The following is a 54,291-nucleotide window of genomic DNA, read 5'->3' as shown; positions in this document are numbered from 1 at the left end:
GTTGAGCCGCCACTCGGCCTCGGCGAGCGCCATGCCGATCCGGGCCCGCACGGCCGCGTCGGCGCTGGCCTCGCAGGCGAGTTCGAGGCAGCGGATGCAGAGCTCGAGGTCGCTGTCGAGCCGGGCGGCCTCGGCGGCCTCGCGCAGGGTGGGGACCGCCCAGTCGGGATCGGCGCGGTGGGGTTCGGCGCGGTCGGGATCGGTCCGGTCGGGATCGGCGCGGTGGGGTTCGGCGCTGCCGACGCCGAGCAGCTGGCGGGCCACCTCGGTGGCCGTCGCCCCTTCGTGGTAGAGGAGTTCGGCGGCGCGCCGGTGCAGTTCGGCCCGCTCCTGCGGGCAGAGGTCCTCCAGCACGGCGCGGGCGGCGCCGGGGTGGCGGAACCAGCCCTCGTGGAAGAGGCCGGTGTTCTCCAGTTCGCGGACGGCCCGGGCGGTGGCCTGGGGTTCGGCGCCGAGCAGCCGGGCGAGCAGCACCTCGGAGGCGGGGCGGTCGAGCACGGCGGCGCCGCGGGCCACCGCCCACATCAGCGGCTCGCCGCGGTGCAGGCAGGAGAGCACGGCCTGGCCGAACGCGCCGCGCACCACCGGGCGTTCGCCGCCGGGGGCGGGTTCGTGCTCGCGCGGGTGGTCCTGGTGGCAGCTGGGGCGGTCCGCCACGGCCCTGGGGTCAGCGGGCAGTTCACAGCGGTCGGCGAGCAGCGCGCGGACCAGCAGCGGGTTGCCGCCGGTCCAGCCGTGCAGTTCGGCGGCGACCCGGCTGCCCGGTTCGGTGCCGAGCAGGTGGGCGACGCCGGCCACCGAGAGCGGGGCGGTGTGCACCCAGACGCAGCGGGACTCGCGCAGCAGTTCGGTGCGGAAGAGCGGGTTGGCGCGCAGCGCGTGCTCGGACTCGGCGAAGACCATCAGCACCCGGGCCGTGCGGAGCCGGCGGACCAGGTAGAGCAGGCACTGCTGGGAGGCGTCGTCGGACCAGTGCACGTCGTCCACCAGGATCAGCAGCGGCTGCCGGGAGGCGAGTTCGCCGAGGATGCCGCAGATGCCGTGCATCACCCGGGTGGGCAGGGCGGCGGTCTCGGGTCTGCCGTCGGCGAGTTCGAGGTGGGTGGCGGCCTCGTCGAGCAGGTGGGCGGTGCGCTCGGCGGCGGGCTCGGGGAGGTCGAGTTCCAGCAGGAGCTGGGCGAGCACGCCGAGCGGCTCGGCCGTCTCCGAGCGCATGCCGGCGGCGCGCAGCACCCGGATGTCCTGCTCGCCCGCCCGGTCGGCGAGGGCATGCAGCAGTTCGGTCTTGCCGCTGCCGACCGTACCGCCGATCACCGCGATCGAGCCGCGGCCGTCGACGGCGGCGGCCAGCAAGTCGACAAGGAACGCCATGCTCCTGTCACGTTCGACCAGTGCCATGGATTTCTCCAGGTAGTCAAGGTGATGATGCCGCCGCCCGCGCGGAACCCGCCGCACCTCTGCCGCACCTCTGCCGCCCCGTGGCCATGCCGCCGGGGACCGCCCCGGACTCCCGGTCCGGTCCGCCGCCGCTCCGCTCCCGCTCCGTTCCCGGGCAGCCGCTAGCCGCCGGGAGGTGCCAGTCCGGCCCGGCTCGGCGTGCTGCGGTTCCGCCCGGTCCCCATGGCCCCCTCGGCATCCCATTCAGGCCCGCGCCGACAAGTGTGACGCTTTCGCAACCCACCGCGTGCGCCCGTCACTTCGGCTGCCATGTTATAGGACTATGAAAACTTCACCTAGAGATCATCTGACAGGATTTCCGTTAACGTTTCAGCACCTGCGGACTTTGAACCGTTATCCCTACCCGCCACGGCGCCGTCCATGCGGCAGGCCGGTCGCTCGCCTTGGTGACAGATTGTCAAAAAAGCTGGACCGCTGGTCGATACCACTTCGGAACGGCTGGAAATGGCGGCCATTAGCGCCGGGCCAATACCGGCCACTCAGGCCAATAACCACCGCCGGGACCCACCGCCTGGACCCACCGCCCGGACCGCCCGCGCCGCCCGTCCCCGGGTACCGTGCGTTCCATGACCGACTCCTCCGTGGCCCGGTTCTACGACGAACTGGCCGCCGACTACCACCGTGTCTACGGCGACTGGGACGCCGCGCTGGTCCGCCAGGGCCGCGCCCTGGACGCCGTGCTCCGCTCGGCCCTCGGCCCCGGCCCGGCCGAGGTGCTGGACTGCGCCTGCGGGATCGGCACCCAGGCGCTCGGGCTCGCGCTGTGCGGCCACCGGGTGACCGGGACCGACCTCAGCCCGGCCGCCGTCGAGCGGGCCGGGCGGGAGGCGCTGCGGCGCGGCCTGGAACTGCCCGCACGCGTCACCGACATGCGCGAACTGCCCTTCGAGGACGGCACCTTCGACGCCGTGGTGTGCGCCGACAACTCGCTGCCGCACCTGCTGACGGCGGCGGACGTGCGCGCGGCGCTCGGCGAGATGCGCCGGGTGCTGCGCCCCGGCGGGCTGCTGCTGCTCAGCACCCGGCCCTACGACGAGCTGCGGCGCACCCGCCCGCCCTCCACCGCCCCGCAGGTGCACGGCTCGGGCCCCGGCCGCACGGTGACCTTCCAGCTCTGGGACTGGCACCCGGACGGCGAGCGCTACGACCTGGAGCACTACCAGCTGACCGGCGAGGCCGAGCAGTGGCGGGTCGCCGTACGGCGCGCCACCTACTGGGCGCTGACCCGGGGCGAGTTGACCGCCTTCGCCGCCGAGGCCGGCTTCACCGGGGCCGACTGGCTCGCGCCCGGGCAAAGTGGCTTCTTCCAGCCGCTGCTCACCGCGCGCGTGCCCGGCTGACCCCGGCGGCCGGGCACGCCCGTGCCCGGGCACGCCGACGGCCCGGCCGCCGTCCGGGTTGCGGACGGCGGCCGGGCGGCCGGACTCAGCGGGGCGGTCAGTCCAGGGTGTAGCCGAGGACGCCCTCGCCGTACTGGCCCTCGCAGTTGATGTCGTTGGAGTCGAAGTGCTCCCCGTTGACCTGGCAGCGCCGCAGCACCCGGGTGGCCACGCCGGCCGGCGGGGTGCTGTAGGCGAAGCCCAGCTCACCGAGGTACTGCTGGCCCTCGCAGTTGCCCGCCTGCGAGGTGAAGGTGTCGGTGGAGTTCCACACCTTGCAGCTGAACAGCGGGACGGTGCCGGCCACCTGGCTGGTGTAGAGCCAGCCGAGGCTGCCCTCCAGGTAGTAGCCGGACGGCTCGGGGCCGGTGGTGCTCAGGTGCTCCGGGCCGTTGAAGCGGTTGAGGTTCACGGTGTTGGCGGCGGGCTGGGTGGTGCACTGCACGCCCCAGGTGGCCTCCCACTGGTTGCCGGGCAGGATCTGCGGCGCGGCGGTCCGGGCGGTGGCGCGGGCGTTCAGCGGGCCGTTGTTCCAGACGTCCGGGGTGCCCAGCGGCAGGCACTGGGCGCTGCCGAAGCCGGCCCGGGCGGCCTGCGCATAGGCCGCGTTCAAGGCCGCCTGCTTGGCTCCCGCCGCACTCGAACTGGTGGCGTCCCCGGAGTAGTTCGCCTGCGCGGGGGTCGCCGCCGAGGCGGGCAGTGCGGCGGCGAACAGCACGGCGCCGGTCGCTGCGGCGGTGCCCAGGAGGCGGGTGAGGGTGCGCATGGATCGTCCTTCCGTAGCGGGCGAGAGCAGACTCGTCCATGTCAACGTGAACGGCCCGACCAGCGTGGGTCAGAGCCGCCCACACTGTCAACCAGTGTGAACGGAGCCATCCACTCAGCTTCATTTCAGCTCAAGCCACGCGACTGACGGATCATCAAGAACAGCACGCCACAGCCCTGTCCGCCCTCTTGCCGAGGCCCGTTCCTGCCGTCAGCATGGCGATACGGTCGTGTGACCCGGGCGGGGACCCTGTCGATGTTCGGTAAAGACAGTCGGTCGTGCCCGGGTTCCGAGGTGCAGGAGGGAACCATGACCTTTGACGCCCTTGCCGCCCTTCGGCAGGCGGGAAACCCGGTCGATCTGCTGACCGACGAGCAGCGCGGCGTCCTGGCCGGCCTGACCGAGGACGAGGTGGCCGTCCTCAACTCCGTCAAGCAGCGGCTGGACGCGGTCTCCGACGCCGAGGTAGAAGGGCATTCCACCGCCATCAAGTTGGCATGAGATGGGGGTGCGCTTCGGCATCCTCGGTCCGCTCCTGGTGCTGGCGGACGGCCGGGCGGTGGACCCGGGGTCGCGCAAGCAGCAGATCCTGCTGGCCGCGCTGCTCTGCCACCCCAACACCCGGGTCTCCGCCGACGCCCTGGTCGAGGCGCTCTGGGAGGACGCGCCGCCCCGGACGGCCCGCAAGAACCTCCAGGTCTACGTCTGCGCCCTGCGCCGGCTGCTCGGCGGCGGGCCCGGCGAACGGATCAGCCACCAGTGCGGCGGCTACGTCTTCCGGGCCGCGGCGGCCGAGTTGGACGCGCTCTGCTTCGAGCAGCGGGTCCGGGCCGGCGCGCCGGCCGAGGCGCTGGAACTGTGGCGCGGACCGGCCGCCCTGGAGGGCTTCCGGCACGTGCCGCTGATCGCCGGCGCCGTGCAGCGGTTGGAGCGGCGCCGGCTCGGGGTCCTCGAGGACTGGGTGGAGGCCGAGTTGGCGGCCGGCGGGGGCCCGGCGGTGATCGACCGGGTGACCGAGGCCGTCCAGCACCATCCGCTGCGCGAGCGGCTGCGGATGCTGCAGATGACGGCGCTCGGCCAGGCCGGCCGGCGCTCCGAGGCGCTGGCCGTCTACGACGAGCTGCGGCAGTCGCTGGCCCAGGAGTTGGGCCTGCCGCCGAGCCCGGCGCTGGCCCGCTGCTACCAGTCGCTGCTGGCCGGGGCGGCCCCGGCCCGGCCGCGCCCGCCCGCCGCGCCGCCAACCGCGCGCCGCGCGCTGCCGCCCAGCCTGCTGCCCTGGGACCCGCCGAACTTCACCGGCCGGACGGTACCCGCCCGGGAGCTGACCGAGGCGCTGATCGGCGCCGGGACCCGGCTGGCGGTGGTGACCGGCCCGCTGGGCACCGGCAAGACCGCCTTCGCCGTACACCTGGCGCACCAGCTCGGCGAGCAGTTCCCGGACGGCCGGTTCTTCGTCCGGCTGCGCGGCGAGGACGGGCGGCTCCGGCCGCTGGAGGACGTGGTGGCCCAACTCCTCCCCGGCACCGGGGCCTCGGCCGATCCCCGGCGGGCCTGGCAGCTCTGGCTGGCCGGCCACCGGGCGCTGGTGGTGGTCGACGACGCCCGCCGCGAGTCCGAGGTCCGCCCGCTGCTGCCGGAGGCCGGCGAGAGCGCCGTGCTGGTCACGGCCCGCCCCCGGCTGATCGGCCTGGAGGGCGCCTACCGGCTCTGGCTCGCCGCCTTCAGCACCGCCGAGGCGGTCGCCTACCTGGGCCGGGTGATCGGCCCCGACCGGGTCGCCGCCGACCCCGGATCGGCCGAACGCATCGTGCTGGCCGCCGGGTCGCTGCCGCTCGGGGTGCGGCTGGTGGCCGAGCGGCTGGCCTTCCTCAGCCATGTGCCGCTGCGCGAGTACGCCGCCCGGCTGGCCGACGCGGGCGCACTGCTGGACGAGCTGTGCGGCAGCGACCTGGCGATCCGGACCAGGCTGGCCGAGTCGATCGGCGAACTGCCGGCGCCCGCCTACTGGGCGGTGCTGCGGCTGGGCCTGCTCTCCCAGCCGGCCTTCACCCTGCACCAGGCCGCCGCCGTGCTGGGCACCGAACCGGGCGCCGCCGTGCGGGTGTTGGAGAGCCTGCTGGAGGCCAGCCTGCTCACCGTGCCGGGCGTCGAGGGGCAGGCGGACACCGTGCGCTACGAGATGCCCGCACTGCCGTACGCCTACGTGCGCGAGCTGGCCGCCCGGACCGACGAGCACGCGCCGGTGCCGCTGCTCGGCCCGGCCGCCTGACCGGCCGACCTGCCGTCATACCGGTTTCGAACCGGCGGCGAAGCGCCGCCATACCGGCGCTGCCTACCGTTTCTCCCGGGTCGGCGTAGCGGACGTCGGCACTCCCGAGGAGGACACATGCCCGAGGACATCAACCCGGAGCCGACCGAGGCCGAGGACGAGGACGTCGACGTGGTCGCCCACGGCATCGACGTCGAGGAAGAGGTCGAAGGCAGCTGCATCATCAACAACAGCTCGGCGCTCTGAACCGTCCGAACCGCCTGAACCGCCGGCTCGAACCATGAGCGAGGAGCGGGCCACCCGGCCGCCGGCAGCCCTGCCGCACCCCGGGTGGCCCGCTCGACCCGCGCCCGGGAGGCCCCGTGAACATCCTGCTCTGCCCGCTCAGCGACGGCGGCTACCTCTACCCGGCGATCGCGGCCGGGCGGGAGCTGCGGCGCCGGGGCCACCGGGTCAGCCTGCTCGGCCGGGCGGGCGCCGCGCCGGTCGCGGCCGAGGCGGGCCTGCCGTTCGCGGCGGCCGAGGAGTTCGGCGGGCAGCGGGCCTTCTCCGCCGCCCGCTGGGGCCGCACCGGGCTCGCCCAGTACCGGGCGGTCTCCCGGGCCGCCCGGCAGACCGGGGCCGACCTGCTGGTCACCTCGGTGCTCTGCAACGGCGCGCTGCTCGCCGCCGAGGCGCTGGACCTGCCGGTGGCGGTGATCGGCCTCTCGGTCCACCTGTGGGACTACCGGGCGGGCGGCGCGGGCGAGCCGCAGTACGGCCGGACCCGGGAGAACCGCACCGCCGAGTGCCTGGCGCTCTACGCGGCCGTCCGGGAGCAGGCCGGGCTGGCCGGGCGGCCCTCCCGCTGGCCGGGCAACCCGCTGCTCGGTGACGCACTGCTGCTCCGCGGGCTGCCCGAACTGGAGTACCCGGGGGCCGAGTTGCCCGAGCGGGTGCACCAGGTCGGGCCGCTGCCCTGGGAGCCGGCCGCCGACCCGGCCGAACTGGCCGCCGTCCGGGAGCAGGTGGCGCGCACCGGCAAGCCGGTGGTCTACGTGCACCTGGGGCGGTTCTTCGGCGGCGGCAGCCCGTGGCCCCGGCTGAACGCCGCGTTCACCGGCGGCCCGTTCCAGGCCGTGGTCGAGCAGGGCCGCTCCACCGATCCGCGTCCCGATCCCGGGGCCGATCTGCTGCTGGTCCGCAAGCCCTGGCTGGGGCCGCTGGTGGCGCTCTCCGGGCTGGTGCTGACCAGCGGCACCTCCGCCCCGGTGCTGGCCGCCCTGCTGCGCGGCCGGGCCCTCGGGGTCTCGCCCAACGGCTCCGAGCAGCCGCTGCTCTCCGGCGCCTGCCTGCGGGCCGGGGTGGCCGTGCACGTCCCGCGCACGGCCTCGCCGGACCCGGCGGAGCCGATCCGGCGCGCCTGGCTGGACGCCGGACTGCGCGGCCGGGCCCGCGCCCTGGGGCGCCGGCTGGCCGCGGTCAAGGGCGCCGCGCGCGCCGCCGATGTCATCGAGCGGGCGGCGCAGCCATCCGCACCGTCGAGGGAGGACCATGGGTACTCGATCAGCCGGCCTGGACCGGGCGGTGCTGACGCGGCTGTCGGCGGGCGCGCTGGACTGGATCAGCCGGCACTCGGCCTTTCTTGACACGCCGTCAGGCATCGCGGAACTGCCGGTGACGCCACGGGTGAAGGCGCTGCTGCAGCTGGCCATGCTGCGCCGCCACTGGAGCCTGGCCGCGCCCGCGGCCCCGGCGCTGGCCGCGGTCGACGCCATCGTGCGGCGGGTCTGGCAGCGGCCGGAGTACGCCGCCCGGCTCACCGACGACCCGCGCTACGCCCGGCAGTTCCAGCTGATGTTCGCCGCCCTGGCCCCCGCCGGGAGCGGCGACCGGCTCCCGGCCGCGGTGCTCGCCGAGCTGTCCGGCACCCCCTTCCTGACCTCCCGCCGCAAGCCGCCCTACCTCCATCTGGAGACCAGGTACTACGCCGACCTGGCCGGCGCCGCCCACCGTCTCGCCCCGTACCGGGAGTTGTACGAGGCCAGCGCCCTGGCCCGGCACGGCTCCGGCCTGCCGGTCGGCGAGCTGGAGGTCTGCAACGTCACCCACACCCTCTTCTACCTGAGCGACTTCGGCCTGCGCGATCCCGGCCTGACCGAGCGCGACCGCGACCGGGCCCGCCGCACGGTCTGCCGGCTCACCGAGAAGTGCGCGGCGCGCGGCGAGTGGGACCTGACCGGCAAGCTGGTGCTCGCCCAGCACTGCCTCGGCCTCGACCCCCTGGAGACGCCCTCCGGCGCGGCCGGCCTGCGGCTGCTGGCCGAGGCGCAGACCGCCGACGGGGCGATCCCCGGCCGGTCCGCCACCGACCGGGCGCCCGGCGATCCGGACGGCACCGCCTACTTCCGCCGCTCCTACCAGTCCACGGTGGTGGCCGCGTTGACCGTCGCCTGCACCGACCGGTCGGCCGCGCCGGCGGAGAGCCTGGTGGCCCGGTGAACCAGGCGACGGGCGCACGCATCCTCAAGGGCGAGCGGCACTGGTGGTTCCTCGGGCCCGACGGCTCGGTGGCCCGGCTGCGCGACGGCCAGCTGACCCCGGACGGCGCCCTGCGGCCCGGCGCCGAGCGGCGGCTGCGCGAGCGCGGCCTGCTCACCGCCCCGGCCCGGCGCAGTTACTCGCTCACCGTGCTGACCAGCACCCACTGCAACCTGGGCTGCGGCTACTGCTTCCAGAACACCGCCCAGGACCCGGCCGGCGGCAGCCGCCCGCCGCGGATCTCGCAGAGCCGGCTGACCTCGGAGACCATCACCTCGATCCTCGCCTTCACCGAGCGGCGGATGGCCGCGGCCGAGCTGTCCCGGCTGCGCATCCTGCTCTTCGGCGGCGAGCCGCTGCTCAACCCGCGCGGCTGCCTCGAACTGCTGGAGCGGGCCGCCGACTCGGGGCTCGCCTCGGCCTGGATGATCTCCAACGCCACGCTGCTCACCCCGCGGCTGGCCCGGCAGCTGGCCGAGCGCAAGCTCGCCTCGGTGCAGGTCACCTTCGACGGCGACCGCCCCGACCACGACCGGATCCGGGTGCGCCGGGCCCACGGCGGCGGCACCTTCGACACCATCGTCCGCAACCTGGCCCGGGCCACCGAGGCCGGCGACCTGCGCTGGCTCCTGCGGGTGAACGTCTCGCACGAGACCATCGACGGCATCGACGCGCTGATCGACCGGCTCGCCGGCGCGCTCGAACCCGCCCGCTGCACGCTCTACTTCGCCCAGGTCGGGGACGTCGGCGTCGGCTACGCCAACGACCTGCTGCACTCGGGCGGGCTGTCGGCCCGGTTCAGCGGCTGGCAGCGCCGGGCGCTGGACCTCGGCTTCACCGTCTCCCGGCCGCGGGCCCACCAGACCTGCCCGACCTGCGGCCACCGCGACGGCCGCTACGGCGCGGTGGTGAGCGCGGACGGCACGCTGGCGAGCTGCTGGGAGACCGCGGGCAAGCCCGACTGGGAGGTCGGCACGGTCGACGCCGGCTACCTGCCCGCCGAGCGGACCGAGGACCGCTGGGTGGCCTGCGAGGACCTGTACCGGCGCGACGAGGACCGGCGGACCCTGGCGGCGTTCCACGACTCGGTGGACGCGGCCCTGCTCGACTACCTGGATGAGACGGGGCGCCTGTAACCATGACGATTGCGGACCCGGCACCCACCGCGCTCGGCGACCTGCAACGGCTCGCCGCCGGCACGCTCGGCTGGCTGGACCGGCACCTGGAGCACTTCGACCCCTTCTCCCCCGCCGCCCGCGCCGCCGGGCACGGCCGGGCCAAGGCCGCGCTGGAACTCGCGCTGCTCTGCCGCTGCGGCGCCCCGGACCCCGGCCTGGCGCGCGCCACCGCCCTGGTCCGCGCGCTCTGGCAGCACCCGGACCTGCCGGCCCTGCTCGCCGAACAGCCGGACTGCGCCGCCCAGTACCGCCTCGCCTTCGCCGCCCTGGCCCCGGACAGGACGACCGCCACGATCGACGTACCGTCAGCTGACGGCCTGTCGCCCTACCAGCGGCTGGAGTTGCGCTTCTACGCGGACCAGGCCGGCGCCCCGCACACCCTCGAGTCCTACCAGGAGCTGGCCGCCCGCAACCAGTTGGCCACCCTGCCCGCCGACCCGTCCGCCGTGAGCATCCCCGCGGCCTACGCCGTGACGCACTCCGCCTTCTACCTCGCCGACTTCGGCCGCCTGCCGGTCCGCGGCCTGTCCGGCCCGGCCCTGGCGCACGCCCGCCAGCTGGTCCGCACCCTGCTGGCGCACAGCGTGCGCCGCGCCTGGTGGGACCTGACCGCCGAACTGCTGCTCGCCGCACACTGCCTGGGCGACCCGCCACTGCTCACCCCCGGCGGCGCCGACGCCGTCCGCTGCCTGGCCCGCGCCCAGCGGCCCGACGGGTCGATCCCCGGCCGCTCGGCGGCGACCGCGGCGGACGGCCCGCTGCCGGCCGGCCCGTACTTCGCCCGGGCCTACCACACCACCCTGGTCACGGCGTTGACGGCGCTGCGGCTCGGCGAGGACGGTGGTGCCCGGTGAACCGCCGGCTGACCCTGATCAACCCCGCCTACACCCGGCTCTGGCTCGGCCAGGCGATCTCCTCCGTCGGCGACGCCGTCTTCAGCACCACCCTGGTGCTCTGGGTCGCCACCGAGCTGGCGAAGGGCCGCTCCTGGGCGCCCGAGGCGGTCAGCGGCGTGGTCCTCTCCACCGGCCTGGCCGTGCTCTTCGTCGGCCCGCTCGCCGGGGTCTTCGTCGACCGCTGGGACAAGCGCGCCACCATGCTGCGCACCGAGGTGTTCCGCGGCTCGCTGGTCGCGGTGCTCACCGCCGTCGCCTTCCTGCCCGCCCGCGACCTGCCGATCGGCGCCTGGCTGGTGCTGATCTACCTGACCGTACTGACCCTCAACGCGGCCAGCCAGTTCTTCAACCCGGCGCGCTTCTCGGTGATCGCCGAGCTGGTCACCGGGGAGGCCGACCGGGCCCGGGCCGCCGGCATCGCCCAGGCCACCGGCCAGGTCGCCTGGATCATCGGCCCGCCGCTGGCCGCGCCGCTGCTCTTCACGGTCGGCCTGCAGTGGGCACTGCTCTTCAACGCGCTCTCCTACGCCGTCTCCTGGGTGGCCATCCGCTCGGTGCCCGCGCCGGCCGGGCTGGTGGCCGAGCAGGACCGCAAGCGGGCCGAACGCAAGAGCCTGGCCAAGGAGTTCACGGCCGGGATCCGGTTCTTCGGCGGCAACCGGTTCCTGGTGGCGCTGCTGGTGCTGGCCGTGATCGGCCAGTTGGGGATCGGCGCGCTCAACACCCTGAACGTCTTCTTCGCCACCCGCAACCTGCACGCCTCCGCCCAGCTCTACGGCTACCTGGGCATGGCGATGGGGATCGGCGGGATCGCCGGCGCGCTCTGCGCGGGCCGGGTGGTGGAGTGGATCGGCGCCCGGCGCACCACCTGGGTCGGGCTGCTGGTCAGCGGCAGCCTGCTGGTGCTCTACTCCCGGCAGTCCGTCTTCGCGAGCGGGGTGGTGCTGCTCTTCGTCTTCGCCGTGCCGCTGACCATGCTGAACACCGCGATGTCGCCGCTGCTGCTCGCCGCCACGCCGCGGGAGTTCCGCGGCCGGGTGGTGGCCGTGTTCTACCCGGTGACCCAGCTCTCCTCGATGCTGGCGGCGGTGCTGGCCGGCTGGCTCGCGGGCAGCGGGCTGCGGGGCTTCGCGGGCTCGCTGGCGGGCCTGCGGTTCGGCCCGATCGACACCATCTTCACGGCGGCCGGGGTGGCCGTGCTGGCGGCCGGCCTCTACGCCCGCTCCGCCCTGCCCGACCCGCAGGCCCCGCCCGCCCCGGCGCCCGACCCGGCACCCGCCGGGGCGGGTGCGGAGGGCACCTCGTGACCTGCGGCGGGTGCGGGCGCCAGGCCGGCGAGGCGGACCGGTTCTGCGCCGGCTGCGGCGCACCGCTGGCCGGGCCGCTCCCGCAGCGCGAGACCCGCAGGAAGGTGTCGATGCTCTTCCTGGACGTGGTCGGCTCCACGGCGCTCGCCGAGCGCCTGGACCCGGAGCCGCTGCGGCAGGTGATGGACCGCTACTTCGCCAGCTGCGGGGCCTGCATCGCCGAACACGGCGGGGTGGTGGAGAAGTTCATCGGCGACGCGATCCTCGCCGCGTTCGGCGCGACCGTGGCGCACGAGGACGACGCGGTGCGTGCGGTGCGCGCCGCCACCGGCGCGCTGGCCGCACTGGCCGGGCTGACCGCCGAGCTGGGCGCCCGCTACCAGGTCACCCTGCAGGCGCGGGCCGGCATCTGCACCGGCGACGTGGTGGTGATCACCCGGGCCGGTGACGACTTCCGGGTGGTCGGCGACTCGGTGAACACCGCCAGCCGGCTGCAGACCGCGGCCGCGCCGGGCGAGGTGCTGGTCTGTGCGGAGACGGCGGCGATGGTCCGCTCCCGGGCCGGGCTGCAGCCGGTGGCGCCGCTGGTCCTCAAGGGCAAGGCCAACGCGGTGCCGGCCTGGCGGGTCACCGCGGCCGAGCCTCCGCCGGAGGAGCCGGTCCCGGCCGCGCCGTTCATCGGCCGGGAGGACGAACTCGCCGAACTGGAGCACGGGTTCCGGCGGGCCCGGCAGCGGCGGCAGGTCCGCCTGGCCACCGTGCTCGGCGCGCCCGGCATCGGGAAGTCGCGGCTGGTGCGGGAGTTCCTGGCCGGGCTGCCGCAGGACGAGGTCACCGTGCTCACCGGGCGCTGCTCCGCCTACGGCCGGGGCATCACCTACCGGCCGCTCGCGGAGATGCTCGGCTCGCTGCCCGGCGGCTGGCCCGCGCTCACCCGGCTGCTCGCCGAGGACGCGCAGCGCACCGGCGCGGCGGCGCCGCACGGCCTGGCGGTGCGCGCCCTGGGCACGGTGGCCGGGCCGCAGGGCGACGGCCCCGAGGAGCGGGCGGGGGTGGCGGACATCGCCTGGGCGGTCCGCCACCTGCTCGAAGTCCTGGGCCGCTCCCGGTCGGTGGTGCTGGTCTGGGAGGACCTGCACTGGTCGGAGCAGACCCTGCTGGATCTGATCGACGAGGTGGCGACCTGGCTGCAGGACGTCCCGGTGCTGCTGCTCTGCGTGGCCCGGCCCGAGCTGCTGGACACCCGGCCGTCCTGGGGCGGCGGCAAGCCGAACGCCACCAGCCTCGAACTCGGTCCGCTGACGGAAGGTCAGTCACTCGAGCTGGTCGGCCAGCTGGCCTCCCGGGCCGAGGTCTGCCCGCAGCAACTGGACGTCTACCAGCGGGTCGCCGTGCAGTGCGACGGCAATCCGCTCTTCGCCGAGCAGCTGCTGGAGGTCCTCGGCGCGGCCGGCCCCGGCACCCGGGTGCCGCCCACCATCCAGGCGATGCTCGGCGCCCGGCTGGACCAACTGGCCGACACCGAGCGGGGCTTGCTGGAGATCGCCGCGGTGATCGGGCGCGAGGTCACCCGCGGCCTGCTGACCGACCTGGCCGGGACGGACGGGACCGGCCCGGCGGCCGCGGAGGAGGCGGTGGCCCGGCTGACCCGGCGGCGCATCCTGGAGCGCGGCCCGGCCGGCACGCTGCGCTTCGCGCAGGCCCTGCTGCGCGACACCGCATACGAGTTCACCCCGAAGGCGCGCCGCGAGCACTGGCACCTGCTGCTGGCCGCCCGGCTGGCCGAACAGCGGCCGGCCGACGAGATGGCCGTCGCCTACCACGTCGAGGCCGCCGCCCTGCTCGGCCGCCAACTGCGGCCCGGTGACCGGGCGCTGCCGCCGCTGGCCGGCCCGGCGGCGGACGCCCTGCTCCGGCAGGGCCGGCAGGCGCTGGCCCGCAAGGACCTCCCGGCCGCCATCCAACTCCTGGAACGCGGCCGCGACCTGCTGCCGCCCGGCGACGCCCGGCAGACCGCCGTGGCCCTGCACATCAGCGACGCCGGGATCTGGCTGCAGGACCGGGAGCGCTGCGCGGGCGCGCTGGCCGCCGCCGAGGCCGCGCTGGCCGGCACGCCCCGGGCGCTGCGCACGCTGGCGGTGCAGCGGGCCGTCGTGGCGCTCCGACTCGGCCTGGCCGCACCGGAGTCGGTGGCCGCGCGGGCCGACCTGCTGGCCGCCGAACTGGCCGCCGACCCCGAGGACCACCTCAGCTGGTGCCGGCTGCACCAGCTGCGCGCCCACCTGGAGCTCGCCGCCGAGCGCGCGGCCAGCGCCGAGGCCGCGCTGCGGCTCGCCCTGGACCGGGCCCGGGCCCTGGAGGACCGCTACGAGGAGGACCGGCTGCTCTGCGCGGGCTGCGAGTTGGCGCAGTGGTCGCCGACCGCCGTCGGCCCGGGCCTGGAGCTCTGCGCCCTGCTCGGGCAGCGCTTCGCCGCCGACCGGGCGCTGCTGGTGCCGGTGCTGGTGACCCGGGCGCACCTGGCCGCGCTCGGCGGCGACCTGGCCGACGCCCGGCGGGCGCTGGCCGATGCGCTCGACTACTCCCGCGAGGCGCACCTGGACCTGGCCGACGCGGTGGTACTGGACGCGGCCGGGTTCGTCGAGTCGCTGGCCGGCGAGCACGAGGCAGCCGAGGCGCGGTACCGGCAGAGCCTGGCCGTGCTGCGCGCCGCCGAGGGCGAGCCCGACACCCGGGGCACCGAAGTGGCCATCGCCCGCGAGCTGTTCGCCCAGGGGCGGGTGGCCGAGGCGGCCGCCGCGCTGGCCCGGATCGGCCCGGACGGCGAACCCGCCGGGCTGCGGACCAGGATCGGCGCGGCCGCGCTGCACGCCCGGCTCGCCGCCGCCCGGGGCGACCGCGCGGCGGTGGCGGCGGCCCGGGCAGCGGCCGGGCTGAGCACCGGCTCCGACGACCCGTGCCTGGTCGCCGAGACCCGCTTCGACCTGGCGGTGGTGCTCCGCGCGGCCGGACTGCCCGCCGAGGCGGCGGCCGAAGGGGCGGCCGCCCTGCGGAACTTCGAGGCCAAGGGCGCCGCACTCCCGGCCGCCCGGGTCCGCGCCTGGCTGGGAGAGTGCCGATGACCGAACTTCCGCCCTGGCGCCGCCCGCCGCGCGACCACTTCCCGGGCGTCCCCGCCTGGAGCATGCCGGCCGCCCTCGCGCCGCAGCAGCTCTTCGAGGTCAGCCCGCTCGGCCCGGTCACCCCGCAGTGGGCCTGGGGCGGCGCGGACGGCTCGGGTGTGCGGGTCTGCGTACTGGACAGCGGGGTCGACGCCGAGCACCCCCTGGTCGGCGGGGTCGACCGGGCGATGGACGTGGTGCGCGGCGAGGACGGCGAGCTGGCGGTGGTCCCGACCGAGCCCGCCGACACCGCCGGCCACGGCACGGCCTGCGCGAGCGTGATCCGCGCCATCGCCCCGGGCGCCGCACTCACCTCGGTGCGGGTGCTGAACAGCGGCGCCTTCGGCAGCGGCGCCGCCCTGCTGACGGGCCTGGGCTGGGCGATCGAGCAGGGCTACGACGTCATCAACATGAGCCTGTCGACGGCGAAGGCGGAGTTCTGCGACGCCCTGCGCGAGCTCTCGGACTCCGCCTACTTCCGGCGCTGCGTGATCGTCGCCTCGGCCCACAACATGCCGGTGCGCAGCTACCCGTGGCCGTTCGCCTCGGTCATCTCAGTGGCCAGCCACGACAGTCCGGACCCGATGGCCTACTACTACAACCCGGCGCCCCCGGTGGACTTCTACGCCCGCGGCGTCCGGGTCCCGGTGGCCGGCCTCGGCGGGCGCCGGATCGTCAGCACCGGCAACAGCTTCGCCACCCCGCACATCGCGGGCATCTGCGCCCTGATCCTCAGCAAGCACCGCTCGTTGACGCCGTTCCAGCTCAAGTCCGTGCTCTACCTCGCGGCCCAGAACGTCACCCGACCCGATGGAGGTTCCGATGCCGATCGATCCGCCGTCGACCACGACTGATCCGCCCGCCCACGGCGACCTCCCCCAGCGCAGGCTGCTGCAGTCCATCGTCGAGGTCGCCCGCAGCGTCTTCGGCGCCGCCGCCTCCTCGGTCCTGCTGGTGGACCCGGCCACCGGCGACCTGGTCTTCGAGGCGGTCGCCGGGGAGGGCGAACAGCACCTGATCGGCAGCCGGTTCCCGCCCGGCACCGGCATCGCCGGCTGGGCGATGCTCACCGGCCAGCCGCTGGTCGTCGACGACGTCTCCGACAGCGCCCAGTTCGCCCGCGACGCCGCCGAGTCCACGGGCTACGTGCCGCGCAGCATCATGGCCGCGCCGCTGATCTGCGACGGCGACTGCGTCGGCGTGCTGGAGGTGCTGGACCGCGACAGCCGCCCGCGCTGCGACCTCGACGACATGGGCTCGCTCGGGCTGCTCGCCACCGAGATGGCCACCGTGCTCGACCTGCTCGTCCAACTGCGCGCCCGCACACCGAAGTCCGAGCCTCCTCAGCTGGAGCTGCTGCAGCGCGTCGCCCGGCGCCTCCCGACCGCCTCCGACCACGTCGGCGCCACCGTCGGCAAGCTCCTCGCGATGGCCGACGACCTGCTGGCCGCGGACAGCGGCGATGCCTGACCCCTTCCTCAGCTTTGTCAGCCAACTCAACACCACCACACACCAGTTCGACGTCCGCCCGGGCCCGGTGCCCGCCGTCCTGCTGCTCAGCCGCAGCTGCGACCACGACCTCGACGCCGTGCAGGCCCGGCTCGCCGCCACCGGCGTCCCGTTCCTGCGTCTCAACGCCGACGAACTCGCCGGCGCCGACCTGCTGATCGCCCCCGACCACCGCACCGTCCGCCTCAACGGCCGCCAACTCACCCCCACCGTCAGCTGGCTCCGGCACTTCTCCCCCAGCGCCATCGACACCGCCGAGGACCCCGCGCAGCGCCTCTTCCTCCGCGACTCCTGGCAGGCCGCGACCGCCCAATTCGCCGCGGTCTCCCGGACTTCCCTCACCCCCGCCCGCCCCGACCTGCTCACCCAACTGCGCCTCGCCCGCCGCCACGGCGCGGCCGTCCCCCGCACCCTGCTGACCACCACCCCCACCCGGGCCGGCGAACACTTCCGCTCCCCCCGCCTCGTCATCAAGTCGGCTGACCGCCACTTCGTCGAGCCGGTCCCGGGCCGGCTGCACGGCATCTTCCCGACCGTCCTCGACCGGGCGGACCTCGCCCGCCAACCCCCCGGTCCGCCCGTCCTCGTACAGGAGTACGTCGAGCACTCCGCCGAACTCCGCGTCTACCACGTCGCCGGCGCGCTGCACGCCTTCGAGGTCGCCAAGGCCTCCCCGGCCGCTCCCTGGCTCACCCCCGACCGGCTCGACGTCCGGCCGGTGCCGACACCGCCCGCCGTGGCAGCCGCCACCACCGCACTCGCCGCCGCCCTCGGCCTCCGCTACGCCGCCTTCGACTTCCTGCTCACACCGGACGGCCCGCCGGTCTTCCTGGAGCTCAACCCCGACGGCGACTGGCACTGGGCCGAGCGGCACACCGGAACCACCGAGGTCACGGAGGCCGTGGCCGCGATGCTCACCGCCCTGCACCGAGCGGCGCAGCCGCCGGCCGGCCGGTTCGACTTGCTGGGATTCCTGGTTGACGGCCCGTAGCAATACGGATGTTCAGTCGACGGCCCGCAACCCGCGTGCCGCTTCCTCATCCCGCTGCGGCCCCGTCGACGTACCCCCGTTCAGGCTGGACACGTCGAAGCCACCGCCGCCCCCGCCGCCAGAGTTGTGCCCGTTGGAGCCGCTACCACCGCCTGGGTGGTTCCCGCCGGAACCACTGCTCGATCCCCCGCCAGAGCCTGACGAGTTGGACAGCGCGGCCAGCACCACCAGCACGACGAGCAACGCCGCGGCGCCCATCACCAGCCCCCCGACCAGCGCCGCGGCCGGCACTGCCAGCAGCAGCGTCACCTTCCGCCGGACGAACGGCCGGGCCAACAGCACGGAGCCCACCACGAACAGCACGCAGCCGGCCGCCAACAGCGCGATCCCCGCCTTGGCGTGCAAGGACTCGTGCCAGGCGAGACGCACGGTGGCGACCGTGACCAGCCCGCCCACGTCCTCGTGCTTCACCCTCGCCGCCACGTAAGCGAGCGGCCCTCCAAGGCCTATGAACTGCAAGGCCAAACCGCCGGCGATCCAGCGAGCCCGGTGGGCGACAGGCCCCAGGCTCCCGCTGCGAACCGCAGCGTCCTCCCCGTTTTCCATGCCGACGAGCATAGGGAACGCGGTCCGCCCCGGGAACCCTCGATGCCGGCGGCTCCCACGAGGTGACCGCCCCGGTCCCACGCCCCGCGGCGCCAGGGGCTCCGGGTCAGGCCGGCGAGCCGATCTCCTTCGCCCCGTACATCGCCGCCGCCTCACCCGTCATCAGCGCCCAGTACCGGTCGCCGAACGACCAGTGCCACCACTCGGTGGGGTAGTTCACCAGGCCGGCGGCCGCGAGCGCGGCACCCAGCACCTCCCGGTTCGCGCGGGCCTCCGCGCTGATGTTGGCGGCGTGGGTGTAGCAGGCGCCTTCGCTCTCCTCGGGGTCCGCGTTCATCCGGGTTCCCAGGTCCAGACGCCCTCCCGCATGTGGGCGAAGGCATCTGCCGGGTCCTGCTTGCGCGGGTCGACCAGCAGCGCACCACTGGCTCGGACGTCCACCAGACGTTCACCGCACTCCGCGACGGGTATGGCGGCGACCTTCGGGTCCGACATCAGAACGATCTCACTCATGACGCGATCATCTCGTAGGACGTACCCGACAGCACCGGTGGCAGCCGGGCGCGGGAACACGCCCCCCCACCACCACCAGACCCACCACCAGACCCACCGTCAGCCCCGCCCGTCGGCCGCCCGAACGACCACGCACGGCCCCCACCGCCCACCCCGCCGTGACATGCTCAGCGAAGATATGTGATCATCTCCGGCGGTCCGTCCGTCTGCTGACGGTCGGCCACACGCACGAGCATCGGGGGTCCGCGTGTCCGCAGGAGCGTTGTCGGGTAGTACGGCGCCGAGCCGCGGCCGGCACCGCCGGTCCGCCGGAGCCCGCCTCGCGCCGCTGCTCGGTACGGGGGCGCTGGCGGCCGTCGCCTGCTGCGTGGGCCTGACGGTGCTGCTCGGGCTCGCCGGGCCGTCCGCCGTGGAGCCGGACTTCGGGCCCGCCGGCGCCCTGCCGCCCTGGTTCACCTCCGCACACCCCGCGGACCCGCTCGTCTGGGCCGCGGTGGCCGCAGTCCTCTGGCTCGGCACGGCGGCCGTGCTCACCGGGCTCGCGGCCGTGCGCCGCGGCTGGGCGCCGCGCCCCGGCCGGCTCTTGCTGGCGGGTGCGGCGGCGGTCGGCGGGCTGCTCTGCGTGCCCGCGCTGGGCACCACCGACCCGCTCAACTACGCGGCCTACGGCCGGGCGGCGGCCTTGGGCCTGAACCCGTACCGGCTGACGCCCGCCGACCTGGCCCACCGCGGCGACCCGATCGGCGTGCTCTCGGTCGCCGAGCCCTGGCTGCACACGCCCTCGGTCTACGGGCCGGTGGCCACCGCGACCCAGTGGCTCGCCTCGGTCGGCGGCGGCACCTCGATGCTGCGCACGGTCTGGCTGCTCTCGCTGCTCGGCGGCGCGGCCTTCCTCGCCACCGGCGCGCTGCTGCTCCGGCTGGCGGGGGCGGACCGTGGGCGGCAGGTGCGCTCACAGCTGCTCTGGACGCTCAACCCGGTGCTGCTCTGGGACCTGGTCGCCGGTCCGCATGTCGACACCGTCGGCGCGTTCCTCCTGGTCGCCGCGTTCTGGGCGGTGCGGCGCTCCGGCGCCGGCGCCGGGCTCGCCGTCGCGGCGGCGACCGCGGTGAAGCTGACGATGGGCGTCTTCGCCCTCCCCTTCGCCTGGGGGCTGCGCCGCGACGGGCGCCGGCTCGCCGCCGCCGTGGCCGCCGGTGCGGTGGCGCTGGCGATCGGGTACGGCCTCACCCCGCAGGCCATCGGCAACGCGCGCGGCGTGAGCAGCGGCGCGGCGGCGGACGGCACGGCGTGGCAACTGCTCGACCGGATCCTGGTGGTCCCGCTGCTCGGGGCGGCGGGCGCGCAGTCGGCCATGACGGTGCTTCAGCTGGTGGCCGTGGCACTGCTCGCCGTGCTGCTGCTCGGGGCGATCCCGGCCCCGGCGCCCGGGGAGCGGGACCTGGTCCAGCTGACCGCGCGGCCGGCGCTGGCGGTGGTCCTGGCCTACCTGCTGGGCACGGCCTACGTGCGGCCCTGGTACGACGCGATCGCCTGGCTGCTGGTGGCGCTGCTGGCGCACTCCTGGCTCGACACGGTGCTGCTGGCGCACACCGCGCTGCTGACCATGGTCTACGACCCGGGCCTGGCCCACCTGCTGCACCCGGCCTGGCTGTACTCGCTGGTGCTGCAGATCGCCTACCGGCTGGTGCCGTGGGGTCAGGTGCTGCTGCTGGCCTACGTGGTGCTGATGAGCGCCTGGCGGATCCGGGCCGCGCGCCGGGCCGCACCGAGCGTCAGCGCCCCGGGCCGGCCGCCGGCTCGCCCAGCCGCAGGACGGTGACGGCGTCAGCGGGCCACCGCCCCACGGCAATGGCCCGCTGCCGGCAGCAGCACCGGTGCTGCTGCCGGGTACCCCTGGTACTACCGCCGTCCTCCGGTCACTTCACCGGCCTCACCCGGACCTTCGTCTCCAGGTAGTTGGAGCTCTCGTTCTGGATCTCGATGCTGGTGCCGGTGTCCGGCACGATCACGCTGTCGTACGGGTCGGTGGCGTCCCAGTAGCTGCGCTTGTGGTCGTTGAACTCGGTGACGCCCTTGCTGCGCGGGATCACCGTGAGCTGGTCGGCCTTGTGGAGTTCCAGGCCGGAGGTGCGGCGGGAGCCGAAGGTGGAGTCGTAGCCCTGCATCCGGGGGCGCATCAGGCTGCCGTCGGACCACTTGAGCGGGGCCGGGTGGGCGTCGATCGGCAGCACCAGGCCGTGGCCCGGGTGGACGCTGACGTTGTTGTCGGACTGCGAGCCGTCCCAGTACCAGAGCAGCAGGCCGGGCTGGTAGGCGTAGTGCTCGACCCAGTTCGGCCGGGCCGCGGAGCCGAAGTTGTACGGGCCGGTCTTCAGCGTCTCGTCGAAGGAGACCGGCTGGCGGTTCTCGGCCAGGTAGTACTGCGGGTAGTCCTGGGAGAACTTCCCGTTGATGATCGAGAAGCCCTTGGCCTGCCAGGCGCCGGCGCCGTTCTCGGCGCCGTCGGTGAAGACGGCGGCACCGTCCGCCGTGACGCTGATGTCATCGAGCGCCAGGCCGCTGTAGTGCAGGCCGCCGTCGGTGGTGTTGTGGAAGCGGAGCTTGACCGGCTTCCCCGCGTACGCGTCCAGCGGGTAGGCCAGGTCGCCCCACTTCTTGGCGTTGCCGGTCAGGCCGGCCTTGTTGCCGTTGTTGCGGGGGATCGCGGTGCCGTCGAAGGTGCCGTCCAGGACGGTCCAGGTGCTGCCGCCGTCCGCGGAGACCTCGGCGTAGCCGTAGTCGTAGTCCTGCTCCAGGTCGTACCAGCCCTTGGCCTTGAGCACGGCGCTCTGCCTGCCCGTCAGGTCGACGTCCCGGGTGAGGGTGACGTCGAGGTTGTCGGCCGCGCCGCTCCACCACTCGCCGGTGCCCGCGAAGGGCGTGTTGATGTCGGTGGTGACGGTCTTCTTCGGCAGGTCGACGACCAGGCCCTGCGGGAGCTTGGTGTGGTACTCCACCGGGCCGAGGCGGTGGGTGGAGTCCTTGCCGGCCTGCGCCTTGTCGTACGTGAGCCAGCCGAGCTGGAGCTTGCTCCAGACGTCCAGGTCGTCGGGCAGGTCGCCGATCGAGTCCTTGCCGGTGCCCAGCCAGGAGCCGGAGCTCATCAGCGACCAGAAGCCGACCGAGTTGTCGTTGGGGCCCTGGGTGTCGTAGAGGTCGGGCAGGCCGAGGTCGTGGCCGTACTCGTGGGCGAAGACGCCCAGGCCGCCGTTCTCCGGCTGCATGGTGTAGTCGCCGACCCAGTAGCCGCTGGTGCCGATCTGCACACCGCCGCGCTTGTTGCCCTCGGGGCCGGTGACGCCGGCGTCCGAGCCGTGCACGTAGGAGCGGTGGGCCCACAGGGCGTTGGCGCCCTGGACGCCGCCGCCGGCCGACTGGTCCTCGCCGGCGTGCACGATCTGGAAGTGGTCGATGTAGCCGTCGGGCTGGTTGAAGTTGCCGTCGCCGTGCGAGCCGTAGCGGTCCCAGGTGTCGTACTCGGCGAGGTTGGCCTTGATGTCGGCGTCCGAGCGGCCCTTGGCCTGCTGGTCGGCGACCCAGGCGTTCAGCGCGTCGGCGATCAGGTCCTGGGCGTTGGCGCAGATGTGCGCGCCGCAGTAGTCGGAGCCGTAGCGGGCCTCGTTCCACGGCACCCGGACCCAGTCGCTGACCTGGCCGTCCACCGAGTAGCGGCCGGAGGACTGCTTCTCGTAGTAGGTCTTCAGGGAGGGCTTGTCGCCGGCGAAGTACAGGTCCTGGTAGTGCTGCCGGGAGTAGTCGGCCTGCCAGGCGGTGGAGTTGTTTGTGGCGCGGTCGGGGGCGGCGATCTGGTTGTGCGCCGGGCCGGGGGTGCCGCCGTACTTCGGCGTGCCGTCGGGCATCTTGGTGGTGCTGTCCACCTGGTCGCCGAAGTCCACCAGGATGGTGAAGATCTTGTCGGTCCGCTCGCGGGAGAGCTCGACGTACTTGTCGCGGCCCAGCTTCACGCTGCGGCTGGAGCCGTGCTGCTCGACGTCGGCGGTGCCGGCCAGCAGCTGCTCGGTGGCGGCGCGCTGCTCGGCGGTGGCCTTGCCGGTGTAGGGGCCCGGCAGGTCGTGGTCGACCCGGGCGGCCTGCGCGGTGTCCGCGGGGTCCACCACGGCGGGGGCGCCGGCCGGGGCGCCGGCGGTGCCGGCGGCTATCGCGGTGCCGGGCAGCAGGACCAGCCCGACGGCAGTGGCCAGCGCGGTCCCCACGGCGGTGGCCGTGGTCTTGATGGGTGTCTTCAACGTGGGTGACGTCCTCCCTGGACCGGGGCATGCCCGTGGGATGCACGGTCAGACCCGGTAAAACAACATGCCAAGTTGAAGACATAGTTGACCCAAGGATTGGCAAAAATGAAAGACCTTGACCGCGCCATGCCCGCCCACTAGGCTCCACGCCCCGCGTGCCATGACGCCCCCTCAGCCGTACCCCCCATCGACAGCCAGGTCCTATATGCACCATTTCTGACGATCCGTCTGTCAGGATCGTCCTGATGACCGACAAGCTGACCGCCCTGTTGAGCCGGTGGACCGTCCTGGTCCCACCGCTGGCCGTGCTGCTGCTGGCCCTGGTCTGGGGCCGCTCGCTGCCCGCCGCCGTGGCCGCGGTGGCGGGGCTGGCCCTGGTGGGCGGGGTGCTGGCCGCCGTGCACCACGCCGAGGTGGTGGCGCACCGGGTCGGCGAGCCGCTGGGCTCGCTGGTGCTGGCGGTGGCGGTGACGGTGATCGAGGTCGCACTGATCGTCACCCTGATGGCCGACAACGGCACCAAGAACGCCACCCTGGCCCGGGACACCGTCTTCGCCGCCGTGATGATCACCTGCAACGGCATCGTCGGCCTCTGCCTGCTGGTCGGCGCGCTGCGCACCCGGGTCGCCGTCTTCAACCCGGAGGGCACCGGCGCGGCCCTGGCCACCGTCGCCACCCTGGCCACCCTCAGCCTGGCGCTGCCCACCTTCACCACCAGCACCCCGGGGCCGCGCTTCTCCCCCACCCAGCTGACCTTCGCCTCACTGGCGGCCGTGGTGCTCTACGCGCTCTTCGTGGCCACCCAGACGGTCCGCCACCGGGACTACTTCCTCCCGCCCGACCTCGGCGGCGGCCCGCTGGAGAGCGAGCCGCGCGGCGAGGGCGGCGGCGCGGACGGCGACCACGCCGAACGCCCGTCCGCCCGGGCCGCCGGCGCCGGCCTGGCGCTGCTGCTGGTGGCGCTGATCGCGGTGGTCGGACTGGCCAAGACCGTCTCGCCGAACATCGAGACGGCGCTCACCTCGGCCGGCCTGCCCTCCTCGGTGATGGGCGTGGTGATCGCGTTGCTGGTGCTGCTGCCGGAGACCATCGCGGCGGTCCGCGCGGCCCGCCGCGACAAGGTGCAGATCGGCCTCAACCTGGCGCTGGGCTCGGCGATGGCCAGCATCGGGATGACCGTCCCGGCCGTCGCGCTGGCCTCGGTCTGGCTGAGCGGGCCACTGGTGCTCGGCCTCGGTGCGACCCACCTGGTGCTGCTGGCGCTGACCGTCGCGATCGGCACCCTGACCGTGATCCCCGGCCGGGCCACCCCGCTGCAGGGCGGGGTGCACCTCTCGGTGCTGGCCGCCTACGTGGTCCTGGCCGTCAGCCCCTGACCACCCCTCAGCCGGCCCGCCCGGGGCCGCCCGACACCCCTGGAGCTCCCATGACCAAGATGACCGGCTACCGCGAGGGCGTCCCGTGCTGGGTCGACCTCGTCACCACCGAACCCGAGCGGGCGATCGCCTTCTACCGGGCGCTGTTCCACTGGGAGTACACCGACACCGGCGAGGCGGGCGGCCACTACCGGCTGGCCTCGCTGCGCGGCAGCCTGGTGGCCGGGCTCTCGCCGGAGCCGACCGCCAGCCGCTCGCAGTGGATCACCTACCTGGCGGCCGAGGACATCGACGCGGTGGCCGCCCGGATCCGGGACGGCGGCGGCGAGGTGCTGCTCGGCCCGCTGGACGTGCTGGACCAGGGCCGGATGGCGATGGCCAAGGACCCGGCCGGCGCGCTCTTCGGCCTCTGGCAGGCCGGGGCGCACGGCGGCTCCGAGCTGGTCAACGAGCCGGGCGCCTTCACCTGGAACGAGAACCTCTCCACCGACCCCCGGGCGGCCCGCAGCTTCTACTTCCAGGTCTTCGGCTACGAGTACGACCAGGTGCCGGGCCTGGACTACTCGGTGATCAAGCTGCACGGCGGCCCGATCGGCGGCATCGGCGACCAGCCGGCGATGATCCCGCAGGGCACCCCGTCGTTCTGGAACACCTACTTCCACGTCTCCGACACCGACATGACGGCGGCCCGGGTGGCCGAGCTGGGCGGGCAGATCGCGGTGCCGCCGACCGACTCCCCCAACGGCCGGATGGCGGTGCTCCGGGACGACACCGGGGCCGCCTTCTGCGTCATCGCCCCGCCGCGCGGCTGACCCTCCGGCGCCCTCCCGCACCCTCCCGCACCCCGGATCCGGCCTGCCCGGATCCGGGTTTCGGCGCGGCAGCCCGGCGCGGTAAACTCGGAAGGATTGGTCTAGACCTCTACATACACGCTTTCGGACGGTGGGTCAAGATGGAGATTGTGATCGTTCCCGACGCGGCAGCGGGCGGTGAGCTGATCGCCACGGCGATCGCGGACCTGTTCACCCGCAAGCCCGACGCGCTGCTCGGCGTGGCCACCGGCTCCACGCCGCTGCCGATCTACCGGGCCCTGGAGGCCAAGGTGCAGGCGGGGACCCTCGACGTCTCGCGGGCCCGGGTCTGCCAGCTGGACGAGTACGTCGGCCTGCCCGAGGGCCACCCCGAGTCCTACCGCGAGGTGCTGCTGCGCGAGGTGCTGCAGCCGCTCGGCATCGCCGGCGACCGCTTCATCGGCCCGGACGGCTCGGCCGAGGACATCGCCGCCGCCGCGATCGCCTACGACCAGCAGCTGGCCGCCGCCGGCGGCGTGGACCTGCAGCTGCTGGGCATCGGCACCGACGGCCACATCGGCTTCAACGAGCCCTGCTCCTCGCTCGCCTCGCGGACCCGGATCAAGACCCTGACCGAGCAGACCCGGGTGGACAACGCCCGGTTCTTCGACAGCCTGGACGAGGTCCCGCACCACGTGCTGACCCAGGGCATCGGCACCATCCTGGAGGCCCGCCACCTGGTGCTGCTGGCCACCGGCGCGGCCAAGGCCGAGGCGGTCGCGCAGACCGTCGAGGGCCCGCTCTCCGCCCTGGTGCCCGCCTCGGCGCTGCAGCTGCACCCGCACGCCACCGTGGTGGTGGACGAGGCGGCCGCCGCCCACCTCAAGCTCGCCGACTACTTCCGCGCCACCTACGCGGCCAAGCCGTCCTGGCAGTCGATCTGACGCACCGCCGGTCCGGCCGCCACGGGCACCGGCTCCGGCCGGTGCCCGTTTCGCGATCATCGACTTGAAGAATTCTTCAATTTCATTGGATGATGACCGCGACCAGATCCACCCCGGGAGGAGTCGCGGTGCCGGTTCCGCTCTACCAGGCCAAGGCGGAGTTCTTCCGCACCCTCGGCCACCCCGCCCGGATCCGGGTGCTCGAACTGCTCCAGGACGGGCCGCGCCCGGTCCGCGAGCTGCTGGAGCGGATGGAGATCGAGCCGTCCAGCCTCTCCCAGCAGCTGGCGGTGCTGCGCCGCAGCAACCTGGTGACCGCCACCCGCGAGGGCAACACCGTGGTCTACGCGCTCAGCACCCCGGACGTCGCCGAACTGCTGCGCGCCGCCCGCCGCATCCTCACCGAGGTGCTGACCGACCAGGGCACCCTGCTCGCCCAGCTGCGCGAGCCCGCCCCGCGGGCCGCCCGGTGACCGCCCCCACCCCGGAGGAGAACGTGGAGCAGTCCGCGAGCACGACCACCCCCGTGGACGGCACCGTCCGCGACGAGAAGAGCAAGCGGAAGGCGGCGCTGATCCGCGCCGCCATCTACATCGCCGGTACCCACTTCTTCGCGTTCTTCGTGATGCTCCTCTTCTACCTGGGCGGCCACCGCCACTGATCCGCTAGTGCGCCGGTCGGCGGTGCCTGCCCGCTCCCGTTCCCACGCCCGCGCCGCGCGCCGGGTGCTCCGGCCGCTCGGTGAGCAGCCGGGCGGTGATCACCAGGATCGCCAGCACCGTCAGCCCCCAGAAGACCGCGAAGAGGGCCACCACCCAGGTGGTCTCCACCTGGTAGCCCACCAGGCCGAGCCCCATCGACGCGCCGATCATGATCAGCACCGTCCGGGGCTGGACGTGCCACACCGCGTCCAGGATGTCGTGCCAGGGGTGCGGCTTCGCCGCCCGCCGGTCCGCATTCCGCTGCACCGTCGTCATCGAACGACCTCCTAGGCCGGGCGTTGGTCGGACTACTCCATCCTGCGCCCGGCGGCGTGTGAGTGCGCGCCCGCATGGGGAGTGACTGCTGGGAGTGCCCGTTCCGGGCACGCAGCGCATCCGGACGTCCCCGCTAGGAGCACGCATGACCAGCAGAAACGCCGCCCATGTGATCGTCGGGGCGAGCCTCGCCGGGGCCAAGGCCGCCGAGGCCCTGCGGAACCAGGGCTACCGGGGGCCGCTGGTCCTGATCGGCACCGAGGCCGACTTCCCCTACGAGCGGCCACCGCTCTCCAAGGGCTACCTGTCCGGCAAGGACGGCCGCGAGAAGATCTTCGTCCACCCCGAGGAGTGGTACGCCGAGCAGCAGATCGACCTGCGCCTGGGCACCACCGTCACCGCGATCGACCGCGACGCGCACGAGGTCGAGCTGGCCGACGGCAGCCGGATCGCCTACGCCAAGCTGCTGCTCACCACCGGCGCCTCGCCCCGTCGCCTGCCGGTCCCCGGCGCCGAGCTGGCCGGCGTCCACTACCTGCGCACCGTGCAGGACAGCGACGCGCTGCGCGAGCTGTTCGCCTCGCCCAAGCGGCTGGTGGTGGTCGGCGCCGGCTGGATCGGGCTGGAGGCCACCGCCGCCGCCCGCGAGGCCGGCCTGGAGGTGACCGTGCTGGAGGCCGCCGAGCTGCCGCTGCTGCGGGTGCTGGGCCGCGAGGTCGCGGAGGTCTTCGCCGACCTGCACCGCGCGCACGGCGTGGACCTGCGTTTCGGCGTCCGGATCGAGTCCTTCGAGGGCGGCGCGGACGGCCGGGTCTCCGGCGTCCGGCTGGCCGACGGCACGGTGGTCCCGGCCGACGCGGTGCTGGTCGGCATCGGCGCCGCCCCCAACACCCAGCTGGCCGAGGCCGCCGGCCTCCCGGTCCGGGACGGCGTCCTGACCGACTCGGCCCTGTGCACCGCCGACCCCGACGTCTTCGCGGCCGGCGACGCGGCCCGCGCCGAGCACCCGCAGTACGGCACGGCGATCCGCGTCGAGCACTGGGCCAACGCGCTCAACCAGCCGCAGACCGCCGCCAAGTCGATGCTCGGCGAGGACGCGGTCTACGACCGGATCCCGTACTTCTACACCGACCAGTTCGAGCTGGGCATGGAGTACGTCGGCTACGTCGAGCCGGACGGCTACGACCGCGTGGTGTTCCGCGGCGACGTGCCCGGCAAGGAGTTCATCGCCTTCTGGACCAAGGACGGCCGAGTGCTGGCGGGCATGAACGTCAACATCTGGGACGTCACCGACCCGATCCGCGAGCTGGTCCGCTCCGGCCGGCCGGTCGACCTGGACCGCCTGGCCGACCAGAGCGTGCCGCTCGGCGAGGTCTGACGGACCGACGGCTGACGGCTGACGGCTGACGCCCGGTCGGTTCCCCGACCGGGCGCCGCCGCACCGGCTCACTCCGAGTCGTCGGGATCGGCGGGCGCCGCCGTGTCCTTGAGACCGAGCTTCGCCTCGGCGGTGGTCCAGTCGGCGGCGATCGCCTGCTGGGCCGCCGCGAGGGTGATCTGGTTCTTGCAGAGCGCGGTGTGCAGGTGCGTCTCCACCGAGTCCTTGGGGTTGTTGGGCCCCTTGCCGGGCACGTGGCCCGGGGAGGCGGGCTCGACCCAGAGGTTGCGCGCGTCGTTCGGGTCGCCGCCGAGCTGCAGGCTGATCAGGTGGTCGTACTCGGCGTCGCCCATCGGCCCGGTGTAGCCGTAGGACTTGGCGTTCTCGGTCTTCTCCTTGTTGGTCACGTTGACCGGCGGCCGGATCGTGGAGGTGTAGCCCCCGGGGCGGCAGATGGTGTCCTTGAGGTTGTCCTGGGTGACCGCCGGGCTGGTCGCTCCCGGGGTGCAGGCCGGGTCCGGCAGCGGCTGGCCGGCCGTGGTGAACCGGTAGTGGCAGCTGCTCGCCGCGGGCTGCGCGGCCGCCTGGTAGCCGTTCTGCGGCCCGGCCCCGACCGGTATCACCGGGTGCCCGCCGGCCGGGGTGGCCGCGTCGGCGCCCTTGTTCTTCGCGCCGCCGCCGCTCGGGCCGCAGCCGGTGAGCAGGGTCAGTGCGGTGGCCGCGGCGAGCAGGGCCGCGGCGGTGGTACGCCTGGTTCGGCGGCTGGTGGTCGTCACCGGGTTTTCCCTTCCTTCGTGCTGACGCCCCGGCAGCCGAGCCGGGGCCGTCCGGGACGATCGTCCCAGGTGCGCCGCTGCGGCTCCCGGCGATCGTCCGAAAGCGGAATATGCCACCACGGATCGGCTACAGTCGATCCGCCGCGCGCAAGGCGGCCGATGTGATGATCACAACGGGGGGCAGTGCATGGCCGGGGGATCCGACGGCTACCGCGTCAACCTGGACGCCCTGGACCGGGTGACCGGCCACCTCGGCCAGGTCTCCTCGGACCTGGCGACCGCGAACACCGACTACACCGCGGCGCTCTGCCACCCGGCGAGCGCCTTCGGGGAGTTCGACATGGACCGGGCCGCGCTGATCGGACTGCGGCGGCGGAGCCCGGGACCGGCCGCCTAGTGGATCACACGGTGAACCTCTGGCGCGCGGGGCTGACGGCCGTTCCCGAGGCGGTCTGGGAGCAGCCCGAGGTGTCGGTGCTGATCCTCGCCGACAACGAGCTGACCGAGCTCCCCGCCCGGATCGCCGGCCTCCGGCAGCTGCGCACCCTGGACCTCGGGCACAACGCCCTGACCGACCTGCCCGCGCTCCCGGACGTCGGCGACTTCCTCTACCTGCACGACAACCGGCTCGCCGAACTGCCCGACTCGCTCGGCGGCCTGGCCCGGCTGCGCTACCTCAACGTGGGCGAGAACCGGCTGACCGCGCTGCCGGAGACCATCGGCGGCCTCGCCGCACTGATCGAGCTGCGCGCCCAGCAGAACCTGCTGACCCGGTTGCCCGCCTCGATCGGCCGGCTCACCCGGCTGCGCGAACTCCTGCTGCGCGGCAACCGGCTGACGGCCCTGCCGCCCGGGCTCGCCCGGCTCACCGAGCTGCGCCACCTGGAGCTGCGCGAGAACGCCCTGGCCCGCATCCCCGCCTGCCTGGCCGGCCTCCCCCGGCTGCGCCACCTGGACCTGCGGTCCAACCGGATCACCAGCCTGCCCGACTGGCTGCTCGGGCTGCCCGCCCTGGAGAAGCTGGACCTGCGCTGGAACCCGCTCACCCCGGCGCCGGCCCTGGTGGCCGGACTCGAGGCGCGCGGCTGCGTGGTGCTCGGCTGACGCGGCCGTCAGCGGGCGGTCCCAGGGTGACCGGTGACACCGGTGACACCGGCTACGCCGCGGCGCGAGCCGAGGCCGACCGCCGCCGCGGCCTCCCGGAGGGCACCGGGGAGGACGTACGCTCGCTCGCCCTGCACGACACCCCGCCGGCGCCGGCCGCCGAGTTCCCGGCCCACCACCAGCGCGCCCAGTCCGCGGCCCCGTTCGGCGAGCCCTGGCCGCCGACCGCCTGGCCCGAGGCCCCGACCCGCTTCCTGGTGGCCCGCGACGACCGCTTCTTCCCGCCCGCGTTCCCGCGCCGCACCGTCACCGACCGCCTCGGCGTCGAGCCCGACGAGATGCCGGGCGACCACTGCCCGATGCTCGCCCACCCGGTGGAACCGGCCGACCGGCTGGAGGGCTACCGCAAGCCGCTCTAGGAGCGCAGCAGTTCACCGACCGCCAGCAGGGTGCGCTCCTCCAGCAGGCGGCGGTCGGCCGCGGGCAGCTCGCGCAGCGGGCCCTGGCCGGTGAGCACCGCCGTCCCGTGCACGGCCGACCAGATGGGGTACTCGAGGCCGGGGCGGCGGGCCGGGGCGAGGACGCCGGCGGTGACCAACTCGTCCAGGGCGGCGCGCAGTCGGCCGAGCGGGGTGCCGTCGTCGCCGTCCCCGGCCCGGGCGTAGGCGTGCTGCTGCGGCAGGGCGAAGGCGGTGGCGAAGAGGCCGGGTTCCTGCTCGGCGAAGGCGAAGTAGGCGGTGCCGACCGCGCGCAGGCGGGCGCCGGCCGCCGCCGGGTCGCCGTACCCGCCGGGGACGGCGGCCATGCCCTCGGCCATCCGGTCGGCGAGCCGGGCGATGGCCGCGGCGCAGACGGCGGCGAGCAGTTCGTCCCGGTCGGCGAAGTGGCGGTAGGCCGCGTTGGGCACCACGCCGACGATCCGGGTGGCCTCGCGCAGCACCACGGCCTCGGGGCCGCCGGCCCGGGCGAGCTCCAGCCCGGCCGCGACCAGCCCGTCGCGCACCGCCCCGCGCGGCCGGCGCCGCGATTCCGCCTCTGGGGTCATGCGAGCAGGATAGCAAGAAGTGGACGCCGTCCACTTCCCTCGCCAATGGCGCCCGCGAGCGCGGGTAGGATCGGAGGCACGGCGCCGCGTGTCGGTCACCGACCGGGTGAGGCATGGAGGCGCCCGTGAGATTGCCCCTGGAGGCATTCCACACATGTCCGTCGAACTGAACCACACCATCGTCCACTCCCTGGACAACCGCGAGTCCGCCGAGTTCCTGGCCCGCATCCTCGGGCTCGAAGTCGGCGCCGCCTGGGGCCCGTTCATCCCCGTCGCCACCGCCAACGGGGTCACCCTGGACTTCGCGACCATCCCGGCCGAGTCCATCGTCATGCAGCACTACGCCTTCCTGGTCTCGGACCAGGAGTTCGACGCCGCCTTCGCCCGCATCCGGGAGGCCGGCCTGAGCTACTACGCCGACCCGCACTTCAAGCAGCCGGGCGAGATCAACCACCACCACGGCGGCCGCGGCGTCTACTTCCTCGATCCGGCGGGCCACGGGATGGAGATCCTCACCCGACCGTACGGCAGCCACCCGGAGCCCTTCCGGGGCTGATCCGGAGCCGTTCCGGAGCTGATCCGGGTCCGCGGGGAGCGGAATCTCCCGCAGGGGGAGGTCCTACGGTCTGACCGGCAGCACGCCGAACAGCCGAAAGGACCGATCATGACGACCTTCCTCCTGGTGCCCGGACTCTTCATGGGCGGGTGGGCCTGGAGCTCCGTGGCCGCCGAACTGAAGGCGCGCGGGCACCGGGCGGTCCCGCTCACCCTCCCGGGCCTCGACAGCGGCGATGCCGAGCAGGCCGAGCACGCCGCGCAGGCCGAGCACGCCGAGGACGCCCGGCAGCCCCGCGACACCGGGGGCGCCGCGGCGATCGGCCTCACCGAGCACATCGAGGCCGTCGCCGCGGCGCTCGCCGCCGAGCAGGGGAGCGTGGTGCTGGTGGCGCACAGCTACGGCAGCTTTCCGGCCATCGCCGCCGCCGAGCGCCTGATCGACAAGGTCGAGCGGGTGGTCTTCGTGGACACCGGCTTCCCCGAGTCCGGCGAGGCGGTGACCACCACCATGCCGCACCTGCTGGGCCTCGCCGAGGGTGACGTGCTGGCGGTCCCGGCCGGCATCGACGCCGTCCACGGCGTGCCGGAGGAGGAGTTGGCGCGGTACCGCCGCCTGGCCGCCCCGCAGCCGTTCCGGACCGTCACCGAGCCGATCGAGCTGACCGGCGCCTGGCGCGCCCTGCCCACCACGGGCATCTTCTGCCTCGCCAACGGCCTCAACCTGGAGCTGGCCCGCTCCCTGCACGCCACCGGCGCCCCGCGGTTCGCCAAGCTCGCCGAACCGGGCGTCACCTACGCCGAACTGAACACCGGCCACTACCCGATGCTCTCCACCCCGCAGGAGCTGACCGAGGCCCTGGTGCAGGCGGCGGCCGGCCGCGGCGTGGACCTCTGGGGCAAGCCGGTCGGCTGCTAACCGGCACCCGGTACGCACAGCTTGTGCTTCCGGGCCCGCCGCCAGGCCTCCGGCGTGTCCGCCAACGCCGCCTCGGCCAGGGGACGTTGGGCCGCGTACAGCCGCCCGTAGTCGAAGGCCGCCCGCGCCGGGAGCCCCGGCGCGGCGGCCAGCTCCGGCAGCAGCCGCTCGGCGACCACCGCGTCCTGGTAGGCGCCGAGCGTCTGCTGCAAGCCGTGCAACCGGCTGGCCAGCCGGTCGGCGCCCGCCAACTCCGCCGCGTACCTGCCCCGCTTGGCGGCCTTGCGGGCCGCGTGCAGGGCCTCGTCCCGCTCCGGCCCGGGCGGCAGGGCGAGCGCGGCGTCCAACCGCCGACCGGTGCGCCGCTGTTCGCGGCGGAGCAGCCGCTCCAGCTCGGCCCGCCCGTGCCGGCCCCCGCGCTCCGCCCGGCGGCGCAGCGGTGGCTCGGCGGCCAGCCGCTCGACGGCGGCGAGCAGGGCGAAGTACCGCTCGCTCTGCTGCACTTCGCGCACCTCTGCGGCGGCGCGCGCGTACCGCTCGCGGAACGCCTCCGCCAGCAGGCCGGCCGACGGCCCGTCACCCGCCGCCGCCACCAGCCGCTCCCCGGTGGTCTCGGCATCCCGCGCCACCCCCAACACCCGCCCGAGCCAGCGCAGTTCCTCCGACACCCCGTCATCCCGCCGCAGCCAGCGCCGCCCCGCCGCGAGGGCACTGCGCAGGCGCCGGGCGCAGACCCGCATCCGGTGCACCGAGTCGGCCTCGTCCCGCCGCACCGCGCCGTCCAGCGCCAGGAGTTGGGCGCACTGGGCGCGCAGGTAGGCGGTCAGCGCGGCGCCGGCCGAGCCGGGGCGCGGGGCGGGCGGCTCGGGCGGGCGGAAGCCGGGCACCGGATCGCCCGTGCCCGGCGCCAGGCCCTGGGCGCGCAGCCGGCCGTCGAGTTCCCTGAGCAGCCGCCGCTTTCCGCGCAGCAGCCGGAGCTCCGTCCGGTCCCACCCGCTCACCTGCCCGGTGCCGAGGAGCTGGGCCGTGGCCTCGGTCCGGTCGAGCCGGGCCAGCGGCCGGCGCCGCCGGTCGAGCAGCACGGTGCGGTGGCGGTGCCCGCCGATCCGCAGCACGGGGTGCAGGGGGCGTCCACCGGTGTAGGCGCGGACCAGCTCGCCGAGCTCCGCCGGCACCGCGCCGGCGTCGGGCGCCCGGTGCTCGGTGCCGTCGGGCAGGGTGAGCAGCCAGCCGCGGGCGGAGTCGGCGCGGTGCTGCAGCGCGCCGCCGTGGGCGAGCAGCCGCAGGTCGGCGGTGTCCCAGCAGACCTGCAGCAGATCGCCGGGGTCGAGCCGGACCACCTGCTCGACCTTCGCCAGTCCCCGCGCACGCACCGGCCGCTGCGGCACGCCCTGGTAGCGCACCGCACGCCGAGCGGATTCAACAGTCATGCTCCCCAGCTTCCCGCTTTGCCGCCCCGCATGCACCCCGCCCCTGTGCGCCGCCGCCCCCGCCTGGCATGATGCGGGCGCAGCAGCGCAGCACCGGACGGGGGACGCGACCATGAGGCCTGCCGACGCACACCCGGAGCGCGCCCGGCGGCACAGCGCCGGCGCCCACCGCTCCCCCGGGTTCGCCGCCTTCCTGCTGCTCACCGCCCTGCTGCTCACCGGCGGCGCGGTCGCCACCGCCTGGTGGGGCGGCGCCAACCTCGGCTACGCGGCCCGGCTGACCGGCACCCCCGGTGTCTTCACCGTCGAGCACTGCGTGACCACCGGGACGGGCAAGCACCGGACGACCAGTTGCACCGGCACCTTCCGGGCCGACGACGGCCGGGTGCTGCCGGCCGACCCGGTGCAGGACGGCAGCCTGCACCCCGGCCGGCGGGTGCGGATGCAGGCCGAGGGCGCCGATCTGCACGAGACCGGCGTGGCGCCGATCGCGGGCTGGTGCATCGCGCTCGCCTTCGCGGTGGCGATGCTCTCGGGCGCGGCACAGCTGCTGGTGCTCGGCGTCGACGCGGGGGCGCCGCCGCTCGGCGCCCGGCTGCGGCGGGTGCTCTGGCCGGCCCGGGTCCGCTCGGCGGTCAGCGCGGCCGGCGCGGGCGCCCTCGGCGTGGCGATGGCCGCGGCCGCGGTCTTCCTGATCGCCCACCTGGCCGGCTGGTAGCCGGCCGAGCGGCCCGGCTCGCTACCCGACGCCGCCGCCGCTGAGGAACCGCTCCACCCAGAGCGTCGCCGCGCCGCGCGCCACCGCGTCCGAGCCCAGCTCGCCCAGCACGATCCGCGCCTGCGAGAACGGGTGCCGCAGCGCGTGCCGGGCGGCCGCCTCCCGGATCCGGGGCAGCATCTCGGCGCCGAGCAGCAGCCCGGCCCAGCCGCCGAGCACGATCAGCTCGGGGTTGACCAGGTTGATCAGGTTGCCCAGGCCGATCCCCAGGTACTCGGCCGCCTCGTCCAGGGTCTTGCGGGCCGCCGGCGCCGCGGGGTCGTCGAGCATCGCGGCCAGTGCCGCCTCCTCGCCCACCGCCGGTTCCAGGCCGCCGAGTTCGCGGTAGCGGTCGACCAGCGCGCCGGCCCCGACGTAGGCCTCCAGGCAGCCGGAGGAGCCGCAGCGGCAGGCCCGCCCGCCGGCCTGCACGGTGGTGTGGCCCCACTCGCCGGCGCTGCCGCCGACGCCCCGGTAGGGCGCGCCGTCCAGCACCAGCGCGGCGCCGACGCCGGAGCCGAGCAGCGCGATCACGGCGGTCCGGGCGCCCCGGCCGGCGCCGAACCAGAGTTCGGCCTGGCCCATGGTGGTGGCACCGTTGTCGATCAGCACCGGCAGCTCGGTGAACTCCCCGATCAGCCGGACCAGCGGCACCGCGCGCCAGCCGGTGGTCTGGCCGTGCACCAGGGTCTCGGCGCCGTGCTCGACCACCCCGGGCACGCCGATGCCGAGGCCGAGCAGCGGCGCGGTGGCCTGGGCGCTGACCACCGCCAGGCCCTCGGCGAGCGCGGCCAGGGTGGCGGCCGGGTCGTGCTGACCCGGCGTCAGGGGCACCTCCACCCGGGCCCGTTCGGTGAGGTCGAGGTCGAACAGCTCGACCCGGACCCGGGTTTCGCCGATGTCCACGCCGACCACCTGCCGGGCGCCCGGGTCCACCCGCAGCAGCACCCGGGGGCGGCCGCCCTCGGAGCCGAGGGTGCCGGCCTCGACCAGCAGACCGTCCTCGATGAGTTCACCGGTCACCGTGCTGACGGCGCCGGGGCTCAGCCGGGTCTCGTTGATCAGGTCCTGCCGGGCCAGCGGTCCGTGGAACCAGAGCCTGCGCAGCAGCACGCCGCGGTTGGCGCGACGCAGGTCGCGGACGGTCTGCGGCGGCTGCACAGCCATCGGGCGCAGCCTCCTTCCGGGGTTGTCGATCAGGACCGAGCGATTCGGTGGGCGCCAGTCTGCCGGACCGGCCGGGGTGCGCGCACCCTTGACGGGGTGTTCGCATCCTCAGTTTAATCGCGTCGAAAAGAAACGGGCACCGCCCGCTCTCCGGGTCCCCTCCCTGCCCTGCCCCTCAACGCCCTTCCCCCATGCGAGAGGCAGCACCCCATGCGCATCAGATCCGCCCCGGCCACCCGCCTGGGCGCCGTCCTCGGGACCGCCGCCCTGGCCGCGACCGCACTCCTCGGCGCACCGGCGCCGGCCGCCTCGGCCGCCACCGGACAGGTCGCCGTCTGGCTGACCAGCACCAACGACTCGGGCGGCCGCAACGTCGTCCAGGGCCTGGCCCAGCAAGCCGCGATCCCGCTCAACTCCGGTACGGGCACCGGAGGTCAGACCATCACGGTGAACGAGAACACCCGCTACCAGCAGTTCACCGGCGCGGGCGCCTCCTTCACCGACACCGCCGCCTACCTGCTGAACTCCAGCGGCGCGCTCAGCAGCACCACTCGCGACCAGGTGATGCGCAACCTCTTCGACCCGGTCAACGGCATCGGGCTGGACTTCCTGCGCAACCCGATGGGCGCCTCCGACCTGGCCCGCTCCAACTACACCTTCGACGACCTGCCGGCCGGCCAGACCGACCCCTCGCTCAACAGCTTCTCCATCGCCCACGACCTGGTCGACGTCCTGCCGTTGACCAGGCAGGCCCGCCAACTCAACCCGCAGCTCAGCGTGATGGCCACCCCGTGGACCGCACCGCCGTGGATGAAGGACAGCGGCGCCTACAGCCAGGGCTGGCTGCAGTCGCAGTACTACGCCGCCTACGCCCAGTACTTCGTCAAGTACCTCCAGGCCTACCAGGCCAACGGCGTGCCGGTGAACTACGTGACCGCGCAGAACGAGCCCACCTGCTGCGCGGGCTACCCGTCGATGCAGTGGAACGGCTCCGGCCTGCACTACTTCATCGGCACCGACCTGCTACCCGCGCTGCACGCGGCCGGGCTCTCCACCAAGGTCCTTGCGCTGGACTGGAACTGGGACCAGTACGCCGGCTACGCCCAGCCCACGGTGGACGACGCGGCGATCCGCAACGACCCGCTGTTCGGCGGCATGGCCTGGCACGGCTACGGCGGCGACGTCTCCGAGCAGACCACGGTGCACAACCAGTACCCGGGCCTGGACGCCTTCGACACCGAGCACTCCGGCGGCACCTGGATCGCCGACCAGCAGCGCGAGGACATGCTGAACATCATCGACTACACCCGCAACTGGGGTAAGTCGGTGGTCAAGTGGTCGCTCGCGGTGGACCAGAACATGGGCCCGCACAACGGCGGTTGCGGCACCTGCACCGGCCTGGTGACGGTGCACAACGGCGACTCGCGCAGCGGCCAGGTGGACTACACCGTGGAGTACTACGACCTCGGGCAGCTCACCAAGTTCGTGAAGCCGGGCGCCTACCGGATCGACTCCACCGCCAACACCGCTGTGCCGAACGTTGCCTGGCTCAACCCGGACGGCTCCAAGGCGCTGGTGGCGTACAACGACAGCGGCAGCTCGCAGAACCTGCGGGTCAACTGGGGCTCGCAGAGCTTCTCCTACCAGCTGCCCGCGCACACCACGGCCACCTTCACCTGGGGCGGCACCCAGTCCTCGACGCCCACCGGCGCGATCACCGGCTACGGCGGCAAGTGCGCGGACGTGGCGGGCGCCAGCTCCGCCAACGGCACGGCGGTCCAGCTCTACGACTGCAACGGCACCGCCGCCCAGCAGTGGACGGTGCCGGGCGACGGCACCCTGCGCGCCCTCGGCAAGTGCCTGGACGTGGCCAACGGGGACACCGCCAACGGCTCGCAGACCCAGCTCTACGACTGCAACGGCACCGCGGCCCAGCAATGGACGGCGAGCGGCGGCCAGTTGGTCAATCCGCAGTCCGGCCGCTGCCTGGACGCCACCGGCCCGAGCTCGGCCAACGGCACCAGGCTGCAGCTCTGGGACTGCACCGGCGCCGCCAACCAGAAGTGGACGCTGCCGAGTTGATGAGGAGGGCGGGGTGCGGGCCGGCGCCCGCACCCCGCCCGTCATCAGTCCGTCAGACCGTCAGCCGGCCAGGACCTGGAGCCCGGACCGTCAGCCGGCCAGGGCCTGCAGCCGGTCCAGGGCGCCGTTGAAGTAGTCCTGGTCGCCGGGGAAGGTGCCGGAGTCCGCGTACTGCCAGAAGGTCTGGTAGGACCAGCCGTTGGGCAGGGTGCCGACCGAGCTGCTGTACCGGGCGATCCACAGCGGGTTGGTGGCGCCGAAGCCGCCGTTGTTGCCGGTGCAGGTGGTCCACCAGTCGGTGGTGGTGTAGATGGTCGGGTAGCGGCCGGTCAGGCTGTGCACGGTGTTGCTGAAGCTGGCGATCCAGCTGACCATCGCGCTCTGGCTCAGGCCGTAGCAGGTGGCGCCGTAGGGGTTGTACTCGATGTCCAGGGCCGGCGGCAGGGTCTTGCCGTCGGCGGACCAGCCGCCGCCGTGGTTGACGAAGTAGGTCGCCTGGGTGGCCCCGCTGGAGGCGTTCGGCAGCGCGAAGTGGTAGGCGCCGCGGATCATCCCGGAGTTGTAGGAGCCGTTGTACTGCTGGGCGAAGTACGGGTTGGTGTAGCCGGTGCCCTCGGTCGCCTTGACGTAGGCGAAGGCGCTGCCGTTGGCCTTGGCCGTCGACCAGGCGACGTTGCCCTGGTAGCTGGAGACGTCCATGCCACGGGTCTGGGTGACCAGCGGGGCCAGCCCGCCGGCCGGGCGGCCCTCGTGCGCGACGACGGTCGAGCCGGCGAAGTCCTGGTCCGGGTGGCTGGGCACGAAGCCGTGGCTGTCGGCGGCGGCCTGGGCCGGCGCGGCGGCGGTGGCCGCGAGCAGCAGGGCGGAGAAGGCGGTGGCGCCGAGGGCGCCGAGGCGGGAGAGCCGGGGAGTGCGGAACATGGTCGCTCCTTGTGGCCTGGCAGGGATGAGTACCACATGTGCGAGTGCAGGGAGAGCGCGCGGCACGTCGTCGGCTGGGAGCTGCCGATGGATTCCAATCATTGGCATGACCGCGCCCGTGGAGCGTAGCGGCCAACCCCGGTGCGCCGCTAGACGGTTGGGGCCGCTCGCGGCAGAAAACCCCCACCAGGACCCGCGTAGACCAGACCGGGCCACCCCTCGTTCACCGGGCCGCTACGCGCGTTGACCGATCGCCGGTGAATCCGCACAACCGGTGGGCCCGCCGCCGGACAGCCTGACGGCGCATCAGCGCAGTCGGCGCGCCACCTCGCCCAGCGCCTGCGCGACCACCGCCAGCTGCTCGCGGTCCAGCACGTCGATCAGCGCCTCCCGGACCGCCGCCACGTGCCCCGGCGCCGCCTCGCGCAGCGCGTCCATGCCCTGGTCGGTGAGGTAGGCGAAGACCCCGCGCACATCACTGGGACAGGACCGCCGTCCGACCAGCCCCGCCTTCTCCAGCTGGGCGACCTGGTAGGTCAGCCCGCTCTTGGAGGTCACCAGCCGGTCGGCCAGCTCGGCCATCCGCAGCGCGCGGCCGGGGGCGGCGGAGAGGTGCACCAGGATCTCGTACTGCATGTGCGAGAGGCCGGCGTCGTCCTTCAGCTGCTGCTCCAGGCGGCGGCCCACCAGGTTGCTCGCCGCGAGGAAGCCGCGCCAGGCCGCCATCTCCTGCTCGTCCAGCCACCGGGGCTCCACCTCTGCCATGCCGCCAGTCTAACGCGGTTGTTCAAATTTGAAGCGCGGTGTACTGTCACCGGAGCCGCATTCAAATTTGAACTACTCACATCCCGTCCCACCGCTCCTGCCACTCCAGTCACCCGACGGAGGCCCCCGTGACCCACCAGCTCAGCACCGTCCCGCACCAGCAGCCCGCCCCCGCCCGGATCCGCACCCGGGTCACCGTGCCGCTGCGGTTCGGCGACGGCTACGCGGTGGACGCCGAGTTCATCACCTTCCACGACCTCGCCGACGGCGCCGAGCACCTGGCGCTCGGCCTGGGCGACCCGTCCGCCGCCGCGGTCCCGCTGGTCCGGCTGCACTCCGAGTGCCTGACCGGCGACGTCTTCGGCTCCGCCCGCTGCGACTGCGGCCCCCAGCTGCGCGAGGCCGTGCAGCGGATCGCCGAGCACGGCGGCTACCTGCTCTACCTGCGCCAGGAGGGCCGCGGCATCGGCCTCTACAACAAGCTCGACGCCTACCGCCTACAGGACGCCGGCCTGGACACCTACGCGGCCAACGCGGCCCTCGGCCTCCCCGAGGACGCCCGCGACTACACCGCCGCCGCCCAGATGCTGCACGCTCTGGACGCCGCCCGGATCGACCTGCTGAGCAACAACCCCGACAAGGCCGCCCAGCTCGCCGCCCACGGCATCACCGTCGCCGACCGCACCCCCACCGGCGTGCACGCCTCCCCCAGCAACCTGCGCTACCTGCGCGCCAAGGTGAACGGCACCGCCGTCGCCCCCGCGCACGACCTGCTCCGCGGCCGCCTGGCCTGACCGAAGGATCGATCCACATGCCCGTCCGCCGCCTCAACCACGCCGTCCTCTACATCCGCGACGTCGCCACCTCGGTCGCCTTCTACACGGACGCGCTCGGCTTCAAGGTGTCCGCCGAGATCCCCGGCCGCGCCGCCTTCCTCAGCGCCGACGCCTCCCTCAACGACCACGACCTCGGCCTCTTCGCCATCGGTGCCGGCGCCCCCGGCCCCCAGCCCGGCCGGGTCGGCCTCTACCACCTCGCCTGGGAGGTCGGCACCCTCGCCGAGCTCGCCGAGATCGGCCAGTCCCTCCGCGACCGCGGCGCCCTGGTCGGCGCCTCCGACCACGGCGTCTCCAAGTCCTTCTACGCCCAGGACCCGGACGGCAACGAGTTCGAGGTCATGTGGCGCGTCCCCCGCGAGGACTGGCCCACCTCCACCGACGTCCGCCCCGGCGCCCTCGACCTCCAAGCCGCCATCACCCGCTGGGGCGCCGACCGTCCCACGGGCGCGGCGGCCGGATCGGCGACCTGACGGGGCGTCAGGGCCGAGCGGAGCAGGTGGGGGATGCGCTCGGCCCGTCGGACATCAGGTGCACCTGGCCGAAGCCGATGCTTGCCGTGACCGTCGTCGCCCTGCTCTACTCGCACCCCGGTGAGCGCGGACGCCGCCCGGGTGGCCGCGGCCTTCGCCGGGTGGAGCATGAGGGGACTGCGGCGCTCGTCGTGGCGGAACCAGGATGGTGAGGAACGGAATGGAGACCGGGGCGATGGCCACCCGCTACCTCTACCTGGTCCGGCACGGCGAGGCGCTGCCGGACGAGAGCGGGCTGTCGGAGAACGGACGCCGGCAGGCCACCCTGCTCGGCCGCCGGCTGGCGGAGCGTCCCATCGCGGTGGTGCACCACGGCCCGCTCCCCCGCGCCGCGCAGACCGCTCAGCTGATCGGCGAGCACCTGGACGGCGCCGCACTGCAGGTCTCGGAGGCCGCCGGGGACTACGTCCCGTACGTCCCGGAACGGGACGAACTGCCCTCCGACTCCGCCGACTTCCTGCTGCGCTTCGTCGCCGGGGCCCCCGCCGGGGACCGCGAACGCGGTCCGGCGCTGGCACGGCAGGCTCTGGCGCTGTTCACCGGCCCGGTCGCGGGTGACACGGAGCGCCACGAACTGGTGGTCACGCACAACTTCCTCGTCGGCTGGCTGGTGCGGCATGCCCTGGACGCCCCGTCCTGGCGCTGGCTCGGCCTCAACCAGGGCAACGCCGCGCTGACCGTCATCCGCTACGCGCCCGGTCGACCGGCCTCGCTGCTGGTCCACAACGACGTGCGGCACCTGACCGACGACCTGCGCTGGACCGGATTTCCCCCCGACTTCCGGGTGTAGACAGCCCCCTAACCCGCCACCGGCCCCCGCTGGCAGCGCGGGCACCAGTACGCCACCCGCTCGTACGGCGGCTCGCCCGCCGCGCCCGTGCGGATCGGGGTGCCGCAGCGCAGGCAGGGGCGCCCGGCGCGGCCGTAGACGTAGTGGCTGCGGTCCCGGCGCGGGTCGCCGGTGGTGGGGTGGCCGGGGCGGTGGCGGTTGGCGTGCAGCAGGTGCTGGGCCTTGGCGAGCAGCCGGGCCGGGTCGGGCAGCTCGCGCACGGCCGCCCAGGGGGTGACGCCGGCCAGGAAGCAGAGCTCGTTGGCGTAGACGTTGCCGATGCCGGCCAGGTTGCGCTGGTCCAGCAGCGCGGCGGCCACCTGCCGGCCGGGCGCGGCGGCCAGCCGGCGCAGCGCCTCCTCGACCGACCAGTCGGGGCCGAGCAGGTCGGGGCCCAGGTGGCCGAGGACCACGGCCTCGGTGGCGGTGGGGAACAGCTCGACCACCGGGAGGCGGTAGCCGACGGCGGTCTGCTCCGCGTTGCCCAGCACGGCGCGGATCTGGTGCGCGGGGCCGCCGGTCCAGCGCTCCCCCGTGCGGTAGACCTGCCAGCGGCCGTCCATCCGCAGGTGGGTGTGGAGCGTCAGGCCGCCCTCCAGCCTGGTCAGCAGGTGCTTGCCGCGCGGGCGCACCTCCAGGACCTGGCGCCCCGTCAACCGCGCGGTGGCGTGCGCGGGCACCCGCAGGTCGGCCGCGGTCAGCTCTCGGCCGGCCAGCGCGCGGTGCAACTGGTCGGCGACGTGGAAAACGGTGTCACCCTCGGGCATGTCCCAAGCATGCACCTGCCCCCTGACATGCCTAGGCTCGGCAGGGAGCGCCCCCACCCCACGCACCTGTCGAGGAGACCACCGATGGCCATCGCGACCGTGAACCCGGCGACCGGGCAGACCCTGCGGACCTTCGAGCCGTACTCGGAGGCCGCCGTCGAGCAGCGGCTGGCCCGGGCGGAACAGACCTTCGCGCAGTACCGGCTGACCGACTTCGGGCGCCGGGCGCAGCTGATGCACCGGGCGGCGGAGCTGCTGGACGCCGACCAGGAGACCATCGCCCGGCTGATGACCACCGAGATGGGCAAGCCGCTGACGGCGGCCCGCGCCGAGGCGGCCAAGTGCGCCAAGGCGATGCGCTGGTACGCCGACCGGGCGCCCGCGCTGCTCGCCGACGAGCACCCCTCGGCGGAGGACGTGGCGGACGCGGGCGCCAGCCGGGCGCTGGTGCGCTACCGGCCGCTGGGCGTGGTGCTCGCGGTGATGCCCTGGAACTTCCCGCTCTGGCAGGTCGTCAGGTTCGCCGCGCCGGCCCTGATGGCGGGCAACGTCGGGCTGCTGAAGCACGCCTCCAACGTGCCGCAGACCGCGCTCTACCTGGAGGACCTGTTCCGCGGCGCGGGTTTCCCGGACGGCTGCTTCCAGACCCTGCTGATCGAGTCCTCCCGGGTCGAAGCGGTGCTGCGCGATCGCCGGGTGGCCGCGGCGACCCTGACGGGCAGTGAGGGCGCGGGCCGCTCGGTGGCCTCGGTGGCGGGCGACGAGGTCAAGAAGACGGTGCTGGAGCTGGGCGGCAGCGACCCGTTCGTGGTGCTGCCCTCGGCCGACGTGGCGGCGGCGGCGCGCACCGCCGTCACGGCACGCGTGCAGAACAACGGGCAGTCCTGCATCGCGGCCAAGCGGTTCATCGTGCACCAGCAGGTGTACGGGGAGTTCCTGGAGGCCTTCACGGCGCGGATGCGGGCGCTGCGGGTCGGTGATCCGCTGCGGGAGGAGACCGAGGTGGGCCCGCTGGCCACGGCGCAGGGACGGGAGGAGCTGGCCGAGCTGGTGGCGGACGCGCTGGCGCTGGGTGCCACCGTCGAGTGCGAGGCGGAGGTGCCCGAGGGGCTGGGCGCGGGCTGGTACCACCCGCCGACGGTGCTCAGCGGCATCACCCCGCAGATGCGGATCCACCACGAGGAGGCCTTCGGCCCGGTCGCCACGCTCTACCGGGCCGAGGACCTGGACCACGCCGTGGCGCTGGCCAACGACACGCCGTTCGGGCTGAGCTCGAACGTCTGGACCACCGACCCGGAGGAGCAGGACCGGTTCATCCGCGACGTCCAGGCCGGCGGGGTCTTCTTCAACGGCATGACCGCTTCGCACCCGGCGCTGCCGTTCGGCGGGGTGCGCCGCTCGGGCTACGGGCGGGAGCTGTCCGGGCACGGTATTCGCGAGTTCTGCAACGTGACCACGGTCTGGATCTCCTGACGGGCGGTGGGACGGAAGGGGGTCAGTCCTCGCCGAGCACGGCGTACCACTCGGCGTCGCCGTGCTCGAAGGACTCGACCGCCTCCTCCTCCACCGTGTGCCGCTGCACCTGCTCCGGGTGCGGACCGGGCTCGCCCTGGGTGTTCGCTTCGCGCTCCATCTCTCGCTGCCTCCTCGGCTGCAGTCCTGATGATCTTGGGGCCAGCGGTACCCCGGTCCTCCGTGGCCGAACCGATCCGGCGCCCGGTTCGCCCGAACGGCGGACGGGCGTCAACCCCGGGTACCGGGTGTGGCGGGCGACCTGCACCGGGGGCGCCCCGGCGCGCGGGCAGCCACGGATAGGCTCGGAGCGTGACGGACGACAGCACCGGCCGGCCCTCCGCCCGGCCCCGCGAGGCGGAGCCGTACGAGCCGCAGCCGCATGAGCCGGAGCCCCGCGAGCCCGCCGGCGGCGAGAGCGCCTGCCTGCTGCCGCTGGTCTGCGAGGAGTGCGGCGCACTGGCCGAGGCCCGCCCGCCGGCGGTCTGCTGGCGCTGCAGCGCGCTGGTGGACCGCGCCTGACCTCCGGCGCGCCGGCTCAGCCCCGGTCGCGCGGCCCGAGCAGCGAGAACCGCCCGCCCTGCGGATCGCGCAGGTCGGCCCACCGCCCGTACGGCCCGTCCCGCACCTCGCCGAGCACATCGGCGCCCAGCCGCTCGGCCAGCGCCACCGACTCGTCCGCGTCGGCGACCGAGAAGTACACGTTCCAGCTCGGCCGGGCCTCCGGATCCGTGGCACCGACCAGCGCCGCCACGCTCTGGCCCTCCGAGCGCAGCACCACCCGGTCGTGCTCCCAGCGCACCTCGAACTCGTCCTTCTCCCGGTTGTCCCAGCCGAAGACCTCGCCGTAGAAGAGCGCCGAGTCGAAGGCGTCCTTGGTGCGCAGCTCGATCCAGGCCGGTGCTCCGGGCAGCGAGCACATCACCGCGCCGTTCGCGGTGTCGCCCTCCCAGACACCGAACGGCGCGCCCGCCCGGTCGGAGGCGATCGCGATCCGGCCGGCGTCGGAGCCGAGCGGGCCGATCGCCACCGTGCCGCCGCGGGCCCGGATCCGCTCGGCCAGCGCGTCGGCGTCCTCGGTGCCGAAGAAGGTGGTCCAGGCGACCGGCAGCTGCAGGTCCGAGGAGCCGCTGATCCCGGCCACCGGGACCCCGCCGGAGAGCGCCCGCGCGTAGGGGCCCCAGCGGTTCGGGCCCGCGCGGAAGGTCCAGCCGAGCAGTTCGCCGTAGAACGCCTTGGCGCCCTCCAGGTCGCCGGCCATCAGGCTCACCCAGCTGGGCACCGCCGGCACGCACCGGACCGTCGCGCCCCGCATCACGGCCGCCGCTGGGTCGCTCATCGCTCCGCCTCCCTCACCGCCGGGCCACCGCACCGGCCCGGGCTGGTCCGACCGTACCCGCCGCACCCCCGCCTCGCACGGACCCGGCACCGGGGCGTCGCGCCCTCCGGGAGACTCGCTACGGCCGGGTCATCCGCAGCACGTCCAGCGCCTCGTCCAGTTGCTGCTCCGTCAGCAGGCCCTGCGCGACATAGCCGCGCTCCAGCACCACCTGGCGGATGGTCTTGGACTCGGCGAGCGACTGCTTGGCGACCTTGGCGGCCTCCTCGTAGCCGAGGTAGCGGTTGAGCGGGGTGACGATCGACGGCGAGGACTCCGCGTACTCGCGGGCCCGCTCGGCGTTGGCGGTGGTGCCGGCCACCGTGCGGTCGGCGAGCAGCCGGGCGGCGGCGGCGAGCAGCTGGATCGACTCCAGCAGGTTGCGGGCGATCACCGGCAGCATCACGTTGAGCTCGAAGCTGCCGCTGGCGCCGGCCATCGCCACGGTGGCGTCGTTGCCCACCACCTGGGCGGCGACCATGGCCACCACCTCGGGGATCACCGGGTTGACCTTGCCCGGCATGATCGAGGATCCGGGCTGCAGGTCGGGCAGGTTGATCTCGCCGAGGCCGGTGCGCGGGCCCGAGGCCATCCAGCGCAGGTCGTTGACGATCTTGGTGAGGCCGACCGCGATGGTGCGCAGCTGGCCGCTGAGCTCCACCAGGCCGTCCCGGGCGCCCTGTGCCTCGAAGTGGTCGCGGGCCTCGGTCAGCGGCAGGCCGGTGCTCTCGGCCAGTTCGGCGATCACGGCGGCGGAGAAGCCGGGCGGGGTGTTGATGCCGGTGCCGACGGCGGTGCCGCCGAGCGGCAGCTCGGCCACCCGGGGCAGGGTGGCGCGCAGCCGCTCCTGGCCGTAGCGGACCTGGGCCGCGTAGCCGCCGAACTCCTGGCCGAGGGTGACCGGGGTGGCGTCCATCAGGTGGGTGCGGCCGGCCTTGACCACGGTGGCGAACTCCTCCGCCTTGCCGGCCAGCGCCGCCTCCAGGCGGGCCAGCGCGGGCAGCAGCTCCCCGGTGACGGCGGCGGTGGCGGCGACGTGGATCGAGGACGGGAAGACGTCGTTGGAGGACTGGCTGGCGTTGACCTGGTCGTTGGGGTGCACGGGGCGGCCCAGCCGCTCGCCGGCCAGGGTGGCGATCACCTCGTTGGCGTTCATGTTGGACGAGGTGCCGGATCCGGTCTGGAAGACGTCCACCGGGAACTCGGCGTCCCAGCGGCCCTCGGCCACCTCGGCGGCGGCCTGCCGGATCGCCTCGGCGACCGGCGGCTCCAGGATGCCGAGCCGCTCGTTGACCGCGGCGGCCGCGCCCTTGATCCGGGCCAGCGCCGCGATGTGCGCCCGGCCGAGGCGCTGGCCGGAGACCGGGAAGTTCTGCACCGCGCGCTGGGTCTGGGCCTGCCACTTGGCCTCGGCGGGCACCCGCACCTCGCCCATCGAGTCGTGCTCGGTGCGGTACTCCTGCTGCTGGGAACTCATCGCTCCACCTCCACCCCAGTGCAGCTACCGGACCCCGCGCGGTATTTCCGGTCGGGCACGGCTTCCGGCTGGTGTCAGCCGCGGCGCGGCGCGCCGCGGTAGGTGCCGAAGTACCAGTGGTTGCCCTCCGGGTCGGTGGCGGCGAAGTCGCGGGATCCGTATTCGGTCTCGTGGAGCCCGGTGGTGATCCGGGCGCCGGCCGCCTTGGCCCGGTCGTGCACGGCGTCGGGGTGGTCGGTGACCACGTAGGCGCTGAAGTGGCCGGGCGCGTGCAGGCCCTTGTCGCTGTCGTCCCCGCGGACCGAGCCGAGCATCACCCCGCCGCCCTCGGGCCAGTCCAGCTCGGCGTGGTGCACCAGCTCGCCTTCGCCGTAGACCACGTTCTCCTCGAAGCCGAACGCCTCCGCCAGGAACCGGATCATCCCCCGGGCGTCCCGCGCCCGGAAGGTCGGCCACACCATCGGTGCACGCTCCTGGACGGCACGGTCCTGGACAGCACGCTCCTGGGTCTCCTCGTCAGCCATGACAGGCCTCCTCGCTCGCAGTCCCGCTTCTCGCTTGCCCCTCCAGCCTGCTCCGGACCGGCCCGCCCGGCTTGGACGTTTCGGAACCCGGCGCGCCTCCCGGTCAGCCGGCCCGCTGCGGTTCCTCCACCCGGTAGCGGCTGGGCGGGCAGCCGGCCAGCGCGTTGAACTCGCGGGCCAGGTGGGACTGGTCGAAGTAGCCGCAGCCGGCCGCCAGAGCGGCGAGCGGGGGCGCGCCGGGGGCGGTGAGCAGCCGGCGGGCCCGGTCGAACCGGATCACCCGGCCCGCGGTCTTCGGGGTGAGGCCGATCTCGGTGTGGAAGCGGGCGGCCAGGTGCCGGGTGCTCCAGCCGACCTCGGCGGCCAGCCGGGCGGCGCCGGCCAGGCCGCGGCTGGCCAGCAGCAGCTGCCAGGCCCGGACCACTTCGGGCGGCGGCGCGGCGGCCTCGGCGGCCCGCTGCAGCAGCCAGCCGTCGAGGGCGCGGAACCGGCCCGGCCAGCCCCGCGCCCCGCGCACCCGCTCCTGGCCCTCGGCGGCCCACCGCCCCAGCACCTCCTCGGCGGGGTAGTCGGCGCCCGCCAGCTCCCCGGCCGGCAGGCCGAAGAGCGTGCGGGCGCCGAGCGGGCTGACCGCGATCTGCACGCCGGACTGAGCACCCTGATGGGTGATCAGCGCGGGCGTCGTGTGCAGCCCGCCGAGCAGTGTGCGGTACTCCCCGGGCGGCTGGGCCGGATCGGGGTGGGCGGCCAGGGTGAGCGGGTCGTCCAGGGTCAGGATCAGCGTCAGGTAGGGCGAGGGCAGGCCGCGGTGCACGGCGGGGGCCACCCCGGCCTGCCGGTAGCCGGAGTACCACGCGACGTAGGGGCGCAGTGCGGCGGCCGGCCGGGCCCGCACCGATTCGTCGATCGGGGTGGTGATCACCCCTCCAGTGTCGGTCAGCTCAGCGGAGCAGCTGATCGAGGAACGGGTTGCTGAAGACCCGGGCGGGGTCGTAGCGGTCCAGGGTGGCCACGGCCTGGTCCCAGCCGGGGCCGCCGCCGGCCCGCAGGCTGTCGGGGATGACCCGGCCGAGCACATCGGGGTCGGCCCAGGTGGCGTCGGCGGTGTAGGCCCAGCCCTTGGACCACTCGACCCGCAGGCCGGCCCGGGTGCCGTCGAAGGTGGCGATCAGGAACTGCTCCAGGTCGCGGCCGAACTGGTGCAGGCCCGGGGTGCCGGGCAGGGTGAGCACGTCGAACCAGACGGCGCAGTCCCACTCGGGGTGGTCGGCGCGCGGCCGGATCGCGGAGAGCAGCGGCGGCTGGGCGCCGGGCACCCCGCAGGTGGCCGGATCCTCCAGGCCGGTGACCCGGATCTCCACGGCGCCGTTGACCGGGTACTGCCCGCGCGCCTGGTACCGGCCGAGCAGCTGCTGGTACTCGCCGGTGACCTGGCTGACCACCCACTGCACGTCGGCCCGCTTGCAGAGCACCGCGTAGCCGTTGGCGGTGACCCGCAGGGTGGTGGGCCGGACGTACTGCAGCAGGGCGCGGGACGGCCCCCAGAGGTCGGAGTGCAGCCCGTCGGCGAGCAGGTGGGTGACCACGTCCAGGGTGAGCAGGTCGCGCAGCAGGGTGCCGGAGAGCAGCACGTCGGTGAGGTCGCCGGTGAGGCCGATCTCGGTGATCAGCAGCTGCAGCTGCCCGAACGTCGGCGCCAGGCCCCAGGAGCCGCTGACCAGCTCGCCGACCAGCTGGGCGACCGGGGTCGGGATGTTGTCGGAGAACGGGTAGTTGTAGGGCTGGTCGACCGGGCGGGAGCCGAGCGGCTGGACCGGGGTGACGCTCCAGCTCTTCAGCCAGGGCCGGTCGGTGAAGGCGTACCAGATCGCCTCGACCCGGCCGGTCTGCTCCAGGAAGCCGGCGAGAGTGCGGGCGCCGGGGGTGCCGGGGGCGGCGAAGAGCTCGCCGGCCGGGATGTCGGTGCGGCTCTGGCAGCGCAGGTTCTGGTCCGGCCCGGCGCGCAGCACGGCCTCGGTGACGAAGGCCCGGCCGAGGTGGACCAGCAGCGCGGCGCAGTCCGGGTCGGCCCGGTCGAAGGTGCGCAGCGCGTACTGCCCGGCGGTGGCGTCCCAGACCACGGCGGTCAGCTCGGTGACCAGGTTGCTGACCGAGCCGTAGCCGTGGCCGGGCGGCGCCGCCTCGCCGGCGGCGGGCACGGCGGTGCCGTGGCCGCCGATGGCCAGCACGCCGCCGAGGGTGAGGTCGCCGGGGGCCGGGCAGTGGGTGATGCCCAGGCCCTGGCCGGAGAGCTGGGCGAGCAGCTGCTCCATCGCGGCGCCCGCCTGGGCGCGCACGGCGGGGGCGGCCGGGGTGCCGGCCGGGGCGATCGCGGTCAGGTGCCGGGTGGTGTCGAGCAGCAGCACGGTGCTGCCGGCCGGGGTGCCGTCGGGCACGGTGAGCGGGGCCCAGGTGTGCCGGTACCCCTGGGCACGCAGCTGCCAGCCCTGGGCGTGCGCCCAGTTGGCGAGCGCGACCACGTCGGCCGGGGTGGCCGGGGCGCAGGTCCAGAGCTGGTCGGCGTGGATCTCGCCGGCCCAGTTCTGGTAGACCTGCCGGTAGACGGCCAGGCCGCCGGGCAGCGCGGGCGGGACGGTGACCTCGGGCAGGCCGTCGGCCCTGGCCTGGTCGGGCGTGACGGTGCCGCGCAGCAGCCAGGCGGCGCCGCCGAGCGCGGCCGCCCCGGTGAGCAGCCGACGGCGGGTCAGTCCGCGCTCCGCTGCGGTGTAGTCGTGCATGGTCCCCTCCCTGGCACCTGCGGTGTGCTGGTGATCAAGAAGATAGGGAGGGTGCGGCGCGCCACGCCCGGGAGTTTCGCGTCATTCATTAGTTCGAGTGAACCCATGCCGTTCGGCGAAACGCCCGGACTCCGAAGGCCTACTGACGCTTGGTCAGCTCGAGGCCCAGTGACCCCGCTCGACCAGCTGGAGCACCAGCGCGGCGATGTTCCACGCGTCGTCCTCGCCGCTGTGGTGCCGCCCCTCCAACGGCAGCCCGGCCAGCTCCAGCGCCTGCGCCATCCCGGGCCGCCGGCGCAGCCCGTGCGCCTCGGTGAACCGGGCCTTGGCATTGGTGTGCCGGGCCCCGAACGGGTAGCCGACGGCACCGCACCGGCACTGCCGGGTGAACTGCAGCCGGTCGTAGTCCCCCCAGCTGGCCCACGGCCGCTCCCCCGCCCGGTGCTCGGCCGCCAGCAGTCGGCAGGCCTCGGCGAAGCCGACCCCGCCGGCCACCTCCGCCGCCGTCAACCCGGTCAGCTCGGTGCAGAAGGCGCTCACCTCGGAGCGCTCGGGCCGTACCAGGATCCGGTGCCGCCCGACCCGCTGACGCCGGGTCAGGTCCACCACGGTCAGCCCGATCTCGATGATCTCGCTCACGGCGCCGTCCGGCACCGGCCCGTCCCAGCAGGTGGCCTCGACGTCGACCACGTTCAGCAGTTCGTCCACGCCGAGGATCATCGGGCCGCCGGGCCCGGCGGCTCAAACGCTTTTCCGGCGGCCCCTCAGGCCGGCGCCGCCGGCAGCGCGATCTCGAAGCAGCACCCGCCGCCCACGTTGCGCACCGTCGCCCGCCCCGCGTGCGCCTCCACGATGCCGCGCACGATCGCCAGCCCCAGCCCCGCCCCGGTGTCCCCGTGCCGCCGGTCCGCGCCGGCCCCGCCCGTGCTCCCGTCCTGCCGCGGGGTGCGCGCGCTGCCGCCGCGCCAGCCGGTCTCGAAGACCCGCGGCAGGTCGTCCTCGGCGATCCCGCCGCAGCCGTCGGTCACCGAGACCAGCACCTCGCCCGCCTCCCACCGGGCCGCCACCTCCACCACGCCGTCCGCGGGGGTCGCCCGGATCGCGTTCACCAGCAGGTTGCCGAGCACCCGGGTGATCTCCCGGCCGTCCACCTCGACCGGCGCCCGGTCCACCCGCCCGCCGGCCAGCCGCACCCCGCGCTCGCGGGCCAGCGGGTCGGCACCGGCCAGCGCGTCGCCCACCAGGTCGTAGACCGAGACCCGGGCCGGGCTGAGGGCGAGCGCCCCGGCCTGGATCCGGGAGAGCTCGAAGAGGTCGTCCACCATGCCGGCCAGCCGGTCCACCTCGGTGCCGATCCGGGCGTGGTAGCGGGCCGGGTCCTCCGCCACGCCGTCCTCCAGCGCCTCGGCCATCGCCCGAAGCCCGGCCAGCGGGGTGCGCAGGTCGTGCGAGATCCAGGCGATCAGCTCCCGCCGGGAGGACTCCAGCGCCCGCTCGCGCTCCCGGGACTCGGCCAGCCGGGCGCTGGTGGCGGCGAGCTCCGCGCTCAGCTCGGCCAGTTCGGCGCCGAGCGGCCGGTCCGGGGCGGTGAAGCCCCCGGCGCTGCCGACCGTGCGCGCGGCCAGGGTGAGCGCCCGGCTGCCCGCCACCACCTGGCGCCCGAGCAGCGCGGCGGTGCCCAGCGAGCCGAGCGCGGCCACGCAGGTCACCGTGATCACCACGCCGAGGTCGTGGTGCGACAGGAACATCGCCTGCGCCACCGCCAGGGTGCCCGCGGTCATCGCCAGCACGGTGACCACGGCGACCGCGAAGAGCGAGAGCAGCACCGAGCGCCGGCGCAGCAGCCGCACCGCGGGCCAGCCGAGCAGGGTGACCCCGCCCGCGCCGAGGGCGGCGATCAGGGCGATCAGCAGCAGGTCCTTCACCCGGCCGCACCGCCCGCCGGGTCGAACCGGTAGCCCACGCCCCAGACGGTGCGGATCAGCGCCGGGGCCGCCGGGTCGTCCTCGACCTTCTCCCGCAGCCGCCGCACGTGCACGGTGACGGTGGAGAGGTCGCCGAAGTCCCAGCCCCAGACCCGGCTCATCAGCTCCTCGCGGCCGAAGGCGGTGCCCGGGTGCCGGACGAAGTGCGCCAGCAGGTCGAACTCGCGCTGGGTCAGCGCCAGCTCCCGCCCGCCGCGGGCGGCCCGCCGGGCCTGCGGGTCCAGCTCCAGGTCGCCGGCCACCAGCCGCTCAGGCCCCGCCACGGCGCTGGCCCGGCGCAGCACCGCGCCCACCCGCAGCACCAGCTCGCGCGGGCTGAACGGCTTGGTCACGTAGTCGTCGGCGCCCAGCTCCAGCCCGGCGATCCGCTCGGCCTCCTCGCCCTTGGCGGTCAGCATCAGCACGGCCGGGCCCCGGCCGGCGGCGGTGCGCAGCCGCCGGCAGACCTCCAGCCCGTCCAGCTCGGGCAGCATCAGGTCCAGCACCACCAGGTCGGGCCGGAACGCGGCAGTCCGCTCCAGCGCGGCGCGGCCGTCGGCGGCGCGGTCCACGGCGTAGCCGGCGCGCAGCAGGTAGCCGGTCACCACCTCGGCGACGGTGGGATCGTCGTCCACCACGAGGATCCGGGCGGGCGGGGCAGGTTCGGTCACGGCTCCGAGGATAGGAGCAGCGGGCGGGGCGGCGGAGGGACCGGGGCGGACCGTTCGACTTCCGTAAGGCTTCACCCCGGCACCGCTCCCGCCGCGCGGCGCCGGGCCCGCTGGGCGACGGTGGAGGTGACAGCGTCCACCAGCACCGCCAGCACGGAGGTCCACCATGTCCGAGCACACCTACCGGGTGACCGAGATCGTCGGCTCCTCCCACGAGGGCACCGACGCCGCGATCCGCAACGCCCTGGCCCGCGCCTCGCAGACCCTGCGCAACATCGACTGGTTCGAGGTGACCCAGGTGCGCGGCCACGTCGCGGACGGGGCGATCAAGCACTACCAGGTGACCGTGAAGGTGGGCTTCCGCCTGGAGGAGGTCCCGTCCTGAGCTGCCGCCGGCGGCGCCGGGCCCCGCACGCGCGGCGTGCGGGGCCCGGCTCGGTCAGGACCCGTTCTCCGGTTCCGGCGGTCTGGGGTGCTGGTGGCGCCAGGGGGCGAACAGGTGCAGCAGTCGCCGCAGGTGGATGATGCGCATGGTGGACAGCTCGGTGTCGAGGACCGTGTCGGTACGCAGGTCGGCCTCGATCTCGTCGAGGAGCTGCCGTTCGCGCGGGGAGAGAGCCGGACCCTCCATGATTGCCCCGCCTCCTCACCTCTGGGTGCTGCTGTTGTATCCCCGCTGGTGCCCCGGCCGGAGGTGTTCCAATCCACCCGGGGCGCCGGCGGTCGAAATTATCCGGGTGACGGCACCCCGGGCAGGCCGGTGGTGACGCCGTCGAGGGCGTGCGAGCAGACGCAGTCGCGGGTGGCGGGCAGCGCCTCGACCGCCTTGAAGAGCACGCCGCGCAACCGGTCGACGTTGCGCGCGAAGACCTCCAGCACCTCCTGGTGGGTGACCCCCTCGCCGGCCTCCACCCCGGCGTCCAGGTCGGTGACCAGGGCCAGCGAGGTGTAGCAGACGGCCAGCTCGCGGGCGAGCAAGGCCTCCGGGTGGCCGGTCATGCCGACCACCGACCAGCCGTTGGCGGTGTACCAGCGCGACTCGGCCCGGGTGGAGAACCGCGGGCCCTCGATCACCACCAGCGTCCCGCCGTCCACCGGCTCCCAGGCCTGGGCGCGGGCGGCGGCCAGCGCGGCGGAGCGGCCGGCCGGGCAGTAGGGGTCGGCGACCGGGGCGTGCACCACCTCGGGCAG

Annotated in this window: 56 protein-coding genes and 1 pseudogene (2 of these 57 only partly in view); 33 read left to right on the top strand and 24 right to left on the bottom strand. The window is 74.5% G+C overall.

The annotated features are described in order from the left end of the window. Positions 1-1,398 carry the 5' end (the start) of an ATP-binding protein gene (locus ACFYNO_RS14200; protein WP_388010719.1) on the bottom strand. 1,524 nt of this gene lie to the left of the window's left edge, so 1,398 of the gene's 2,922 nt are visible here — the first part of the coding sequence; the start codon lies at positions 1,396-1,398; its stop codon lies off the left edge, out of view. Positions 1,399-2,024: 626 nt separating this feature from the next. Between ACFYNO_RS14200 and ACFYNO_RS14195 the strand changes: the two genes are divergently transcribed. Next, positions 2,025-2,798, top strand: coding sequence for a class I SAM-dependent methyltransferase (locus tag ACFYNO_RS14195; RefSeq protein WP_388010716.1), 774 nt, complete (start codon positions 2,025-2,027; stop codon positions 2,796-2,798). A 97-nt stretch (positions 2,799-2,895) separates the two neighbouring features. Here ACFYNO_RS14195 and ACFYNO_RS14190 read toward each other — a convergent pair whose 3' ends face one another. Next, positions 2,896-3,603 carry a hypothetical protein gene (locus ACFYNO_RS14190; RefSeq protein ID WP_388010713.1) on the bottom strand — a complete coding sequence of 236 codons (708 nt, stop codon included), beginning with the start codon at positions 3,601-3,603 and terminating at the stop codon, positions 2,896-2,898. 309 nt (positions 3,604-3,912) lie between these two features. Between ACFYNO_RS14190 and ACFYNO_RS14185 the strand changes: the two genes are divergently transcribed. The 12 genes from ACFYNO_RS14185 (at position 3,913) to ACFYNO_RS14130 (ending at position 17,434) form a co-directional block, all read left to right on the top strand. Continuing rightward, positions 3,913-4,104 (top strand): aroma-sacti cluster domain-containing protein, encoded by a 192-nt coding sequence (locus ACFYNO_RS14185; protein ID WP_388010710.1) that lies wholly within the window; start codon positions 3,913-3,915, stop codon positions 4,102-4,104. A gap of 1 nt (position 4,105) precedes the next feature. Continuing rightward, positions 4,106-5,872 (top strand): BTAD domain-containing putative transcriptional regulator, encoded by a 1,767-nt coding sequence (locus tag ACFYNO_RS14180; protein ID WP_388010707.1) that lies wholly within the window; start codon positions 4,106-4,108, stop codon positions 5,870-5,872. Between the two features lie 117 nt (positions 5,873-5,989). Beyond that, positions 5,990-6,118, top strand: a complete 129-nt coding sequence (locus tag ACFYNO_RS14175) for a hypothetical protein (protein WP_388010704.1) — start codon at positions 5,990-5,992, stop codon at positions 6,116-6,118. Positions 6,119-6,234: 116 nt separating this feature from the next. Further along, complete coding sequence (locus ACFYNO_RS14170) at positions 6,235-7,500, top strand: glycosyltransferase (RefSeq protein WP_388010701.1); 1,266 nt, start codon at positions 6,235-6,237, stop codon at positions 7,498-7,500. Then, complete coding sequence (locus ACFYNO_RS14165) at positions 7,406-8,353, top strand: DUF6895 family protein (protein ID WP_388010698.1); 948 nt, start codon at positions 7,406-7,408, stop codon at positions 8,351-8,353. Before ACFYNO_RS14170 ends, ACFYNO_RS14165 begins: the two co-directional genes overlap by 95 nt. Beyond that, positions 8,350-9,528, top strand: a complete 1,179-nt coding sequence (locus tag ACFYNO_RS14160) for a radical SAM protein (protein WP_388010695.1) — start codon at positions 8,350-8,352, stop codon at positions 9,526-9,528. Before ACFYNO_RS14165 ends, ACFYNO_RS14160 begins: the two co-directional genes overlap by 4 nt. Positions 9,529-9,530: 2 nt before the next feature. Continuing rightward, the gene (locus tag ACFYNO_RS14155; RefSeq protein ID WP_388010692.1) at positions 9,531-10,424 is read left to right on the top strand and encodes a DUF6895 family protein; all 894 of its coding nucleotides are present in this window, start codon (positions 9,531-9,533) and stop codon (positions 10,422-10,424) included. Next, positions 10,421-11,773, top strand: coding sequence for an MFS transporter (locus ACFYNO_RS14150; RefSeq protein WP_388010689.1), 1,353 nt, complete (start codon positions 10,421-10,423; stop codon positions 11,771-11,773). Before ACFYNO_RS14155 ends, ACFYNO_RS14150 begins: the two co-directional genes overlap by 4 nt. Next, a complete protein-coding gene (locus ACFYNO_RS14145) occupies positions 11,770-14,895 on the top strand; it encodes an AAA family ATPase (protein ID WP_388010686.1) in 3,126 nt (1,041 codons plus the stop codon). The genes ACFYNO_RS14150 and ACFYNO_RS14145 overlap by 4 nt, the downstream gene beginning before the upstream one ends. Further along, a complete protein-coding gene (locus tag ACFYNO_RS14140) occupies positions 14,892-15,788 on the top strand; it encodes a S8 family serine peptidase (protein WP_388010683.1) in 897 nt (298 codons plus the stop codon). Before ACFYNO_RS14145 ends, ACFYNO_RS14140 begins: the two co-directional genes overlap by 4 nt. Beyond that, positions 15,757-16,404, top strand: coding sequence for a GAF domain-containing protein (locus ACFYNO_RS14135; RefSeq protein WP_388010680.1), 648 nt, complete (start codon positions 15,757-15,759; stop codon positions 16,402-16,404). Before ACFYNO_RS14140 ends, ACFYNO_RS14135 begins: the two co-directional genes overlap by 32 nt. Further along, the gene (locus ACFYNO_RS14130; protein WP_388010677.1) at positions 16,397-17,434 is read left to right on the top strand and encodes a hypothetical protein; all 1,038 of its coding nucleotides are present in this window, start codon (positions 16,397-16,399) and stop codon (positions 17,432-17,434) included. Before ACFYNO_RS14135 ends, ACFYNO_RS14130 begins: the two co-directional genes overlap by 8 nt. Positions 17,435-17,446: 12 nt before the next feature. On the opposite strand, the gene ACFYNO_RS14125 is transcribed toward ACFYNO_RS14130, so the two are convergent. Beyond that, positions 17,447-18,040: a hypothetical protein gene (locus ACFYNO_RS14125; protein WP_388010674.1), complete on the bottom strand. Its 594-nt coding sequence runs from the start codon at positions 18,038-18,040 to the stop codon at positions 17,447-17,449. A gap of 106 nt (positions 18,041-18,146) precedes the next feature. Then, a pseudogene (locus ACFYNO_RS14120) lies at positions 18,147-18,553 on the bottom strand (M15 family metallopeptidase). Between the two features lie 262 nt (positions 18,554-18,815). On the opposite strand from ACFYNO_RS14120, the gene ACFYNO_RS14115 reads away from it, so the two are divergent. Then, complete coding sequence (locus tag ACFYNO_RS14115) at positions 18,816-20,375, top strand: hypothetical protein (RefSeq protein ID WP_388010671.1); 1,560 nt, start codon at positions 18,816-18,818, stop codon at positions 20,373-20,375. Between the two features lie 97 nt (positions 20,376-20,472). On the opposite strand, the gene ACFYNO_RS14110 is transcribed toward ACFYNO_RS14115, so the two are convergent. Continuing rightward, positions 20,473-22,842: an immune inhibitor A domain-containing protein gene (locus ACFYNO_RS14110; protein ID WP_388010668.1), complete on the bottom strand. Its 2,370-nt coding sequence runs from the start codon at positions 22,840-22,842 to the stop codon at positions 20,473-20,475. A gap of 248 nt (positions 22,843-23,090) precedes the next feature. Between ACFYNO_RS14110 and ACFYNO_RS14105 the strand changes: the two genes are divergently transcribed. The 5 genes from ACFYNO_RS14105 to ACFYNO_RS14085 all read left to right on the top strand — a co-directional run bounded on the left by ACFYNO_RS14105 (position 23,091) and on the right by ACFYNO_RS14085 (position 26,617). After that, the gene (locus tag ACFYNO_RS14105; protein ID WP_388010665.1) at positions 23,091-24,221 is read left to right on the top strand and encodes a calcium:proton antiporter; all 1,131 of its coding nucleotides are present in this window, start codon (positions 23,091-23,093) and stop codon (positions 24,219-24,221) included. Between the two features lie 50 nt (positions 24,222-24,271). Beyond that, the gene (locus ACFYNO_RS14100; protein ID WP_388010662.1) at positions 24,272-25,033 is read left to right on the top strand and encodes a VOC family protein; all 762 of its coding nucleotides are present in this window, start codon (positions 24,272-24,274) and stop codon (positions 25,031-25,033) included. Between the two features lie 140 nt (positions 25,034-25,173). Further along, positions 25,174-25,956 carry a glucosamine-6-phosphate deaminase gene (gene nagB, locus ACFYNO_RS14095; protein WP_388010659.1) on the top strand — a complete coding sequence of 261 codons (783 nt, stop codon included), beginning with the start codon at positions 25,174-25,176 and terminating at the stop codon, positions 25,954-25,956. Between the two features lie 128 nt (positions 25,957-26,084). After that, positions 26,085-26,429 carry an ArsR/SmtB family transcription factor gene (locus ACFYNO_RS14090; RefSeq protein WP_388010770.1) on the top strand — a complete coding sequence of 115 codons (345 nt, stop codon included), beginning with the start codon at positions 26,085-26,087 and terminating at the stop codon, positions 26,427-26,429. Next, positions 26,426-26,617 carry a DUF6126 family protein gene (locus ACFYNO_RS14085; protein WP_388010656.1) on the top strand — a complete coding sequence of 64 codons (192 nt, stop codon included), beginning with the start codon at positions 26,426-26,428 and terminating at the stop codon, positions 26,615-26,617. The genes ACFYNO_RS14090 and ACFYNO_RS14085 overlap by 4 nt, the downstream gene beginning before the upstream one ends. Before the next feature lie 4 nt (positions 26,618-26,621). Here ACFYNO_RS14085 and ACFYNO_RS14080 read toward each other — a convergent pair whose 3' ends face one another. Beyond that, on the bottom strand, positions 26,622-26,933 hold the full coding sequence (locus ACFYNO_RS14080) for a hypothetical protein (RefSeq protein WP_388010653.1): 312 nt from the start codon (positions 26,931-26,933) through the stop codon (positions 26,622-26,624). A gap of 145 nt (positions 26,934-27,078) precedes the next feature. Here ACFYNO_RS14080 and ACFYNO_RS14075 point away from each other — a divergent pair, with 145 nt between their 5' ends. Continuing rightward, the gene (locus ACFYNO_RS14075) at positions 27,079-28,311 is read left to right on the top strand and encodes an NAD(P)/FAD-dependent oxidoreductase (RefSeq protein ID WP_388010650.1); all 1,233 of its coding nucleotides are present in this window, start codon (positions 27,079-27,081) and stop codon (positions 28,309-28,311) included. Between the two features lie 68 nt (positions 28,312-28,379). Here the strand turns inward: ACFYNO_RS14075 and ACFYNO_RS14070 are convergent, their stop codons facing one another. Further along, positions 28,380-29,087: a hypothetical protein gene (locus ACFYNO_RS14070; RefSeq protein ID WP_388010647.1), complete on the bottom strand. Its 708-nt coding sequence runs from the start codon at positions 29,085-29,087 to the stop codon at positions 28,380-28,382. Positions 29,088-29,274: 187 nt separating this feature from the next. Here ACFYNO_RS14070 and ACFYNO_RS14065 point away from each other — a divergent pair, with 187 nt between their 5' ends. The 3 genes from ACFYNO_RS14065 to ACFYNO_RS14055 are packed head-to-tail and all read left to right on the top strand — an operon-like array spanning position 29,275 to position 30,610. Further along, complete coding sequence (locus ACFYNO_RS14065) at positions 29,275-29,484, top strand: hypothetical protein (protein ID WP_388010644.1); 210 nt, start codon at positions 29,275-29,277, stop codon at positions 29,482-29,484. 11 nt (positions 29,485-29,495) lie between these two features. Beyond that, the gene (locus ACFYNO_RS14060) at positions 29,496-30,191 is read left to right on the top strand and encodes a leucine-rich repeat domain-containing protein (protein WP_388010642.1); all 696 of its coding nucleotides are present in this window, start codon (positions 29,496-29,498) and stop codon (positions 30,189-30,191) included. Between the two features lie 26 nt (positions 30,192-30,217). Beyond that, positions 30,218-30,610: a hypothetical protein gene (locus ACFYNO_RS14055; RefSeq protein ID WP_388010639.1), complete on the top strand. Its 393-nt coding sequence runs from the start codon at positions 30,218-30,220 to the stop codon at positions 30,608-30,610. On the opposite strand, the gene ACFYNO_RS14050 is transcribed toward ACFYNO_RS14055, so the two are convergent. Beyond that, the gene (locus tag ACFYNO_RS14050; RefSeq protein ID WP_388010636.1) at positions 30,607-31,236 is read right to left on the bottom strand and encodes a TetR/AcrR family transcriptional regulator; all 630 of its coding nucleotides are present in this window, start codon (positions 31,234-31,236) and stop codon (positions 30,607-30,609) included. The genes ACFYNO_RS14055 and ACFYNO_RS14050 overlap by 4 nt on opposite strands. 154 nt (positions 31,237-31,390) lie before the next feature. On the opposite strand from ACFYNO_RS14050, the gene ACFYNO_RS14045 reads away from it, so the two are divergent. Together ACFYNO_RS14045 and ACFYNO_RS14040 are read left to right on the top strand one after the other, a co-directional pair. After that, positions 31,391-31,792, top strand: a complete 402-nt coding sequence (locus ACFYNO_RS14045; RefSeq protein WP_388010633.1) for a VOC family protein — start codon at positions 31,391-31,393, stop codon at positions 31,790-31,792. 108 nt (positions 31,793-31,900) lie between these two features. Continuing rightward, positions 31,901-32,710, top strand: coding sequence for an alpha/beta fold hydrolase (locus tag ACFYNO_RS14040; protein WP_388010630.1), 810 nt, complete (start codon positions 31,901-31,903; stop codon positions 32,708-32,710). Here the strand turns inward: ACFYNO_RS14040 and ACFYNO_RS14035 are convergent. Then, positions 32,707-34,140, bottom strand: a complete 1,434-nt coding sequence (locus ACFYNO_RS14035) for a CHAD domain-containing protein (protein WP_388010627.1) — start codon at positions 34,138-34,140, stop codon at positions 32,707-32,709. The two genes, ACFYNO_RS14040 and ACFYNO_RS14035, sit on opposite strands and share 4 nt — an antisense overlap. 112 nt (positions 34,141-34,252) lie before the next feature. Here ACFYNO_RS14035 and ACFYNO_RS14030 point away from each other — a divergent pair, with 112 nt between their 5' ends. Further along, positions 34,253-34,858, top strand: a complete 606-nt coding sequence (locus ACFYNO_RS14030) for a hypothetical protein (protein WP_388010624.1) — start codon at positions 34,253-34,255, stop codon at positions 34,856-34,858. Positions 34,859-34,879: 21 nt separating this feature from the next. Here ACFYNO_RS14030 and ACFYNO_RS14025 read toward each other — a convergent pair whose 3' ends face one another. Beyond that, entirely contained in the window at positions 34,880-36,064 is a 1,185-nt protein-coding gene (locus ACFYNO_RS14025) for an ROK family protein (protein ID WP_388010621.1), read from the bottom strand. Positions 36,065-36,274: 210 nt separating this feature from the next. Here ACFYNO_RS14025 and ACFYNO_RS14020 point away from each other — a divergent pair, with 210 nt between their 5' ends. Continuing rightward, positions 36,275-38,146, top strand: a complete 1,872-nt coding sequence (locus ACFYNO_RS14020; protein ID WP_388010618.1) for a ricin-type beta-trefoil lectin domain protein — start codon at positions 36,275-36,277, stop codon at positions 38,144-38,146. A gap of 90 nt (positions 38,147-38,236) precedes the next feature. Here the strand turns inward: ACFYNO_RS14020 and ACFYNO_RS14015 are convergent, their stop codons facing one another. Beyond that, a complete protein-coding gene (locus ACFYNO_RS14015) occupies positions 38,237-39,067 on the bottom strand; it encodes a lysozyme (protein ID WP_388010615.1) in 831 nt (276 codons plus the stop codon). 306 nt (positions 39,068-39,373) lie between these two features. Further along, positions 39,374-39,832 carry a MarR family winged helix-turn-helix transcriptional regulator gene (locus tag ACFYNO_RS14010; protein ID WP_388010612.1) on the bottom strand — a complete coding sequence of 153 codons (459 nt, stop codon included), beginning with the start codon at positions 39,830-39,832 and terminating at the stop codon, positions 39,374-39,376. A 128-nt stretch (positions 39,833-39,960) separates the two neighbouring features. On the opposite strand from ACFYNO_RS14010, the gene ribA reads away from it, so the two are divergent. The 3 genes from ribA (at position 39,961) to ACFYNO_RS13995 (ending at position 41,991) form a co-directional block, all read left to right on the top strand. Further along, entirely contained in the window at positions 39,961-40,626 is a 666-nt protein-coding gene (gene ribA / locus ACFYNO_RS14005; protein ID WP_388010609.1) for a GTP cyclohydrolase II, read from the top strand. Positions 40,627-40,643: 17 nt separating this feature from the next. Next, complete coding sequence (locus tag ACFYNO_RS14000; RefSeq protein ID WP_388010607.1) at positions 40,644-41,141, top strand: VOC family protein; 498 nt, start codon at positions 40,644-40,646, stop codon at positions 41,139-41,141. Positions 41,142-41,346: 205 nt separating this feature from the next. Further along, positions 41,347-41,991 carry a histidine phosphatase family protein gene (locus tag ACFYNO_RS13995; protein ID WP_388010604.1) on the top strand — a complete coding sequence of 215 codons (645 nt, stop codon included), beginning with the start codon at positions 41,347-41,349 and terminating at the stop codon, positions 41,989-41,991. Between the two features lie 8 nt (positions 41,992-41,999). Here ACFYNO_RS13995 and ACFYNO_RS13990 read toward each other — a convergent pair whose 3' ends face one another. Further along, positions 42,000-42,797 carry a DNA-formamidopyrimidine glycosylase family protein gene (locus ACFYNO_RS13990; RefSeq protein ID WP_388010601.1) on the bottom strand — a complete coding sequence of 266 codons (798 nt, stop codon included), beginning with the start codon at positions 42,795-42,797 and terminating at the stop codon, positions 42,000-42,002. 84 nt (positions 42,798-42,881) lie between these two features. On the opposite strand from ACFYNO_RS13990, the gene ACFYNO_RS13985 reads away from it, so the two are divergent. Then, the gene (locus ACFYNO_RS13985) at positions 42,882-44,270 is read left to right on the top strand and encodes an NADP-dependent succinic semialdehyde dehydrogenase (RefSeq protein ID WP_388010598.1); all 1,389 of its coding nucleotides are present in this window, start codon (positions 42,882-42,884) and stop codon (positions 44,268-44,270) included. 22 nt (positions 44,271-44,292) lie between these two features. On the opposite strand, the gene ACFYNO_RS13980 is transcribed toward ACFYNO_RS13985, so the two are convergent. Further along, positions 44,293-44,430 carry a hypothetical protein gene (locus tag ACFYNO_RS13980; protein ID WP_388010595.1) on the bottom strand — a complete coding sequence of 46 codons (138 nt, stop codon included), beginning with the start codon at positions 44,428-44,430 and terminating at the stop codon, positions 44,293-44,295. Positions 44,431-44,621: 191 nt separating this feature from the next. Between ACFYNO_RS13980 and ACFYNO_RS13975 the strand changes: the two genes are divergently transcribed. Next, positions 44,622-44,831, top strand: coding sequence for a hypothetical protein (locus ACFYNO_RS13975; protein ID WP_388010592.1), 210 nt, complete (start codon positions 44,622-44,624; stop codon positions 44,829-44,831). A 16-nt stretch (positions 44,832-44,847) separates the two neighbouring features. Here ACFYNO_RS13975 and ACFYNO_RS13970 read toward each other — a convergent pair whose 3' ends face one another. The 8 genes from ACFYNO_RS13970 to ACFYNO_RS13935 form a co-directional block, all read right to left on the bottom strand. Further along, the gene (locus tag ACFYNO_RS13970) at positions 44,848-45,648 is read right to left on the bottom strand and encodes a VOC family protein (RefSeq protein WP_388010589.1); all 801 of its coding nucleotides are present in this window, start codon (positions 45,646-45,648) and stop codon (positions 44,848-44,850) included. Between the two features lie 118 nt (positions 45,649-45,766). Continuing rightward, entirely contained in the window at positions 45,767-47,164 is a 1,398-nt protein-coding gene (locus ACFYNO_RS13965; protein WP_388010586.1) for a class II fumarate hydratase, read from the bottom strand. A gap of 74 nt (positions 47,165-47,238) precedes the next feature. Then, positions 47,239-47,688 (bottom strand): VOC family protein, encoded by a 450-nt coding sequence (locus tag ACFYNO_RS13960; protein WP_388010583.1) that lies wholly within the window; start codon positions 47,686-47,688, stop codon positions 47,239-47,241. 103 nt (positions 47,689-47,791) lie between these two features. Further along, positions 47,792-48,610 carry a helix-turn-helix domain-containing protein gene (locus ACFYNO_RS13955; protein WP_388010580.1) on the bottom strand — a complete coding sequence of 273 codons (819 nt, stop codon included), beginning with the start codon at positions 48,608-48,610 and terminating at the stop codon, positions 47,792-47,794. Between the two features lie 19 nt (positions 48,611-48,629). Beyond that, positions 48,630-50,465 (bottom strand): cholesterol oxidase substrate-binding domain-containing protein, encoded by a 1,836-nt coding sequence (locus ACFYNO_RS13950; RefSeq protein ID WP_388010577.1) that lies wholly within the window; start codon positions 50,463-50,465, stop codon positions 48,630-48,632. A 153-nt stretch (positions 50,466-50,618) separates the two neighbouring features. Continuing rightward, on the bottom strand, positions 50,619-51,185 hold the full coding sequence (locus tag ACFYNO_RS13945) for an exonuclease domain-containing protein (protein WP_388010574.1): 567 nt from the start codon (positions 51,183-51,185) through the stop codon (positions 50,619-50,621). Between the two features lie 44 nt (positions 51,186-51,229). Next, positions 51,230-52,390, bottom strand: a complete 1,161-nt coding sequence (locus tag ACFYNO_RS13940; protein ID WP_388010571.1) for a sensor histidine kinase — start codon at positions 52,388-52,390, stop codon at positions 51,230-51,232. Next, a complete protein-coding gene (locus tag ACFYNO_RS13935; protein ID WP_388010568.1) occupies positions 52,387-53,100 on the bottom strand; it encodes a response regulator transcription factor in 714 nt (237 codons plus the stop codon). The genes ACFYNO_RS13940 and ACFYNO_RS13935 overlap by 4 nt, the downstream gene beginning before the upstream one ends. A gap of 166 nt (positions 53,101-53,266) precedes the next feature. Here ACFYNO_RS13935 and ACFYNO_RS13930 point away from each other — a divergent pair, with 166 nt between their 5' ends. After that, positions 53,267-53,485: a dodecin gene (locus ACFYNO_RS13930; RefSeq protein ID WP_388010565.1), complete on the top strand. Its 219-nt coding sequence runs from the start codon at positions 53,267-53,269 to the stop codon at positions 53,483-53,485. 54 nt (positions 53,486-53,539) lie between these two features. Here ACFYNO_RS13930 and ACFYNO_RS13925 read toward each other — a convergent pair whose 3' ends face one another. Then, positions 53,540-53,731, bottom strand: a complete 192-nt coding sequence (locus ACFYNO_RS13925) for a hypothetical protein (protein ID WP_388010562.1) — start codon at positions 53,729-53,731, stop codon at positions 53,540-53,542. 98 nt (positions 53,732-53,829) lie between these two features. After that, on the bottom strand, positions 53,830-54,291 hold the 3' portion of the coding sequence (locus ACFYNO_RS13920) for an S-methyl-5'-thioadenosine phosphorylase (RefSeq protein ID WP_388010559.1). Its footprint extends 390 nt past the window's final position; only the last 462 of its 852 coding nucleotides appear in the window; the start codon falls outside the window, past its right edge — the gene reads right to left on this strand; the stop codon is at positions 53,830-53,832.

The sequence above is a fragment of the Kitasatospora sp. NPDC006697 genome, assembly GCF_042869935.1.
GTDB lineage: Bacteria > Actinomycetota > Actinomycetes > Streptomycetales > Streptomycetaceae > Kitasatospora.
Note: the sequence above shows the minus strand (reverse complement) of the source record. Positions and strands in the feature narration are given on the sequence as shown.

What these genes read in the sequence shown, in the direction of transcription:
- ACFYNO_RS14195 (WP_388010716.1), top strand. Translation starts at nt 2,025, where the DNA reads ATGACCGACTCCTCCGTGGCCCGGTTCTACGACGAACTGGCCGCCGAC.
- ACFYNO_RS14190 (WP_388010713.1), bottom strand. Translation starts at nt 3,603, where the DNA reads ATGCGCACCCTCACCCGCCTCCTGGGCACCGCCGCAGCGACCGGCGCC.
- ACFYNO_RS14185 (WP_388010710.1), top strand. Translation starts at nt 3,913, where the DNA reads ATGACCTTTGACGCCCTTGCCGCCCTTCGGCAGGCGGGAAACCCGGTC.
- ACFYNO_RS14180 (WP_388010707.1), top strand. Translation starts at nt 4,106, where the DNA reads ATGGGGGTGCGCTTCGGCATCCTCGGTCCGCTCCTGGTGCTGGCGGAC.
- ACFYNO_RS14175 (WP_388010704.1), top strand. Translation starts at nt 5,990, where the DNA reads ATGCCCGAGGACATCAACCCGGAGCCGACCGAGGCCGAGGACGAGGAC.
- ACFYNO_RS14165 (WP_388010698.1), top strand. Translation starts at nt 7,406, where the DNA reads ATGGGTACTCGATCAGCCGGCCTGGACCGGGCGGTGCTGACGCGGCTG.
- ACFYNO_RS14155 (WP_388010692.1), top strand. Translation starts at nt 9,531, where the DNA reads ATGACGATTGCGGACCCGGCACCCACCGCGCTCGGCGACCTGCAACGG.
- ACFYNO_RS14140 (WP_388010683.1), top strand. Translation starts at nt 14,892, where the DNA reads ATGACCGAACTTCCGCCCTGGCGCCGCCCGCCGCGCGACCACTTCCCG.
- ACFYNO_RS14135 (WP_388010680.1), top strand. Translation starts at nt 15,757, where the DNA reads ATGCCGATCGATCCGCCGTCGACCACGACTGATCCGCCCGCCCACGGC.
- ACFYNO_RS14130 (WP_388010677.1), top strand. Translation starts at nt 16,397, where the DNA reads ATGCCTGACCCCTTCCTCAGCTTTGTCAGCCAACTCAACACCACCACA.
- ACFYNO_RS14125 (WP_388010674.1), bottom strand. Translation starts at nt 18,040, where the DNA reads ATGGAAAACGGGGAGGACGCTGCGGTTCGCAGCGGGAGCCTGGGGCCT.
- ACFYNO_RS14105 (WP_388010665.1), top strand. Translation starts at nt 23,091, where the DNA reads ATGACCGACAAGCTGACCGCCCTGTTGAGCCGGTGGACCGTCCTGGTC.
- ACFYNO_RS14100 (WP_388010662.1), top strand. Translation starts at nt 24,272, where the DNA reads ATGACCAAGATGACCGGCTACCGCGAGGGCGTCCCGTGCTGGGTCGAC.
- nagB (WP_388010659.1), top strand. Translation starts at nt 25,174, where the DNA reads ATGGAGATTGTGATCGTTCCCGACGCGGCAGCGGGCGGTGAGCTGATC.
- ACFYNO_RS14080 (WP_388010653.1), bottom strand. Translation starts at nt 26,933, where the DNA reads ATGACGACGGTGCAGCGGAATGCGGACCGGCGGGCGGCGAAGCCGCAC.
- ACFYNO_RS14075 (WP_388010650.1), top strand. Translation starts at nt 27,079, where the DNA reads ATGACCAGCAGAAACGCCGCCCATGTGATCGTCGGGGCGAGCCTCGCC.
- ACFYNO_RS14065 (WP_388010644.1), top strand. Translation starts at nt 29,275, where the DNA reads ATGGCCGGGGGATCCGACGGCTACCGCGTCAACCTGGACGCCCTGGAC.
- ACFYNO_RS14050 (WP_388010636.1), bottom strand. Translation starts at nt 31,236, where the DNA reads ATGACCCCAGAGGCGGAATCGCGGCGCCGGCCGCGCGGGGCGGTGCGC.
- ACFYNO_RS14045 (WP_388010633.1), top strand. Translation starts at nt 31,391, where the DNA reads ATGTCCGTCGAACTGAACCACACCATCGTCCACTCCCTGGACAACCGC.
- ACFYNO_RS14040 (WP_388010630.1), top strand. Translation starts at nt 31,901, where the DNA reads ATGACGACCTTCCTCCTGGTGCCCGGACTCTTCATGGGCGGGTGGGCC.
- ACFYNO_RS14035 (WP_388010627.1), bottom strand. Translation starts at nt 34,140, where the DNA reads ATGACTGTTGAATCCGCTCGGCGTGCGGTGCGCTACCAGGGCGTGCCG.
- ACFYNO_RS14030 (WP_388010624.1), top strand. Translation starts at nt 34,253, where the DNA reads ATGAGGCCTGCCGACGCACACCCGGAGCGCGCCCGGCGGCACAGCGCC.
- ACFYNO_RS14025 (WP_388010621.1), bottom strand. Translation starts at nt 36,064, where the DNA reads ATGGCTGTGCAGCCGCCGCAGACCGTCCGCGACCTGCGTCGCGCCAAC.
- ACFYNO_RS14020 (WP_388010618.1), top strand. Translation starts at nt 36,275, where the DNA reads ATGCGCATCAGATCCGCCCCGGCCACCCGCCTGGGCGCCGTCCTCGGG.
- ACFYNO_RS14015 (WP_388010615.1), bottom strand. Translation starts at nt 39,067, where the DNA reads ATGTTCCGCACTCCCCGGCTCTCCCGCCTCGGCGCCCTCGGCGCCACC.
- ACFYNO_RS14010 (WP_388010612.1), bottom strand. Translation starts at nt 39,832, where the DNA reads ATGGCAGAGGTGGAGCCCCGGTGGCTGGACGAGCAGGAGATGGCGGCC.
- ACFYNO_RS14000 (WP_388010607.1), top strand. Translation starts at nt 40,644, where the DNA reads ATGCCCGTCCGCCGCCTCAACCACGCCGTCCTCTACATCCGCGACGTC.
- ACFYNO_RS13995 (WP_388010604.1), top strand. Translation starts at nt 41,347, where the DNA reads ATGGTGAGGAACGGAATGGAGACCGGGGCGATGGCCACCCGCTACCTC.
- ACFYNO_RS13990 (WP_388010601.1), bottom strand. Translation starts at nt 42,797, where the DNA reads ATGCCCGAGGGTGACACCGTTTTCCACGTCGCCGACCAGTTGCACCGC.
- ACFYNO_RS13985 (WP_388010598.1), top strand. Translation starts at nt 42,882, where the DNA reads ATGGCCATCGCGACCGTGAACCCGGCGACCGGGCAGACCCTGCGGACC.
- ACFYNO_RS13980 (WP_388010595.1), bottom strand. Translation starts at nt 44,430, where the DNA reads ATGGAGCGCGAAGCGAACACCCAGGGCGAGCCCGGTCCGCACCCGGAG.
- ACFYNO_RS13970 (WP_388010589.1), bottom strand. Translation starts at nt 45,648, where the DNA reads ATGAGCGACCCAGCGGCGGCCGTGATGCGGGGCGCGACGGTCCGGTGC.
- ACFYNO_RS13965 (WP_388010586.1), bottom strand. Translation starts at nt 47,164, where the DNA reads ATGAGTTCCCAGCAGCAGGAGTACCGCACCGAGCACGACTCGATGGGC.
- ACFYNO_RS13960 (WP_388010583.1), bottom strand. Translation starts at nt 47,688, where the DNA reads ATGGCTGACGAGGAGACCCAGGAGCGTGCTGTCCAGGACCGTGCCGTC.
- ACFYNO_RS13950 (WP_388010577.1), bottom strand. Translation starts at nt 50,465, where the DNA reads ATGCACGACTACACCGCAGCGGAGCGCGGACTGACCCGCCGTCGGCTG.
- ACFYNO_RS13945 (WP_388010574.1), bottom strand. Translation starts at nt 51,185, where the DNA reads ATGATCCTCGGCGTGGACGAACTGCTGAACGTGGTCGACGTCGAGGCC.
- ACFYNO_RS13930 (WP_388010565.1), top strand. Translation starts at nt 53,267, where the DNA reads ATGTCCGAGCACACCTACCGGGTGACCGAGATCGTCGGCTCCTCCCAC.
- ACFYNO_RS13925 (WP_388010562.1), bottom strand. Translation starts at nt 53,731, where the DNA reads ATGGAGGGTCCGGCTCTCTCCCCGCGCGAACGGCAGCTCCTCGACGAG.